The organism is Alicyclobacillus hesperidum, from assembly GCF_900107035.1.
GTDB lineage: Bacteria > Bacillota > Bacilli > Alicyclobacillales > Alicyclobacillaceae > Alicyclobacillus > Alicyclobacillus hesperidum.
Window position 1 is genome coordinate 1 of sequence record NZ_FNOJ01000013.1, and the last position, 57671, is coordinate 57671.

The window sequence follows — 57671 nt, forward strand, 5'->3', positions numbered from 1 at the left end:
CCGACTGGCCACCGGGCGTCGCAAACTGCGCCGTCCGCAGCGGCATCGACTACTATACTACGCAGGAAGGAGATTGTCTAGTGCGATTTTCTTAGCAAATAGATCCGGAAGCTATGAACCACCCCACGAACGGATTCGGCACCTCCTATTAAATGTTGCACGGCTATTCACCCAGCCGTCCAATGAGGTGCCCTTTGTAATTAAGTGCCCGGAAGTTTTCACCGCATTTTCTTCAGTCGGGAAGCCCGCAACTTATCATGTGGAAAACCCAGACCACAATTCGCCCTGGGCTTGCGCCTTAAAGACCCCAAAGACTCTCTGACAGCGAGAGGAATTGTCCACTTCCGTTCTACAATTCATAGCAATGAGTACTTTTACTTCGATGCAACGCTATAGGCCTAATCGTTATATCAAACGCTCAAACACATAAAAGCCAAGGTGACGGGTAAAGCCATGTTGGCGAAACGCCTTGATTCCTTTTCAGCAAAGGAACGCTGCCTACGTCCAAGATGGTTGATCAGACGTGAACATTACACTTCATGCAGCAACAAGCTCGCAACGCACCTCAAATGCCACCGAGATGGTTCTTGTTTTCGGCAACACAGGTGACTGTAGATTAATTCCAAACCATCATGTATAACCTTTCCCCCGATGTGCATTCTAAGTGGACGTTATTCGGTAGGTGAATGCGATACTTAGATGTAAGGATGGTGACGACTGACTATAGAACAAGACGTGCCGAACGCCGGTTTTTAAAGAAATTTGTTTTGAATGCTTGACTTGGTGCAAGATACGTGTTAGATTACCCAGTGCGCAACGATAACAAGTTGATGCGAGCCATTAGCTCAGTTGGCAGAGCACCTGACTTTTAATCAGGGTGTCGCTGGTTCGAATCCAGCATGGCTCACCATGCCACCTTGGCTCAGGGGTAGAGCGGCTCACTCGTAATGAGCAGGTCGTCGGTTCGAATCCGACAGGTGGCTCCATAATTAGGGGGCAATTTTAATGTGTTGCCCTCTAACCTTGAATAATCGTTGTTGGGGAATAGCCAAGCGGTAAGGCAACGGTTTTTGGTACCGTCATGCGAAGGTTCGAATCCTTCTTCCCCAGCCACACGTGCCCTTAGCTCAGCCGGATAGAGCGTTTGACTACGAATCAAAAGGTCGGGAGTTCGAATCTCTCAGGGCACGCCATCATCGGAGCATAGCGCAGCTTGGTAGCGCGCCTGCCTTGGGAGCAGGAGGTCGTGGGTTCGAATCCCGCTGCTCCGACCAGTTTCAGTGGTTGTACAAGCTGAAAAGTCAATATTCAGATTACCCGGAGTGGCGGAATTGGCAGACGCACACGACTCAAAATCGTGCGGGAAACCGTGCCGGTTCGAGTCCGGCCTCCGGGATTCGTGGGGGTATAGCTCAGCTGGGAGAGCACCTGCCTTGCAAGCAGGGGGTCGTCGGTTCGAATCCGTCTACCTCCACCACTTTCCTCGATAGCTCAGCGGTAGAGCATCCGGCTGTTAACCGGAGGGTCGTAGGTTCGAATCCTACTCGGGGAGCCAAACATGCTCCCATAGCTCAGTTGGCAGAGCGCATCCATGGTAAGGATGAGGTCACCAGTTCAAGCCTGGTTGGGAGCTCCACGTGGCCCCATGGTCAAGTGGTTAAGACACCGCCCTTTCACGGCGGTAACGCGGGTTCGAATCCCGCTGGGGTCACCATGAAAATTACCACTTGACGAAACTCGTAGGTTATGTGTAGAATTGATAAGTGCTTGCGCGGAAGTGGCTCAGGGGTAGAGCATCGCCTTGCCAAGGCGAGGGTCGCGGGTTCGAATCCCGTCTTCCGCTCCATGATTTCTTACTCTGCCCCGCCGAGCTTATGTGCGGCGGGTACGGAGAGAAATTTTCACATGCCTGCGGGTGTAGTTTAATGGTAGAACATCAGCTTCCCAAGCTGAGAGCGAGGGTTCGATTCCCTTCACCCGCTCCATGCGGCTGTAGCTCAGAGGGAGAGCACCACCTTGACACGGTGGGGGCCACAGGTTCGATTCCTGTCAGCCGCACCAACTGTAATTGGGACCGTCAATTGGTTCTGACAGTAAGGCCCTATCGTCTAACGGTTTAGGACGCCGCCCTCTCACGGCGGTAATAGGGGTTCGAATCCCCTTAGGGTCACCATCAGATGGAGTGATGGCCGAGTAGGTCGAAGGCGCTCGCCTGCTAAGCGAGTATACGGTCAAAAGCCGTATCGAGGGTTCGAATCCCTCTCACTCCGCCATGGAACTGTGGTGTAGAGGCCTAACATGCCTGCCTGTCACGCAGGAGATCGCGGGTTCGAATCCCGTCAGTTCCGCCACTTGCGCCCATAGCTCAGTCGGCTAGAGCGCACGACTGATAATCGTGAGGTCGGTGGTTCGAATCCACCTGGGCGCACCAAATCTAAGGCTGTCATACGAATCAGTATGACAGCCTTTTTCATTTAAAGATATAAATACAGAGTAAGCGATATATGTCCCCCTTCCCCAAACGAAATTAGAGTTGATTTTTCCCCTGTGCTCCGGGCTCGATTTACTTGCATTTCACCACGCAGCTCTACTCAACTACATCCCCCTGCTGTTTGACGTCTTGAAAGCGACTACTTTAAGCTTGCGTGTTGCCAAGGCAACAAATCCGTTGTAGGATAATCCCTTGTACTCTTCTAAGAATTTATGCATATGAGGTGAGTGACGTGCAAGAGGGGTTAAAGCGTGCTTTACGTACGCCCGAAGTGCTATTCATCGGCATGAATGGCGTGATCGGTGGAGGTATATTCCTGCTGCCCGGTCAAGTGTCTGCACTAGCAGGCCACCAAGCGCCGTGGTCATATTTAATCGCAGGACTTGTCGCAATTATGATTGGCCTTTCGTTTGCTGAGGCTAGCAGCATGTTCAATGAAACTGGTGGTTCATACATGTATGCCGAACGAGCGATGGGTCAAACGATCGCGGCGAGTGTAGGATGGATGAGTTGGCTAACGTTAATCGTCGGTTGGGCCGCACTCTCAAATGGGCTTATGGGCTATGTGACTTCACTTGTTCCAAGCTTAGCCCCGGCGAAAGACTGGATTGCTGCAGGAGTTATCGTGGCATTGTGCTTGCTGAATTCGCTGGGTGTTCGCAAAGGCTCTTGGGCAGTCATTTTCTTCTCTATCGTCAAGCTGATACCACTGGCATTGCTCGTGATCGTTGGGCTATTTATATATGAGCATCACACGCCTGCTGCATCTGCTTTGGCCCACAGCGCTCCGCAGATTAGCAAGGCGGTGCTTGTCTTGATTTATGCGTATGGTGGCTTCGAAATGGCGACGGTACAACAAGGTGAAATGGTTCACCCACGCAAGTCGGCCGTGATCGGCGTAATTGGTACATTAGTAGGCGTCACGCTGTTCTATTTGCTCATTCAAGAAGCCGCTGTGAAACTCGATCCGTCCCTCGCTACGTCGGCTACGCCGCTTGCGGACGCTGGACGCAACATGTTTCTGGGTGGAGCAACCGTGATGACCATTGGAGCTGTTTTGTCCATTCTGGGTACCAAGAGTGGTGTCGCTCTAACGGCTCCACGCATCCTTTACGCGCTATCCCTGCGTCGAGGACTGCCGGGGATCCTGGCGAAGATCTCGCCCCACTTTCAAACGCCTATCGTATCGATTTGGGTGACGGGCGTGATTGTCATTATACTTAGCGTCACGGGCACGTTTGAGCATTTGCTTATGCTTAATGTCGCTGCGCGCCTGTACGAGTATCTCGCCGTCTGTGTTTCCGTCATTGTCCTTCGTTTTCGCGCGAAAAACGAGTTGCGTTCCTTCCGACTCCCTTTTGGCGTCGCCATTCCGGCTATTGCAGCCGGGTTGTGCATTTGGCTGCTGAGTCAAGAAACCGCGGGTCAGCTTTTGCTTGCACTGGCAGCCCTGGCCATTGGGATGGTGCTATACGGAATCAGTCGCCGTACACAGGCCAAGTCGAGCGGGCATGATAGGGATCAACAACCGACTCGCAATGCCGGTTAAGAGGGCGATCACGCTGTGCATCCGAATGTGTTTGTTAGCCTATGGGTGAGGGAAACCGTCCCCTCACCCTCATTCGTCTTGAACTGTCGTCAGGCGCTTTCGCTTCGATTTAATGGCCATTGCGACGATTGACAGTAGCGGGATGGCGAGAAACGTGACGAAGAAATAAACAGGAACCGTATATGAGATAAAGTATTGAACATCGCTCGAACTGCTGAACAGAACCGTCGCCCCACACCATACCAACATCCCTCCTGCCAGTGTCGTAACACGGTGCGAGGACAGGCGAAATAAATCTTTCATTCCGATACACCATGCGTAGTGGAAGACAGCAACCTTTACAAAGATGGTCGAAATTACGGCGATCACATACAACGTATCGAGACGCTCAAGAAACCTCCCGACTCGAATATTACGGACGGCCTCCAATACCGGATAGCTCAAGTAATGAGTCGATGGTCCGACGACGCCAATAGTGAGAACCGTCACAAGCGTTAAGATAACTGTAGCCAATCCACCGGCAACCGCAACATCGCGTGCTGCATACCGCGTATTTCGCAAAAATACAATGAATTGAAGGCCAATGACCAGTTCCAGCGCATAATCGAAGTTCGATACGATGCCCCCTCGTAACACTGGCGTCCAGCCATCAGCAAGCACTGGCAGCAATTCATGAACGTCCATATGCTGCATTGATAAAAAGAACAAGATGGGTGCGATAAGCATCACTAATGGCGTGATGAACTCAGCATCGCGCATCACGACTTCCACGCCCATATAAACTGCATAGACGACTGCCAACATGGCGAACGCGCCGACCATATATTCAGGTGTCTTGGGCAGAATGGTGGTTCCAACGAAAATTTCCGCTTCTCGAACAACGGTGCAATTTGTAACGTACAAACAGATCAAAAACCAAACTCCAAGAATGCGTCCAACCCATGGACCGCAAGCTCTCACAACGGCGCTGGTGAATGACCGATTTGCAAAAGAGCGGGCGAACATCCATGTGACAATTACAACAGCGCACACACCAATCAAGAATAACAAGCTACTGATCCATGCATCGCGTACGGTAAATTGTGCAACCGCCGCGGGAACGGTGACTATTCCAGTGCCAAGAATGCACCAAATTAAAGCGATAATAAATTGATTTCGTGAAATTTGAGCCTTAGTCATGGTCCACCGCCCTCAAATGAATTCCTGAATACGTAGGTTGACCTTGTCGCTACGAATTTCTCCTCACCTTGTGCACGAACACAGCAAGCATGGGCATCAATAGGAGCGTGCATACAGCGTAAGCTGGACCTGTATAAAAAATGAATTGTTGCACGTCATCGGCATCCGCAAACAATACGTTTGCACCGCCCCATACCAATAAAGCTCCCGGAAAGACAGTCACACGATGAGACGACAATCGAAATACGTCCTTCATGCCAGTACACCATGCATAGTGGCAGACTGCCATTTTAATGAATATGGTTGTAATCACCGCAATCACATATAGAGTGTCCATTCGTTCAAGAAAACGGCCCACGCGAATGGTTCGGATAGCCTCTAGCACCGGGTAACTTAAGTATTGTGTCGAAGAACCCACTACACCTATCGTCAGAATCGTAAACGTCGTTAAGACAACAGTAATTATTACGGTTGCAATGCAAATATCCCTTGCCACTGATTGGCTACGATATACAAATGGGTTAAATTGGAGGACAATGATCATTTCCAATGCATATACAAGGATCGAAACAACGCCCCCGCGTAGAACGGGTGTCCACCCATCGGCTAACACAGGGAGCACCTCGTGAATGTCCATGTGTTGCATGGATAAAACAAAAAGGATGGGTGCTATCAACATGACCAATGGTGTAATGAACTCCGCATCACGCATAACCACTTCTATACCCATGTAGACCGCATATACAACAGCAACCAAAGCGAAAGCTCCTAATACATACTCCGGCGTTTTTGGTAGAATCGTCGTCCCAATAAACACCTCAGCCTCGCGAACGACGGTGCAATTTGTAATGTATAGCCCTGCCAAGAACCAGATGGCAAACGCACGCCCTACCCACGGGCCCAAAGCATCGACCAGAGCGTGTGTCAAGGAGCGTTTCGGAAAGAATCTCGTGAAGACGGCCGTGACCAAGGCCACCAAGCCCCCTCCAATAGAGAAAAGCATGGTACTTATCCAAGCGTCACGAACAGTAAACTGGGCTATGGCTGTTGGAATGGCGACGATCCCTGTACCAACTACGCACCATATCAGAGCTGTAATCAGTTGTGTTCTTGATATTCGGATATCGGACAACTAACCACCCACCTTCTACAAAATGTGATATAACCACTTCGTTGGTGGACGAAATAATGCATCGATCGGAGCCAGTAAGTGAACTTTTGAGAATAGATGCATCTCATAACCCACCGCCATGCCAAACGATATACCTATAAGCCCTATATAAAGCACGACTTCACGGCGTTTCGCCGTTCGTAACGACGACCAATCGATCACGACCATCGATAGAGACGCCACAAGCGATAACCAGATCACTGTGCCACCTCCGCCGTTGTTTTTCCGCTGCGTGAAACGGTCGACTCCGGAGTATTCAATGACAAGTTGGCGCGAACAATCTGGACGTTCGCTCTACACTCCACAGATATTTTCGGAAAAGAAGACAGCCAAGTGGGGCTCACTTTTCGCCAATAGTCTGGACTTTGTAAGAATATTCGTTTACCAAATTGGCACACATCTACATCGTCTTCTTGGAGCTTTAGAAGCGCGTTTCGCATGCTGCGCTCAATCTCTGACGAAGCCATGATATTGAGTTGTTTTAGCTTTACATCGTCCAGTTTCTCATGCGGACATAACTGCTCAATCTCTGCCCGCGCGTCCACGTGCAGATGTACGCTTAAATTGCCGCGATCGGGTCTTGCGTAAAAACGGGTCTTTGACCCAAGAATCCGAATGGTTGTGCCAGTCCCATCTCCCGCCCCGGTACAAGGCATCCGCAACGCAACTTGACGTGTTCTCCCGAGCAGCCAACCCAACCCTTGCATTTCGTCAACGGACAAGGTGTCCACCATGTGATCAGCACGGAAGATAGCTACACCTTGAAGAACTGGATGCCCCGATTGATTCAGTCCTATTAAGGCCATCACAGGCGCTTGCGAAGGCGATAGGTATTCTTCCATCACGTGCTGTTGTTCCGACTGCACGAAACGCAACTCTGTAGAGGACTGTTCCACAAGCTCACGTATGCCTAATGCATTAAGTGGCTCAGGATCGACTGAAGCTGAAAGCACGTCGGTAACCGAATCCGGTGTCACGAGGAACAGTTGATTGCGGCGAAAAGCTCGATCGCGCTCAAAGTAGTCCAACGCCCGGTCAATGCCGTTTCTCGCATAGGTCTCGCCAAACAAAACCAACATATTTTGCGCAAGATATACAGAATGCGGAATTTCCCTTTCGAATTTACCTATTGCATCTTCGATGGAAATTCCCGTTTCTTGTCGTACAATCACCGGCTGTCGACTACCGCTCGAGCTTGATCCCCCATCACTGGACGAAGGTGTACTCGCGGGATTGACGAACTCGGCTGTCACACTGACATGGTGATCCCTTGTCTCATCGATACCTAACGCAAGTACTAGGTTCATGTCATCTACTTCACGAATGTCGTAGCACCCAGGTAAGAGAAAGGCAGAGAGAACAACCTTGACAATGACAACTGCACGCCTCGGCGCCCAACGCGCTTCCCGCATCATGACTCGCTCAAATCCCAACCGGACGCTTTTTTCTGTTTCGGCACTGGCGTTCGGTTACTCACTTCGTTCACGGTCTCTAAGTGTGTAGGACGGCGTTTCATAGCAAACCAAGGAGCCCGAATAAACATGTCTTTCATGTCCGACCAGCTGAAAGGTGCGATTGGCGCCATATAAGGCACACCAAACGATCGAAGCGATACCAGATGTGTGACAAGAATAAGTGAAAGGATTAGGATCCCAACCAGACCACATATCCCAGCTGCAACGACAAATGCAAATTGTATCAGCCGACTGGAATTTACGAATCCGTATGCTGGCAAGGCAAATGAGGCTACCCCCGTGCCCGCAATGACGATAACCATTCCAGGAGACACGAGACCTGCACGCACGGCTGAATCTCCGACAATGAGCGTGCCCACAATACTTACAGATTGACCTACGGCTCTTGGTAACCGCGTGCCCGCTTCACGTAAAACCTCAAAAACCATCAACATAAGCAACGCCTCAATAATTGTCGGGAATGGAATACCTCGGTGTTGCGCTGCCACAGTGACAAGCAGTGGCGTGGGAAGCAGGTCTTGATTGTAGGACAAAAGTGCGACATACAACGCTGGCAGCAACAGCGATGTCCAGTAGGCAACGTGTCTGAGCATCCGGATAAAAAGTGTCAATGTGTAATGAAAGTAATAATCATCGACCGCCACTAGGAAGTGAATGAATTGGGCAGGAACAAGCAAACAATTCGGCGAACCATCGACCATAATTGCAATCCTGCCTTGTAACAGGTTTCCGCACACTCGATCCGGCCGTTCTGTTTCTTCTGTAGTCGGAAATAGTGTAAATGGCGCATCCCCTATCAGTTCACGCAATTTATTAATATCATTAAGGCCATCGACCGAAATGTTGTGAATCCGATGTATGGCCTCTTGCACCAATGTGGGTTTAGCTATTCCCTCGATATACACCACACAGACTGTTGAGTTGGAATATTCCCCGACTCTTACAGATACCGCTTTAAGCCGCGGACTTCGTATGCGTTTGCGCAACAACGCAAGATTCTTGTCAAGCTGTTCGATAAATGCCTCTTGAGGACCCTCCAGCGTTGGTTCATTCTCAGCCTTGTTAATCGAACGCCCTGGGGCATCACTCACGTCAAGTACCAGTGACTGAGATTTCCCCCGCATCCAGAGCACGACCTGACCATCGGCAACAGCCGCATTGAACTGGGATTTCGTTGAAATTTCGCGTACATTCACTGTGTGCAGAATGGACACAAGTTCGTTCATTTGGATACGACGGCGCGACACTTGCGCGAGTGGTTGAAGAATCCCACTTTCCAAACGCACCAAATCGACCAATCCACGCAACCAGACTAACGTGATGTTTTCCCCGGCCACCTCCAGTTCACGCGTCTGCAAGTCACTACAGTGGCCCCATTCCGCATCAAGCCATGCTCGCATGACATCTGAACGATCCGGTATCTGCACATCGCCGTCTGCAATGGTTTCACTCCAACCCATAGCCGTCATCGCAGAGCTTGTAGGTTGAACACTCTTCACTCGGCGAAATCGTGCAAACACGATATCCCCTCCCGACATCTGACTTGCCATAGAATGTGTATATTTGCCATGCAAAATACACAATTGCCAAAGTGTCAAACCTCGACCCCAGCGCTTTACACCAGTTACTACAACATCCTACAAAAAAACATCAGGCAACCTGGTTTCATCCAGGCCACCTGATGTAATCATCGAGCCCCAACAACCTATCCACAATTTGTACCCATGGACGCAACGGCCGTTTATGGCAACTGGTTTACCAGCCTATCCAAAATTACATACAGAGAATGCGCCCAACCAAGCGGTGTATTCTCATTCGGCATCCGCTGAACTGGGAGATACAACTCTGGTATCAAACCTTCTGGTGTCATGACCCTTTGCGTCCACTCCCAGTACCTACGGGCCGCATCGCCATTGCCAAGCGTCGCGTGACACAAACCCAACCAAGGTAATCCCATACACCATTCCGCTTCCCGCCCGTTATCGGCATAATAACGATCACCCGCGTACCGAATGACTCCATACTCGCGCAACAAGTGGTTTTCCACACGCTGAACGATCGCGCGGGCGATCTGTTTAGGTAGCAGGCGGTACGGATACACGAGGCTTAGTTGAGCCAAATCGACGTCATGCGTCGCGCTTTCCTGGGGGAGAAGTCGCCAAAGGGACACCATACCCTCACGAATCGTAGGGAAATCGACATCAAAGAACGGTTTGACGGCAAGTAACCCGGCCACGCATGCGCCTACGCTGCTCGCGTGTAATTCGACGGTTTCCTCCCACATTCCATTGTCCTTGTCGCTCCAGTAGGCAAGCGTTTTCAGGTAGCGGATCAATAGCCGCACCAGGTTTGCGTCCTCTGTGTCACGCAACATGGATCGATTTCGCTGCAGGCCGGTGCCAATACCATACAAGAAGAGGCCGATGGCATCATTCTGTGCATTGCCCCATGGTTCATGAATTTCTTCCAAAGTATCTGCCGTATATCTCGGGTGAATATATTGATAGACTGCCTCCGGACGCCGGTCGGCATGAAACGCAATTTTCCAAGCGTATTTTTTCCATATGTCGAATATACTGTGGTACATCTGCTCGTACTCATCGTCATCTTGATCCAATTTCGATAAAGAAACATAACAGTTATCGCGAATCCAAATGAAGTGATAGGTGTCGGATGGGCTGGCTAGGTAAAGACCGTTCTGTCTACGCAAACTGTCCAGGCCTTGCTGTACACGTTCTCGCATAAAGAACGCCCTCCCTTCCCCATTACACTAAGCACTTGGAAAGGAGGGCGTGCAATATTTGGGCACTTGTTACAGGTCTCGTTGTTATACAACAACACTCTTAAGGCATTACGCGAGTTCAACAGGCACTTGTACTTCAACGGGCAAATGGATACGGACTTTGCCTTGCAGCATGTCGATTTGCGACTGGTAGTACTGCTGCAGCGTTCCGACGTCTGACCAGTAACCATCTGCTGCATATCCATACAACGGGACACCAGACTTCAGCAACATGGGAAACAGTTCTTTTCCAAAATCAAATGAGCGATTCTCAGGAACATAATCCAAAACTTCTGGCTCAAGAATGTAAATTCCGGTATTGATCCAATAGTTCTTCCCTTGTATAAACGTTTTGGGTTTTTCTATAAACTGCGTGATGCATCCACTATCGTCCGTCGACACGACGCCGTAGCCAAGCGGGCAAGCGACTTGTTTTAAGAGTATGGTCACAGGAACACGCCGCTTTCGGTGGGCGGCGATAGCCTTCGATAAATCAAAGTCAGTGAGTCCGTCTCCACTCATCACGATGAATGTGTCGTCAAGTTTCGGCCGCAATGGCTTAATGCCACCCGCCGTTCCGAGTGGATGGATCTCCTCATGGTAATCGATCCGCACGCCCCATTTTGATCCATCACCAAAGTGGGAACGAATGTGTGCCGCCAAGTAACACACAGTGATCGTGATGTCTCGGATCTCGTGAGCTGCCAGCAGTTCGACGACATACTCCATCATAGGCCGATCCAGTAGCTGTAACATCGGTTTTGGCAATCGCTTCGTTAAAGGCTGTAATCTCGTCCCCTGGCCGCCTGCCATAATCACTGCGCGCATGGTCATACCCCTTTGCTGTTCAACTCAAAATCTCGTGATGTGGCAATATACACATGCAGAATTCCTGCTATGACTCACGTATCCGGTTGCATTTTTGGACAAACCAAAATTTTTTGTCACTCCACACCAATGGCTTGCCTCTCGCGTTTGGTTGCGACTTCTTCATAGATTTGCTGCGTGGCCTTTGCGATGCTTTGCCAGTCAAAACGGGCGAGGTCTGCACTTGCTGTTTCACGCAAACGACGGCGCAGTGCCGGATCGCCAAGCAAGCGGCACACCTGTTGCGCGATGGATTGGGCATCGCCTGGGTAGACTTTTAACCCGTTGCGATCGTGATCGACGATGTCGGACAGCCCACCGACGTCCGACGCGACGAGCGGTGTGCCGGCAGCCATAGCCTCCAATGCGACGATGCCAAATGGCTCATACAAACTTGGCACAACGACCGCGGAAGCCGTTTGCAGCAAATCATTCCGGTACTCGTCATCCACATACCCAGCAAACTCGACGTACGGATCGATCCCTAGCTTGTGGCACTGTTGCTCCAATTCGCTGAGCATCGGCCCTTGCCCGACGATGACGAATCGGGTGTTGGGGAATGCCCGTAAAATGGCTGGCGCAGCGTCGAGTAAATGCTGGACGCCCTTTTCGCGCACAAGACGCCCCACAAAGACCACCGTGGCGCTTTTTCCGTCCTTTTCTTCATGCACACCAGGCATCCAACCCGCTGCAGGCAACGAAACCTGGATTCCGTTTGGCAGAAGCCGTACCTTGTCAGATGGGAGCGCAAACAGCCGCTGCACCTCGCTTTGCATATACGAACTGCAGACGATCACGCGCGCTGCCTCATAGGTGAGCACCCATTCGCGATGATGAATGTAAGCCTGTGTATCCGTATAGATACCATGGTTGCGGCCGTGCTCGGTGGCGTGAATCGTCGCAATGAGTGGCAGTCGCCAGCGTTGTTTCAATGTCTTCGCCGCATCGGCGACGAGCCAATCGTGCGCGTGAATAACGTCGACGACCAGTCCATTCTCGGCGAGCTCCAACGCACGATCGAGCATCGCAAGATTCATCTGAAACGCAAAATCGATGAACGATCTGCCATCGGGTTGACGCACGCTGACGCGATGGACGTGCACTCCATCAACCGTATCCTCCAGTGGACTGTCGCCACCACCAAGCGTGATGACATGGACATCGACTCCCTGTGCTGCCATGGCACGGGCGAGATCGTAAACATGACGCGACAGGCCCCCAACCGAGATGGGAGGGAATTCCCAGGACAGCATCAATATTGATCTCGGTGGGTCAGTTGGATGATTCTTTTCAATGGCTTGAACCCCGATATGGCTAGATGATTGATAGAGTCGATAGTCGATCTCCGGAAAAAGGTTGTCGATGGACTCCACTTGTTGCAGGAAGTCCATGTCGACATGCTTTGCCTCTACCATGTCCAAAAGAGCCAAGCATCGGTTGATGTGTTGTTTGAAACGAGAAACCGCATAATTCACGCTTGTGCGCTGATCCATGATGAACGACCAGTCACTGCTTTGGGCGAGCATTAACTCGCGCGCAGCTTGATTGAGCGCCCTCTGCACCAGAGGCGACTCTTGTTCCGAGCGATTGGCACTCCTCGTAAGCCGCCTTTCACACTCATGCAATGCTGGATACATCCAATCGTTGGTCCCATTTAGCCAGACCTCGCCGTAGCCGTTGCGCCCCCATGAAGAAAAGCCGAGGTCGACGCAAGGATAATCCGGGTATAGCGCGAGGTACTCGGAAGGGGTAATCGTTCTGATTTCGCTTTGATCAAAATGAAGTTTGCGTAGTAACACGTCGAGAAAAATAGGTCCCTCGTACCACCAGTGTCCGAACAATTCTGCATCGTAGGGAGCCGTCACGACAGGCAGTCTCCCCATCTGGCCATGCATGTACGCCAACTGCTGTTGCCTGTTGAACATGAAATTGCCCGCATGTTCGCACGCCTTTTCGCGGGCACGCGCGAGATCGTACGGCTCTTTGTCGACGCCTCGACCTGTGATCCGGTAATACTTAAAGCCGGTATTGACGCGAATCCCATCAGGATGAATAAATGGCTGGATGTATGCTTCATCTAAATCGAAGCCGATGTCGCGATAATACTCTCGATACTCATAATCCCCTGGATAGCCATGTTCAGAACTCCAAACCTGGCGCGAGCATTCCTCATCGCGAGCGAACGCGGCAATCCCACTGTTGCCAACGAGAACTGGGGAGAACGTACCAAACGCAGGACGTGGCTCGGCCGAGGTGAACGCATGGGTGTCGACAAAGAAATACCGAATGGAATACTCCTGCAGATACGCGAGAACGCGTGGCGTGTACGCGCACTCGGGCAGCCAAATGCCCGGGGGTCGAAAGCCAAAACAAGATTCAAAGGTCGTCACTGCAGTGGCAATTTGAGCGCGGATGGCCGCTTCAGTCTGGATATAAGGCAGAAACGCGTGCGTGGCAGCGCTCGTCATGAGTTCAATACAACCGGTAGCATGCAGGTCTCTAAATGCGCTCACCAAGTCGCCATGGTAGTCGTCGTAGAATTGTTGAATGTCGCGCAATTTCTGTCGATAGGCCCTGGCAAGCGCATGAAACTTCGCATCCCCTCGCGTGCGCTCTACCTCGAGTTCAGCAAGCCTCAACGACTTATCTAGGTGCTCCTTGTAGCGATCTTGCAGGAGCGCATCGCGCAGCATGGACAAAAGAGTCGGTGAGAGCGAGATCGTGACCCGAAAATCGACTTTGTCGCGGACTAGTTGCTGAAAGACTTGAAGCAACGGGATGTAACACTCGGTCATGGCTTCAAAAAGCCAACGTTCCTCGAGCCTATCATCGCGATCGACATGTCGTACAAACGGTAAATGAGCGTGCAAAACCAGGTTGAGATAACCCTTTGACATAGCTTTCTTCGTCCCTTTCTCGATCAGCGCGTCAGATGATAACCGTCAAATTGATCTGCATACCGCAAGCCAGGATGCCCACTGATGACAGCCTGACCATTCACGACATTGAGATCTGTGGCGGTTTCCTTGTTCGCAGAAACCGATAAGGGCGCGGCGAATGTCACAGATGGCTGCACTCCGTACTCGGCGCGTGACGGCAATGGAACCATGTTGGAGCGCAAGAGGCTGAACAGCTCTCCTTGGCGGTCAACGGCGAGATCGACGATATAATGGCGACCGGGGACGAGATTATGGATATACCAATTCGTGGTGGACGTATCGCCAATGTTCTCTTGGCGGATAAGCGGCGCGTTGTGTCCATCGAACCAGACACCCGTGACGTCGTAAACACAAATGGCAAGAGGCATGTTCGACCAGTCGCACAGCCAGTGCTCCTCACATAGCCGACGCCAGTCATCTGTCACAAACCAATACGCAAACAAACAGGTAGGATGGATGGGAAGGCAAAACATGTGGCTTCGTTGATACGAGACGATCCAATCTTCGTTGTACAATTGTCGTTCCACGGTGTTCGTAGACTCCACTCCTCCACTGGTGTACTGGCCCTCGCAGACTTTCGCTGTCTCGTCTACAGACCTTCACTCACACCATATGTGCAGGTACGAGAGTTCATGCGATAGATTCGATGGTAAATTGAGAAGATCCGATGTGAGACAGCCCGGCAGGCACACCGCCAACCGGGCTGTCTATCCCTATTTGTCAATGCTGCAAAACAAAAGTTGGCATGGCCACAACCATGCGATTGACCGCACTGAATAACGCCTTGATGGAAGCATTCATAATATCTGTATCAATTCCGCATCCCCAGTGTGTCGTGCCCTCGGGATCCTCAATGCTAATGTAAGCTACGGCTCTGGAGCCTGAGCCGACCTCCAACGCATGCTCCTTATATGTTAGATTGGTGTACTGCAAGCCGAGGCTCGCCTGCAAAGCGTTGCTCACAGCATCCAGGCGCCCGTTTCCGGATCCCCTGATGGTACGCGTCTGCCCATTCGTGTGTATGGTCAGTGTGGTGGGATGCCCCGGCCCCTCATCGGCTTTTACATCCGAAAATGCAATAGGCTCCGCCAGGTTGACAAACTGCTCAGTAAAGATATCTGCGATCTCGTCGACCGACAGCTCCTTTTGCAAGCGATCAGATACTCCCTTCACGGTATAACCCAAATCTTCACGCATGCGCGGCGGCAGATCAAAACCGTATTTTTGCTCGAGTAAGTAACCTATGCCACCTTTGCCGGATTGACTGTTGATGCGAATGATGTCCCCCTCATACTCGCGCCCAATGTCCTTCGGATCGATAGGGAGATATGGCACGGTCCAATATTCGCGCTCTTCTTCCTCACGCCATTTCATTCCCTTTGCGATCGCATCCTGATGGGAGCCTGAAAATGCCGTGAAGACAAGCTCTCCCGCGTATGGATGGCGCTTGCCCACCTGCATCTTGGTCAAGCGTTCGACCACCGACTGAATTTCCGGCAAACTCTCAAAATGGAGTCCCGGATCGACACCATGTGAAAACATATTGAGTGCGAGCGTGACGATATCGACATTGCCTGTGCGCTCGCCGTTGCCAAATAAGGTGCCTTCCACGCGATCCGCCCCCGCCAGCATCGCCAGTTCTGCCTCGGCCACACCAGTGCCACGATCATTGTGTGGATGTACGGATACAATGACGTGCTGACGATCGCGAAGGTGGGCGCTCATATACTCAATTTGGCTCGCGTAGACGTGCGGCAAGGAGAGTTGGACCGTCGATGGTAAATTGATGATAACCGGACGCTCTGCAGTCGGCCTCCAAACGTCCAGGACTGCATTGCAGACGTCCAGTGCAAATTCGACCTCCGTGCCGGTGAAGCTTTCTGGGGAGTATTGAAATAGGAAATGACCCGGTGTCTCGGCCGCCAGCTGTTGACAAAGCTCCGCACCTGAAACAGCAATCTCGACGATTTCAGACTTTGGCTTGCGAAATACCTGTTCGCGCTGCGCAATTGACGTCGAATTATACAGATGGACAATGGCTCGTTTGGCACCAGTCAGCGCTTCAAAGGTCCGGCGAATAATGTGCTCACGCGACTGTGTGAGCACTTGAATGGTGACGTCATCGGGAATCAAATCGCGTTCAATCAAGGTCCGCAAAAAGACAAACTCGGTATCAGACGCAGCCGGAAAACCAACCTCAATCTCCTTGAACCCGATATCCACGAGTAGCTGAAAATACTCGAGCTTTTCTTCAAGATTCATCGGAACGACAAGCGCCTGATTGCCATCGCGTAGATCCACACTGCACCAAATAGGCGCCTTATCGATGTACTCCTTCTGCACCCAATTCCAGCTCGATTCCGGTGGCACACTGTACTGCCGGGTATACTTGTTCACATTTTTCACGATGTTCCACTCCCTTTTCATCTCTTTGTCCCAACAACTAAATAAAAAACCCCGTCTCCGGTTAGAGACGAGGCATAGTTGGCTCGCGGTACCACTCTAATTGACTTTCCAACGAAGAAAGTCCACTTTGCTTGATGGCAAACACCATCTATCCCTGTAACGTGAGAATCACGGCACACCCTACATGTCGGGCTGCAGTTCATGGGCGAGTTCAAAATGCGCCTTCTGCCGATTCGCACCACCCATCGGCTCTCTGTCATCCGGCCACGTTTCTACTACTCCCAATCTTCACTTTTCGCACAATTCTGTTGAATTAACTGTAGCGTGATGAAGCTTGGATTGTCAAGGGACGAATTGGCCAACACTGCTCTCACATCGAACTGCGTGGTCAAAAAGCAATCCATCGTTGTTGCTCGCTGCTTTCCCAAGCAGCTTCCGTGAGCCGTGCAACCTGATAACCACTTTCCGCCGTCGCTGCAGGTGCACTGATTCGTCCGAGGATAAGGTCGATGAAATTCTCGTCTGGATTTGTTGTGACTGGCAAATCTTCGGCAGCGACTGGACGTAGCTCCGAATGTACGCCTTTTGCCACGAGAAGTTCGCCATTGCGATACAATGCGGTTCCCTTAGACCCGTGGATTGCGACGTCTTCCCACCACTGGATAGAGGCACTGCCAACTACGTTAAGAGTACAAATGACGTCATGCTCGAAACGAATGGTTAATGCGGAGTCGATATCAACTTCGGTGCCGCGATTGTCGGTATGTGCAAAAACAGATTTCGGTTGCCTTCCGATGAGCCACAACATGACGTCAACAAGATGCGATCCAGAATCATTCAACTGTCCGCCGCAAGAAAGTTCTCGATTCTGCCTCCACGTGCCGCGTTGGGATTCCAACCAGGACTGCGCCTGATATGCCGTGGCATAGCGAATCTCGCCGAGTTCTCCACTTTCAATTAATGTCTTAAGATATACGTATGGCCCCTGTAACCGTCGTTGGTAGCTCACAGCAAGATGACGTCCCGCCTGTTGAGCCATCTCGATAAGTGCCCTCGCATTGACGGAACCCGCCACAAACGGTTTCTCCATCAAGACATGCAACCCCCGTTGCAGACACATCTGACCTTGCTCAAAATGTTCTGCATGCGGTGTAACAATCACGGCCGCATCGGCCTGAACCGCCTCCAGCGCGGCTTTTAACGAGGAAAATTCAGGGGTTGATTCCACCGCCCCAGATATGTGTTTCGTCGTAGCAATCGCCGCCGACGAGGGATCGACGATTCCCGCGATTTCTACGTCACGTAAAGCGAGCAAGTTGCGCAGATGGGCTCTTCCCATCCCACCAGCTCCAACCAATAGTACGCGGACAGCTGCCATGTCCATCTCCCCCGGTTACGCAAAATACTGAGCAAGATGTCGAAAAGCGCATTGAATACCACGTAATTCATCTTCGGCGCTACCCCAAAACCGAATGTCCTCTAGTTCGATACTGACACACGCGCCGTATCCAATCCGGCTCAGTTTCGACGCAATTTTCCCCCAATTCACTTCACCTGTTCCCGGGATACAATAGCGCCAAGATCCTTCCGAAAAGCGCTCTGGAATAGAAAGTCGCGCTGGCAATCCGCCGTACAAATACTGCCCATCCTTAAGAATTTCGGTATCTTTCCCGTGACAGTGAAAAATTCGGTCCTGAAACTCGTCGAGCACCCGTAAATAATCAATTCCTAAGCGCACAAGGTGCGATGGATCGTAGCACAAACCGATATATGGAGAACGGACCCTGTGGAACATCTCGCGCCATACTTCTGGCGTATACCCGAGCGTCGGGTAATAGGGTGCTGGCCCGGGCCAACCTTCAATGGCGATGCGTACTTCATGTCGTTCACAGGCCTCAGCAACAACGGGAAATGTTTCTGTGAAGTAATCGAGAGACTCAGAGATTGGTTGGTGAGCCGCTTGGGGAACAAGGCATACAAAAGCCGTCTTTGCACCAAACGTCGCCAGTTCTTCGATCTGCCTACAAATGCTTGCCGTGGCCTGTTCCCGCTCCTCGGCATGAGGCGATAGAAGTCCGGACACGCCAGCGAGATCAACAGTCCCTATTTCGAGCCCCGACAAATCTCCTTCCTCGGCGGTTTGCATAGATTGCAACGAAGGTAGATCGATTGCGGTTAGGCCCATTTCGCGAAATTGATTAGCCACGAATTTGATACCCTGCGCCTGTAGTTGAGGTGACAACCTTGCCCCAATCAAATTTCGCATGCCTTTTCTCCTCCTTAGCACAATCGATGGTGTTGGGTTCGGCATAACCCGATCACGTTACCTTTGTCACCTCCTTCACATCGTCAGCACGTCATCCTTTGGTTGCTCCGCCGAACTGAAAACCTGTCGACATGTAGCGTTGGCCTAGGACGTACAAAACAACGGCTGGTATTGTATACAGGATTGAAAATGCAGCCAATTTCCCGTACTCCACGCTGCCGTACTGGCCAAAAAATTGGAAAATGGTCACTGAGGCCGGTAATTTCGATGGCGTTTGGATCAGGATAAACGGCACGAAAAAGTTGCCCCAGCTTCCTGCAAACGTGAAAATACCCACCGTTGATATGCCAGGTAACATCAGGGGCGCGACAATCTTGCGCAGACTAGAAAACGCTGACGCACCGTCTGTCCATGCAGCTTCTTCAAGCTCAATAGGTACGGAGTCCATAAAGTTTTTCATTATCCATATTGCATAAGGCAATCCGGAAGCAGCCAAAAACAACGTGGTCCAAAAGATTGAATCCGTGATGTGAAGAAACACGAACAATTCGTACACAGGCACCATGACAGCCGTGATAGGAAGGCTGGTGGAAAAAAGGATTGTATACATAAATGGCCGCTTATACTTTAAGTGATAACGAGACAGCGGATAAGCTGCGAATCCGGCTACAATGACAACCAGAATGGACTGCCCAAGCGATATGATGACACCATTGACAAATGCCCTCTGATTCGCGGGATCGGACAAAATGGCCCAAAAGTTGCCGAGTGTCCAATGCTGTGGCACCTGCAATGCTAGAGTGGCGTCGCCATCAAACGCAGCGAAGATCATCCACAATAGCGGGACCACAAAGGCAATGCCGATAAGCACTAATACCACATGAACGGTGACCGCATCTGCCTTGGCACGATTCCACTTCTTCATCCTCTCGCCTCCCTCGTCTAGTCGTATCGCTGCAATCCTTACAATTTCACTTTCAACATGCGCAGGTACACGAAGCTCGCCACAATGCCGATCATAAGTAAGATGAGAGAAATCGCGGTACCATAACCCAATTGATAGTCACTGAACGCCTGCTGATACATGTAGATGGGCAATGTCGTGGTGCGATTGCCCGGCCCGCCGCCAGTCAGCGAATAGATGAGTGTGAACACGCCAAGCGTTTGTAGCGTAATCAGCATCATATTGGTCGCGATCGAACCCTTGATCATGGGGAGTGTCACTCGAACGAAACGCTGAAATCGACCAGCACCGTCGATGGCTGCGGATTCAAGAATCTCCTTCGGGACGTCGCCCAGTGCAGCCTGATAGACCATCATGGAAAAGGCAGTGCCGTGCCATATGTTTGCGATAATCACAGATACCATGGGAAACGCGTACAGCCAAGCGATGGGTTGGACATGAAACACAGAAAGGAAGGTATCAAGCGTTCCACCATCGCTAAAAAAGGCGTAGAAGATGAATGCTACTACAATCTCTGGAGTGACCCACCCGGCAATAACCAAGACACCAATGGCACTACGAAACAGTCGATGACGTTCATTCATGAGAACGGCGAGCAACAATCCTAGCACCTGTTGACCAATAACCGCAGAAAATAGGAGGAACACAATGGTCTTGATGACGCTGATGCGAAATGTCGGATCCTGAAACATGGAAACGAAATTTTGAAAACCGACAAACTTAGTTGCGAGACTTGAAGTACCTGTCAGTGATAAATTTGTGAAGGCAAAATAGAAGGTGAGCAGTATGGGTACGAAAAAAAACACTGCGAGTAAAAGCCAAGATGGAAGTAGGAACATGATAGCTCGCCACCCGTTGTGATGACCCACACCGCCTGGGACTCTATTTCGACGTCCCGTAGACTTGGCGAAGGCGTGCACAGCCATGATGCAACCTCCTATGCGACGCAGTCAGGGCGTGGCTTTTGCCGCGCCCACTGCAGTCGTGACGTCATTTAGACACGGTTTCCGTGTTACTCGCGCCAACAATTCGTTGGACGTTGTTCGCGTATTGTTGCATCGCCTGTTCTGGCGTAAGTGCACCAGTCGCAACAGCTTCAACGGCCGCCTGAATTTGTGTAGAAACACTCGGATATTGTGAGTTGGCTGGACGGAAGTGTGTGAATTTCTCAAAACTTGTGGCTACTTTAAAGAACTGGCCAGGCGCATTTTCGTAAGCTGGATCGTTCGCAATGTCCTTCCTCGGTGCCAGATTTCCCTGATGTACGTCATACCACTCCATGTTCTTCTTATCTGTGGCAATCTTAATAAAGTCCCACGCCAATTGCTTATTTTGTGATAGATGCGAGATGGAGAGTGCCCATCCCCCCGACATTGAGGTATATCCAGGTGCCTGCCCAAATTCAGTTGGCATCGCCGTCAACTGATATGCCTTTGTCCCGTCCGGCCAAGGTGCCGGTCCATTTTTCTGCCAAGATCCTGGTAGCCAATTCCCGTCTAAAGCTATGCCAATCTTTTGCTGTGGCATGAGCTGTTGTGACTCGATATTTCCAGCTTGGGCATTTAAAATTTGTGAGAAACTTGGTCCGAGGCCATCCGCGTAGACAGTTTGAATCCACTTCAATGAATTTAAGAAGCCGGGACTCTGTACAATCCACTTATGCTTGGCGGCGTCGTACAGCGTATCGTGCGTCCCGTATAAGAGCATCTCGAACGTCTGCATCGTGGTCGCTTCCCCAGTGGCCTTGCCAACTTGCATCCACAGAGGTACGACCCCAGGAACTTTCTCTTTAATCTTTTTCGCTGCATTAAGCACGTCATTCCAGTTCTTCGGATGCCATGGTACTGGAAGACCCGCCTCCTTAAAAATCTTTACGTCGTAATATAGCCCCCGAGTGTCAGTACTATATGGAACTCCATACACCTCTCCGCTATTAGATGTCGATCCGGTCTTCATCGCCGCACTGAACTCAGACCAGTCGGGCCAGCTTTTCACGTCGGCATTTAACGGTTGCAAATATCCCGCGGACCCATCGGCATTAATCAGAAACGTGTCTTCCGTCACCACGTCGGGAGCTGTGCTGGCCGATTTCATCATTAAATCAATCTTTGTATAGAAGTCATTTTCTGAGGCTTCTATCGGCTCCAACTTGACCGTTACACCGTGATACTGTTTCTCAAACTGTTGTGCTGCTTGCTGCAGCCATTCCTGATTAAAATATGGTGGATTTCCAAACTGTTGGTACGCCACCGTGATCACTCGTGGTTTTGTCGTGCTTGCTGCGGCTTGCTGATGCGATGTCTGTGCGGGCGAAGTATGTGAGCTGTTTGTGGCACACCCAGAAAGGCCGGCGCAAGCGAGCACTATAGACGAACCGATGCAAACCGTTCGTTTTTTCATCTTCCGTTCCTCCCTTTGTAAAATGTGTTGCAAATGTTTACTTTGTTGCTTCTGCACACAGATTCGATTTACTCAGCCAACCGATAGAAACCGTTTACATGCCAGCATCTCTGGGTGTAATCCACTTCTGTGTTACGAATGTATTACGGCGATGCAATGTTCATACCAGGTCTATGATGAACTTTGCACAAATGTGTGCGACGAAAGCGATAAACATAAAAATGTATCTGAACCGCATACAAATGTGACAGCGATTGTCACTTGGGTCCCTGTGTGGTCCTTTAGCTATGTCAAGCATAACGGTGTTTTTGCTCCTGATTACGCAAAGTCGCAAGATAAGGTATGTGATGCGAGGATGAACGCAGGTAGCCCACTTCAAGATGAAATTGTGCAATGGTTGCGCGAGCGCATCATGGGTCACGAGTTGACACCCGGCGATCAGCTTCCTACAGAAAAGCAGTTATCAGAGCAACTTCGTGTTAGCCGGATCACCGTCCACCGGGCGTTGAAGCGTCTGGCAGACGAGGGGTTGATCCATCGTTACCCTGGGAAAGGTACGTTTGTTGCCAGCTCACCCCCAGCCGTCAAAGAGGACATGGAGCGATACGAACACAACAGCTCTGCGAATACGAGCTCAATCGCATTTATTCTGCCCGGAATATCTGCCGCTTTCGGTACTCAACTCCTAAAAACGGTTATATCCACGGCCGAAGGGGCGGGGTTCAATGTCGTGATCAGCTTCACAGATAACTCACAGGAGGCGGAACGTGCGGCCATTCAGAGGGTCCTACGAGAGGGAGTAAAGGGAATCCTTGTAACTCCGGTGAACGGAGAGTACTACAACGACCTGATCCTTCGGCTACATCTTGACCACTTTCCAATGGTACTTGTCGATAAACGCCTGGATAAAATCCCTGTTCCCTTTGTCACGACAAACAACCGTGCAGCAGCTTATGAATTAACCAAACACCTTGTTTCTCTAGGTCATAAGCAGATTGGCTTCCTGTCTCCCCCCGACGAAGTGACTACGTCGCTACAGGATCGGTTTGCAGGTTATTTGTCGGCATTAGCGACAGAGCACATCCCATTTGATCCCGATTTGCGAATGTGTAATCTGCCGACCGGAGGCGCGATCGACAAGCCAGACGGCAAAGTGGTTTACGAAAAAATTGAGCAGTTCATCTTGACACACCAGAATATGACGGCCCTGATTGCGACGGAACACGTCTTTGCCACGATGCTGGACGACATTTGTGCCAAGCACGCAATTCGCGTGCCAAACGACTTGACGATCGCATGCTTCGATAGCCCTGCGTCATGGATTGAAAAACAAAAATTCACCCACATCGCACAGCAGGAGGAGCGTATCGGCAGAACGTCGGTCGAACTGCTGCTACAGCTGATTCAGTGCGGCCCTCGGGACGTTCCTGTCGCCATCGAATTTCCTGGTCAGCTGTCTATCGGTCGCTCGTCGGGTCCACCACCGCTCGGCTCGGAATCCAATACCTGATCAAAAAATGTGGCCAACCTGCAAAGAGGTGGCCACCGTGCATTGCCTAATGTTCACTTGCCTAGCTTTTGCCTCCGCATCCGCGTGAATGTGTCAAAGGTGACGGCCAACAGCAGAATGGCACCTTCCACGAGGTACTTTGTGCTCGTTCCTGCATCCAGCAGGGCCATTCCGTTTTCGATACTCCCGATGACCAAAGCACCAGCCAACGCATTCCAAATGCTCCCGCGGCCGCCGAACAAACTCGTACCGCCAATGACCGCCGCAGCGATGGAGTCCATCAGCAAATCGCTGCCACCAGCCGCTGTTGACGCCGCCCCCAAGCGCGATGCGCCAACGATACCTCCGACCGCTGCAAGCAATCCGGCTAAAGTGAAGACAGCAATCTTCACGCCTTTCACGTTGATGCCCGCGCGACGTGCCGCTTCTTCATTGCCACCTAAAGCATAAATGTGCCTACCAAACGTCGTACTTTGCGACATCCAAGCAAATCCAGCGACGAAGACGATCAAGATCAATCCGGCGATGGGCACTCCTTGATACGCGTTGAGCACCACCGTCACCACAATCATGACGATCACGCTCGCCACCACGCGCACCCACATGGCCGATGACGACTTGACGGGCAACCCCATGCTTCGTCTGGCCGCTTTATCTCGCCAAACGCTCCATATGACAAGTGCGATGGAAATCGCAACAAGCAACCAACTCAACCAAGCGGGCAAGTAATTGCCTGCAATGGCATTGATGGTGTTGCTCATGATGGGAACTGTGCCTTCCTGGCCAATCAGCACGAAGAGTAGTCCCAGATACCCAAGCGATCCGGCCAAGGTCACGATAAATGAAGGCACGCGCAAAATGGTGACCCAAAATCCCTGAAACAAACCGATGATGGCACCACTTGCGGCGCCAGCAAGAATAGCTACGTACGGGTTGACGTTGTTCGCCGCCAACTCAGCTAGAATGGCTCCACCGACGGCGCTCACCGCCGCGATCGACAAATCGATCTCGCCAAGTAGCAAAATCAACGTTTCACCAATCGCAAGTAGTCCGTATTCTGCCATTTGTAGGACTAGGTTGGAAAGATTACGACTGGTTATAAACTGGGGATTTAAAATTTCAAAGACAATCCAAATAAGAACGAGCGATAGGAACACGGGTAATTGCTGAAATTCTCCACCCAGCAGGCGGCTCATCAGAGAACGCTCGCGTACAGTCGGTACCCTCGGATTTCCTGCCTGGCCAATATTCGCCGTCATATCAGGAAGTCACCTCCTCCACTGCCGATGCGCCTGTAATGGCGGCAACCACCTGTTCAGGCGTCACGTTTCCACGTTCAAACGCAGCCACTGTACGCCCCAAGCGCAGTACAACGATCCGATCCGCAATTTTAAACACGTCGTTCATATTGTGGGAGATGACCATCACGGCCTTTCCACTTTGCGCGAGGCGCTGAATTAGCTCCAACACTGCGCGCTGCTGAACGACGCCAAGTGCTGCCGTCGGTTCATCGAGCATGACCAGTTTGGATCCCCACAGTACCGATCTTGCGACAGCAACCGTCTGCCGCTGCCCTCCCGAGAGAGAAGCCACCTGTGTGTCAAGGGGAGGCAGGCGAATCCCTAACTCATTCAGAACCGGCATAGCTCGACGTTCCATCTCGTTCCGATCCAAAACGCGCACCAACCCTGGAATCAACGTGCGACGCAATTCACGCCCAAGAAACAGGTTGGACACAATATCCAAGTTATCGCAAAGCGCCAAGTCCTGATAAACCGTCTGAATGCCCAGTTTCTCCGCAATGGCCGGGCTGTTTAAACGTACGGGCTCGCCCTCAAATAGAATGTCACCTTCGTCAGGCTGCTCGACGCCAGCAATCATCTTGATGGTCGTCGACTTTCCTGCCCCGTTATCCCCGACAAGGGCGACGATTTCGCCAGCCGCAACAGAGAACGTGACGCCGTCCAGTGCTTGCACGGCACCGAATCGCTTGCGCAGCCCCCGAACCTCGAGGACGCAATGGTTTGCATGACCTAGCTCGGTCACAAATATCCCCCACTTCATCTCGCCAAGACGACCGGGGAGCCACCGCTCCCCAAGTCTATACAATGGGCAAACACCAATTATTGTTGTGCTGGATTTTTAATATGAGCCCAAGTGGTATAACCGTCTTTGATGACCGTGCTGGCCACGTTCGCCTTCGTGACCATGATCGGCGTCAACAAAACGGAAGGAATTTTCGCAGCCCCGTTCGCGGTCGAACCATTCACAAGGCCAGTCGCCTTCTTGCCGGTAAGGATGTCGTAAGCGAGATCAGCGGCCGCTTTTGCCTCTTCCTTAATTGGTTTATAAACGGTCATCGACTGCGTACCGTCGTAGTAAATGCGATGCAGCCCAGCGTCTGTCGCATCTTGCCCCGTCACAGGAATCCCTTTGATGTGCTGTTGGGTCAGAGCCTGAATCGCCGCACCCGCGAGGTTGTCGTTGGCCGCCAGAACGCCGTTGACTTTGTTGTTCAGCTTTGTTAAAGCCTGCTCCATCTCGGTCTGTGCGGTTGCCGAATCCCAGTTTTGCGTATATTGCTCATAGCCCAATTTCAGTTTCCCTGATTTAAATAGCGGATCGAGCACTTGGTGAGCTCCCTCTGCAAACTGCTTTGCGTTCGGGTCTGTCGGCGCACCATCGAGCATGACAACCGTGCCGCCTTTTTTCGTGTGCTGGGCAATATACTCGCCTTGCAACCGACCGACTTCGACATTGTTGAACGATACGTAATATTGAACTTTCGCATTCATAATCAGGCGGTCATACGAAATCACTGGAACCTTCGCCCGACTCGCTTCCGTCACGATGGTCGATGCGGCATAGCCATTCACAGGCGCCACAACAAGCAATTGCGCCCCGTTTGTGATAGCGCTCTCCACCTGTTGCAACTGTGTGGACTCAGACCCTTGGGCGTTGTTGTATATGATTTGTGCATTCGGGTCTAGTTTTTTCATTTCTGCGATAAAGTCGGGCCTATCATCGTACTCCCAACGTGGTGAACTTGTCGTTTCCGGCATCAGAAATGCAATTTTCACTTTCGGTGCAGCGCTGCTCGCCGCTTGTGCCGACGTCGACCAAGCGAGCCCGACGCCGCAGCTACTGGCTGCCAGGACAGCGCTCGCGATACTCGCACGAATACCCCACGTTTTTTTTCCCATTCTTGATATCCCCCTCATAAGATTCAAAACGAGTCATAAGCACTAAGGAAAGCGCTTTCCTGAGCCCTGCCAAAAATACGCGTCCTCGGTCACAACGCGTGCCGTAACCAGCTCCCCCCTGTCATCCAGAAAATTCACCATGTTGCCGAATCTATGAGGTCTTGAGATATGCTTACCAAATACCGAATTGTTTGTCAACGAGAAAAACTAAGCGCACTGATTTGATAAGCCATATTTTTTATGCTAAACCGTCTTCTGAATATGCACTCAGGAGCACACGTTCTCTATCACACTTGCCACCCGCCTTCTATCGACATTCAAAAAGCCCGCTCCAAAGCATCGGACCGGGCCTTTACATGATTTCACAGAACGGTTGAATCAGCGCTTGACCACCCTGAAGCGGTTGGCCAAAAGCATGGGGACCTGCGGGAAATCAGTTGGGTATGGCCAGAAGCTAATCCCTCTCAAGTTGTATTCACCAACCAAGTCGAGTTTCGCTTGAAAACTGCGTGCGTCCTCAAACCAAACGATGTGCTCTGCTTGGTCCTGCGCTTTGTACATATAATACGGTGCCTGGGCGTTGGCATCATACAGAATCGAAACTTGATGAGCTGCCGCGCGTTCGACCGCTTGCAAAGGCGTCAAGGTCTCCGCGCGCGTTCCACTGACGTAAGGTAGTTTCCAATCGTACCCGTACACCGAAACGCCCATTAGGATTTTGGCCGGTGGAATAGCCGTGATCGCGTAGTTGAGCACTTGCCGAATTTGATCGATGGGCGAAACCGCCATTGGCGGACCGCCAATCCAGCCCCACTCATACGTCATCAGCACGACAAAGTCACACAGCCGTCCGTGCACAGGGTAATCGTGTGCTTCGTACAAAAGGCCCTGCTGTGTCGCAGATATTTTAGGCGCCAAAGCGCTCGACACAAGAAGGCCCTCGCGATGCAAGCGGTCAACCACCATCTGCAAAAATTGGTTGTATAGCGTCCGATCCTGTGGGTACACGTACTCAAAATCGATATTCAGTCCCCGGTACCCCTTCGCCCCCATGGTTTGTAGCACGTTTTCAATTAACGTGTTTTGCAAGACATCGGAGGTGAGGATGGTATGTGCAACGTCAGAGCTAAACATATTGCCCTGCCAATTGGTCAAAACCAGCAATGGCGTTACACCTTGCGATCGCGCCGCTTGCAACAGACTGGTGTCGTCCAGTTGCATCGAGATAGAGCCGTCCTGTTGTGCCTGGTAGCTAAAAGGCGACAAGTACGTTAACACAGGTGCCAAGCTTGAGACCTCCTGCACAGCGGCTGTCCCAGACTGAACAAAATACGCATTCGTTTCCAGACTGCGCCTTATCGCAGGTGTAGCATTTCCCACATTTGTGGGGATGACGAGAGATTGGCCGACAACGAGTTCATTCGGATTGGCAATGCCGTTGCTAGCGGCAATCGCTTCTGGCGAGACGCCATACATACGCCCCAGCTGCCAGAGGGTATCCCCCCGCTCCACGACGTGAATCAACATCATACAGGCCTCCTGTTCTCATTCCTCGACACCAGCCTATTCCTTGCACATATCGTTGGGCTGGGCGGACGCCCATGCCTTTTGGCATCGCGACGCTTCCCATGTATGATGGAATCTGTTGTGCATGTGGAGATTTACGAGTGAGAGAGGAGTCACATATGCAGCCGGAGCAAGCAGTCGAGCAGAGCAAACCCGTTTTGTCGAAGCGTTTAATCCTCGTCATGGCAATTGCCGCTGGCCTTGCCGTCGCAAATTTATATTACGGCCAGCCTCTCCTCAATGACATGCGCGTGTCGTTTCATGCCACATCGTGGCAGGTGGGGATATCTGCCACTTTGACACAGGTGGGCTATGCGTGCGGCTTGTTCTTCTTTGTCCCACTGGGCGACAGCCACGAACGGCGGCGGCTCATCGTTCGTATGTCGATCGCGGCGGCTATTGCCCTCGTGTTTCTAGCAGTAGCACAGGATCTATGGTGGCTATACGCGGCCAGCCTTGCTGTAGGTATCACGACCGTGGTGCCCCAGATGATTGTACCGTTCGCAGCCCACTTAGCAGCTCCAGCGGAACGTGGCAAAGTGGTCGGCACCGTCATGAGCGGTCTGCTCATTGGCATCTTGCTGGCGCGGACACTATCAGGTTTTATCGGATCGGAATTCGGCTGGCGGGCGATGTATTTGATCGCCGCCGTCATCATGGTACTTCTCACGGTCACCCTGCGCTGGCTTCTACCTGGCCTCCCGGCGGCGACGCAAACACCTTACGGGACACTCCTGAAATCGCTGTTCACGTTGATTAGGGAATTGCCCGATTTACGCGACGCGTCGCTCCTGGGCGCAATGTCATTCGGCGGCTTCAGCGTGTTCTGGACCGTCCTGTCACTCTATTTGGCAGGCCCGCAGTTTCACCTGGGGGCTGATGTAGCCGGCTTGTTTGGCCTCGCGGGCGCAGCAGGAGCGTTCATCGCCCCTGCCGCTGGATCGATCACGGCGCGCATTCCTGCGAAGTACACTGCGCGCTTGGCTACTTGTGTCACACTGCTGTCGTTCCTGATTCTCTGGTTGTTTCGCCAACATCTCATCGGCTTAATGATCGGTGTGATCATCATGGATCTTGGTGTTCAAGCGACACAGGTTTCAAATCAAGCGCGCATCTATAGCCTCTCAGACGCGGCACGCAACCGCCTCAACACGGTGTACATGGTCACATACTTTCTGGGTGGTGCGCTCGGATCGTTCATTGGATCGTTCGTCTTTGACAATTGGCACTGGGGCGGTGTCTGCGCAGCCAGTAGCATCTTGCTTATCCTTGGCATCCTGGGTTTTCTCGCCGTCGCACCGAAGGCCCTCATGCCATCGCACGATCCTCGCGATCTGATCAATTGACATACCGCCAGGTGTGACCGCCGTCGGTGGTCGCAAGCAGTCCGTTTGCTGTCAGCAAGTACCCGTCCGCCAAGTTAACAAATGACAAGCCATAGACGGCTCCGGACGGGTACAAGTTGAGCGGTTGCGGGACAGATTCATCCTCGCTCCGCGTTTGCCAATGGCTCCACGTACGCCCGCCGTCGTGCGTGACAAACAACGCCATCCCTTGATTCACCTCAAATGGCGATCTCGCCGCCAACACCCAACCGTTCTCCCCGGACCAATCCATACCAAGGGCGGCATACCCCTTCGGCAGTGAAACATGCCGTTCGACGTGCGATTCAGACGTCCATGTAAGCGTCGTTTGGTAAACCCCAGGCTGTAATTTCGTGGGGCGCTGCAGCTGTTCGACCGAGGAACTCCACAACGTCCCGGGGTTTTCATATGCCGCCGTAGCGATCCCTAACGGACTGCTCTCTGTTGCGATTTGCGTCCAATCGATGCCGTTGGGCGATTGCAACGTCACAGATGGATATGCAGTCACAAGCGTCAATGCGAAGTGATCACCGGACACCGCGAGGGCAGTTTGTACGTTCGCGACAGAAAGTTGTTTCGACGCGCTCGCCGGCAATTGCGAAGCCCCTAAATCCGTCCACGTCTTCCCGCCATCATGGCTCACCAAGAGGTGCAACTGTCCTTGCCCGTTATTCACTTGTTCTACCGCAGCCACGTAGACCGTACTGGCATTTGCGTACGCAATTGCGGTCGGGAACATGCCATTCATGATACGAACGGTACGCCAGGAATGACCGCCATCGTCTGTCGTATAGATATAGCCAGCGAGATCGTCTGAGCCGATACCTATGCCCTCATTAGGTGTGACAAACTGCACAGCGACGTTCGGCTCGTCGGCTGGATATACAACGTTCCACGTCTTCCCGCCATCGCTACTACGGTACAAATCCATGCCACCGTTCGTCAGCGACACGGCTGCAAACATGGAACCCTTGGGTCCGCTCGTCAACCTCGCCTCACGCCAGTCAGGGAGCTGTGCCACCTGTGAAATCACACCTGAGTGCATATTGAACGCTGTCAAACCACCTGGAAACGGCGCCGCCCCCGGATCGAGAGCCACGAAAGCAAGTTCGCCAGCGGATTTTGTAAACGTCGGTTCCGATTGTAAAATGCGTCCCATATACGCATTTGGCTGTGCATGTTTCCACGCCTTACCGCCATTAAGCGTCCAGTACGCGGTGGTCGTCCACGAATCGAGATCTTTGACGAGAAATAAGCCGTAGTTTTCCGCGTTCGGATCAAATTGCACGGCCGCTTCCCACGCGCGCATGGGTGCCGTCCGCACGGCCACACTCCAATGCGCACCGCCATCAGTCGAGTGCAACAGTTCGATCACGCCTTTGTTGACTTCGCCGTCCGCCGTTACCGGTGCCGTCGTGGTGGACAACCACAACTCACTGGCTTTCGGTGCGCTGAAAGCAATGGGTTGGCCAGGCGTCTCCATCTGCCTCCACGTCGCTCCTCCGTCTACCGTGTGCAAAAGGTATCCATCGACCAACGCGTAACCGCTTTGCGCAAACAGTTTGACTTGCCAGTCCTGCGCAAGCATGGACTCTCCCATCACTCGTGTCACCGTCCATGTACGCGCCCAATGCCGCCCACCATCCGTGGTTCGATAGATGGCATCTGTCACGCGCTGACGTGCGTCAACCGCCGGCGCGACGGGCTGAGCACTCCGGGTCAGCGCAACGCCGTCGCTCGCATTTGTGAATGCCAAGGACTGCACTTGTCCATCGATAGTTCCAGCCTTTGCCCAAGTCGATCCGCCGTTTCGCGTGACGATGATTTGCCCGTTGACCGCCGCATGCCCGACGCCAGCCCCCGTAAACACGGGAACGGCAATGCTCGTTGCCGACGTACTCGTGATGCCCGGCTTGCCGACAAAAGCCAGTGGACGATCGTTGATGACTGAAACCGCTTCCTGTTTCGTAGTCTGCGCGGTATGCTTGAAAGGAGTGACGCTCGCCACGGCCGTGGCATTGCCGTTAACATGAGTATCACAGCCAACCAAGGCAAATGCGGTCGTCACTGCGGCAGCCCACATCCATGTCCGTCTGGTCATTGGTCATTCTCCTCACTCTACCATGTTGTCATCTCAGTTGACGAAGCGAGTGGCGACCATGTGACATGGAGTGCTGACAAGGAAACATTTGCAGAGTTGTGGATGTCGACTATCCGTAAAGGGGAAATGGCATATGGACAACAGCCGTACACGCCAACAAACACCGGCCCGTGTTGGTACCTTGACGATCACGTTTGACGACGGGCCAGACGCCGAATATACGCCGCAAATTCTCGAAACCCTTCGACATTATGGCGTTCCCGCCGTCTTTTTTTGCATCGGTGAACAAGTGGCGCGCTACCCCGACGTACTGCGCGCCATTGATGCTGCCGGGCATGCCATTGGCAACCACACGATGACACATCCGCATCTGACCGAGTTGCCTAATGACGAAATTCGTAAACAACTGACCGACGCAGCCAATCAAATTGAAGCCACAATTGGCAAGCGACCGCACTTGTTCCGTCCGCCATACGGCGATATGGACGAGCGCGTCGAGCGGATCGCGCGCGAGCTAGGCTATCAACCCGTCCTGTGGGACGTCGATTCCGTCGACTGGTCGGGCATTCCTGGACCGACGGTGGCAGCCAATGTGCTTCCGCACCTAAAGCCGGGTGCCATTGTGCTCCAGCATGCGGGCGAGCACGCGGAAGGCACGCCTGCGGCGTTGCCGTATATCATCGAGGTGGCTGTCGCGATGGGTTACGACTGGGTCCCTTTTATGTCGAAATCGTGACTAACCTCTCAAGAATAAGCGGGAAACTGTGAAACACCAGGACCTGATTAACCGCATGACGCTTAAAGAAAAGACCTCGTTGTTGTCGGGCCAAGACTTCTGGCGCATGCAGGATATCGCAAAGCACGACATACCTTCGCTGACCCTGACAGACGGTCCACACGGCGTAAGGATGCAAGAAGGGGGAGCAACGCAGTTGGAAAGCAAGTCGGCAACTTGCTTTCCAACTGCATCCGCACTGGCAAGTCAACCGCATCAACGGTACGTACTGTTGTGAGCACAAATGGCTTTTAACCGTTGGGCGGTATAACACGCGCGATCCAACAAGTGATTGAGCGTCTGCGACAAGCGCAGGAAGGGCAATTTCGCGGGCAAGCCGCCTGTATGACTGCGAAAGGAGATTTCTCCGATGAACGTTAACTTGAACCGCGTGGCTGACGCACCCGTCGTCTCGACACGCTATGGAAAAATTCAAGGTATATGGCAGGACGGCGGTTCTGCCGCGTACCTTGGCATCCCTTACGCGGCTCCGCCCGTTGGTCAGCTACGTTTTTTGCCACCGCATCCCCCCGAGCCATGGGAGGGCATCCGAACAACCGCCGAATATGGGCCGACACCTCAGCGGCGGCCATTTGGCGATGTCACGACGATCCCCGAGCCGTCCATACCCGGAGATGACATCTTGAATCTGAATGTGTTCACACCTGCCCCGCGTGATCGTCTCGCAAAACTCCCTGTCTTGGTGTGGATTCACGGCGGCGGCTACTTCGCTGGATCACCCGCTTCGCCATGGTATAACGGCCGCTCTTTTAATCATCATGGGGTCGTTTTTGTCACGCTGTCGTACCGCCTCGGCTTTGATGGATTCGGCTGGATGGAAGGCGCACCATTGAACCGCGGGTTGTTGGATCAAATCGCCGCGCTCCGTTGGGTCAAAGACAACATTCGCGAATTCGGGGGCGATCCTGATCGCGTCACGATTGCTGGCCAATCGGCTGGGGGAGGTTCCGTGTTGTCGCTTCTGGCCTCACCGAAGGCGGAAGGACTGTTCCAATCGGCGATAGCCGTTTCTAGTGCCTTTGGCTGGCCAACGGCCAACGACGTGGCCGAAGTCGGACGAGGCCTTTCGGCACATCTTGGCATCGCACCGACCATTGACGCGTGGCGCACCATTCCTCACGAGCGTATCCTGGATGTCGAACGAGAATGGAATCACCTGCCGGGCAGTCCCACAGCGTCTTCTGTCGATGAACTCTTGACAGCCATGCGGACGGGATTAGATCGGGCGACAGGCCTGGCGTTCCGTCCGGTGCTAGACGGAGACGTACTGGTGCATTCTCTCGATCATCCAACAACTCAACAGCGGATCGCTCACATTCCTATCATCATCGGCAGTACGCGCAATGAGTTTTCATTCCCTTCGCCAGCGGATGCTCCTGGCCTTGATGAAATTTGCGAGATACTCGCTCGCCACGGCGTGGCCGATGCTGCCATCGAGCGCTTTGCCCACGATACATGGCGGATTGGCGAGGAACGTGCATTAGGACAGTTCATGACCAGTTTCATGTTCCGCAATGAGATTGCTCGCTTTGCAGAGTTGCGCAATCGTGCAGGAGCAGGAACGCGGACTTGGCTGTACGATTTCGCCGAGCTGGCCGCGAATGCCCAGGGATCGTTCCATTGTCTCGACCTGCCCTATTTCTTTAACCAGCTCGACGCACCAAACGTCGCCAAAGTACTGGGTCCCAATCCCTCACAACCACTCGCGGATGCTATGCACGGAACATGGATCGAGTTTCTCAAACATGGAAGGCTGCCGTACCCCTCCACCGAAGACAACCCGTGTGGTGCAATTCACTTTCAGGGCGGGGCCGAATTCCGGCCGGATGCTTATTTCTTCGAAAGAGAACTGCTCGCTGCCGTCGGCCAATGGCCGGGCCTTCCGGACTGAAGATGCCGCCGCATGATCAGACACGCCATGCTAAAAAGCCCCGGGAGAATCCTCTAATCCGGGGCGATTTCTTTAACGGCGGTTCACTTGTTCTGCATCATCACTGATTTCCGGATCATCACCACAATCAGTCGGCTACTTTATCTTAGTCGTCTTCAACCTCGGTAAATTCCTTTACAATATGAGTATAATCATACCCGTGTTCGCAGTGCGTACAATGAACGCGAACCACATGTTCACCTTCTGGCACTTGAACAACATTGACCTTTTCACAGCGTGGGCAAATCGACTCCACTTCCCAATGTTTATGCAAACTCATGAACTCGCCTCCCTGCTTGATTTTGTTATGATACTATGCAGACTAACTCAAAATCAGCTTGAAGCGATAGCACTCACCCGTTTAAGCCATGAACAAAGTAATACGCGTCAATCGATCCCCAGCCTGTTGGATGATCATATCCTACACCAGCCGCATATGCGCCATTGTTGCCGGACGTAACATCGTGGAAAGCAAAGTTCCTATACGATGCATTGCGCGCCATGGCATAGATACCTATATCCGCGAGACCAACAGGCGGTTTGCCTTTCAGCGCACGGGATTGGTCAATAAGCGCAAACGTCGCAGCCATTTCGGGAGCGACAAAACTGGTGCCGCCTGCGATTTCCCAAGTGCCTTCATAATAAAAATCGTAACCCGTCGCGGGATTCGCGTTGAGTGCAATATCGGCAGTCTGCCGCGCCCCTGTTACGGGAACGCCCGGGCCATACTGCCACGACGGTTGACCAAAGATGGCGCTTTGTCCACCGCCACCATCCGTCCACGCGCTCTCACTCAATCGTTCACCATCGCTTGCGGCATCCAGTGTCGTCCCTCCGCACGCCGTCACGTAGGGGTCAGACGATGGATAATCGACATGGTTACCCGCAAGACCGTCACTGCTACCGCTGTCGCCCGCCGCTGCAAACACACTTTGTCCTTGTGCGGCCATCTCTTCAAATATACTGTGCTCCGCGTCGATGGTGGAGCTCGGCGTCTGCGACTCAGGCGCCCCCCAACTCGTCGTCACAACATGGGCTCCATCGTCGCTTGCCACCTGATTAAACGCATCAATGAATGCTGCCGCATCGGGCGTCGCGGCTTCGTAAACCGCGAGCGAGGCCGTGGGTGCGATGGCATGCGACCACTCGCAGTCAAGCGTCGTCTCATCACCTGGCGCCGTGCTTGTCCCGTCAATCACACGCTGGCGAATGAGCGGATTGGGCAACCCAAAGGCGCTGTCAAACGCGTCGACATCTGACACATTGACAGACCCAGAGGTCACGATGGCGATGGTTTGTCCTCTTCCAGCCCACGACGAATAGAGTGGCTTGTAATCGTAAGCTGTTTGAATCTGCGCCGGCGTGTACCCGCCTGTTGCCGACGCTGACCGCTTCGTCATGGTCAGATGCCCGGTCATAGGCTCCTCGCCCAGTCCAACAACGCCAGACACATATTGTGCAATCGAAGCTGGGAGCGTCCCCACCTGCGAGGGTGCATAAAAGTCGAGGCTTCCTTCTTGGTACTGATGCTCGCGAATCGAAAAGGCGTGTTCCATCTGCATAGCCGTTCCTTTAACATCGAGCACCAAGTTATTGTGGGAGTCAGATTGCACCTTAAGCCCGTACTGGCGCAAGTAGGTACTGACAGCTTCCACTTCGCTTGCAGAAGGCGCAAATTCCTGCCGAAATTGTTGCGGCGTCAAATAATGGCCGTACTGCTTGGATGATGGATTATAAAGTTCGCCAATCAATTGTTGCAAGGCCGCTTGATTTCGCAACTTCAGGCCAATCGCCACATGCATGGGCGCGTTTCCTGCGAGTTCCCCGACGTTCCTGGCACCGTGCTTCGCCTGTGGCTCCACATTTGCCACGACAGCGCGCTTCGCCATCGGCGCTGTCGCCGCCATGGCGACAAGCGGAACCCCGCCGGTCAGCAAGCATGCTGTTGTCGCTGCCAGCACCCGAACAGAAATCTGCATACTGCCCCCGCCCCCAATCTTATGTCAACTTCTATACAACGAAGTATAGGAGGGGGTTTCACAGTTAGATAGGAACAATATGCGGATGTAAAAGCCGACACTGGAGTTGGCGGTTGCCCATGGCGACGCAGGGCGGGGTTTCCGCCCTAACCATGGATGGTTGTACCAGACCTTGTAAAATCTTGTCTAATCTCAACTCTTCTATCGCGCTTATTCACCCAAACTCGCGAACTAGTCGTTTGGCAACATCTCGGAAGTATGCAAATGCGAAGACACGGAATCGCTCGGCTGCTGTCGAGAAGTAGCGTCGCTCCGACCAAGCAATACCTAACTGGCGCTGGCAAGCAGGTTCTTCGATGCGCAACCGGTGCGAGGCGCGTCGCGGCCACTCTAGCCAAGTGAGCGCCGGAACGAATGCGACGCCAAGACCTTGTTGCACGAGTCCTGCAATCACGTCGGGTTCGTCACCAGCAAAGTGAATATGCGGGACAAATCCAGCCTCGCGACAGAGCCGATCCGTCAATTCGCGAAATTCATAGCCTGCATTCATACTGATGAAAGGTTCATCCTTGACCTCCGCAAGACGGATGGATTCACGTACCGCCAACGGGTGATTGGAAGGAACGATAAGGAATATCTCCTCCGTTAGTAATGGCCTCCACTCGATATCGATGCCCTCAATGGCCGCGGAAGAAATACAAAAGTCGACTTCTCCATTTTCAATCTGGCGCTTCATCTCGGGTGCCGATTCAAAAAACTGGCGAAAACGGACGTCTGGATGGCTAGCCAGAAACGCACCGAGCAACCCTGGCAGAATTCTTGGCGTCGAGACGGCAAGTGTGACAATGTCTTCGTTGAGCCGAGCGAGATCGCGAATTTCGCGCTTGCCTTCATTCAGTTCCACAAACGCGCGTTGAACGCGCGCCAAAAAGGCCTCGCCATATGCATTCAAGCGGATCTGACGCCCGGTGCGGTCAAACAGCGGAACCCCCAAATCCTCCTCGAGCCGGGATATCGTCTTGCTCAGTGATGGTTGTGCGATTTGAAGCTCCTCGGCGGCCTTTGTCATGTGCTGTAAACGAGCTACCGTTTGGAAATACTCTAATTGCAAAAGTTCCACCCAAATCCCTCTGTTCCCCAATCATTTATCAAAATCTATACTTAAATAGTCCAGCATATATTTTACACTATATAAACAAAAAGATACAATAATCCCTGCACTTGATGCCTCATGGGTACTACTCGATTTCCCCACTTTTTCAAAGCCAACAATTTGATTGCATCGAGAGGAGGTTTGGTATGAACCAATCCCCAGCAACGGGTTCCGGCGGAATTCATGGTTGGCGGCTTGTGGCGATTTGTTTACTGACTATGTTCGCCTTTGGCCCACAGTACGTATTAAACGTGTCGTTTATTGTAAACCAGGGCCTTATCCAAAATACGTTTGCCTCTGGCGCAAATGCGCTGACCGTGCCGTCGACCTTGTCCAATTTGGCCTTTGCTGCATGCGTTCCGGTGGGTCCCGTGTTGACCAGGAAGTTCGGTCTACGGCACGCGTATATATCCCTGGTGCTCATGTTCTTACTTGGCAGCATCATTGCCGCCATTTCACCCACGATGTGGACGCTGGTCATCGGCCGCCTGTTACAGGGTTTGAGCGCCGGATCCTTGTTCTTAACCATTCTGCCAGTAAGCCTTATGTCGTTCCCGAATGCCATTCGCAATTGGTTCCTATTGCTCGCTATAGGCGGCCTTTTCGGGGCTTCTGCATTCGGTACGCTCTTTGGGGCGTTGACCATCAGCGCGGACGCATGGCGCTGGCTTTTCGTGCTATGTGGCATCGCACCGATTTTCTGCTTGATCGTTGGGCTCATCGCTCTGCCTAGCGAACACGTGCATGAACATCATCAGCCATTCGATATCTGGGGTGCCATCGTCCTTGCGGCAACCGTCACGGTGACCCTGTTCCCGCTGATTCATCTCAAAAACATGGGCATCGGATCGCTGTGGGTATGGCCACTCTTTGTTTTGGCAGCGGCGCTGTTTGCAACTTTCGTTTTCATCGAGTTGCACTCGAAGGCGCCACTCGTCCACTACCGGTCGGTGCGCATGCCCAAACAGATTTTTGGCTTCCTGATGGCGGTCATTAGTCACGTCGGCCTAATCCTTGCCCTCATCGGTGGCATCGAGTTTTTGCGCGCCATCAAAGGAGCCTCCTTTACAGACATCGTTCATTTTGCCGTCTGGTTTGTCTGCGGTGTCGTGATCGTCGCCCTCATCTCGGTGTTTCTGTACGATCGCGTCGACGCAGGCGCACTCGGTATCGCTGGCTCGTTCGTCGTCATGTTAGTGGCCTGGAAGTGGCACAACGCATCGGGTCATGTGTCGTATACCATGCTTGCTTTTGAGTTTGCAGCTGCAGCGACCTGTATCGGCCTCGTTCTCATCGCAGGGGCACTCGGTACAGCACTCGCGGGCGATATTCACGAAGCGCGTTGGCGTTCCGGGTTTCTACACTTTCACCGCAATCTGCTTGGCGCGCTCATCGCCCCGTTCATTGCATGGTTCCTGACCAAAGACAGCGCGATTCAATACGAGCAACTGCGTTCTCACATCAGTCTGGCCGATCCGCTTGTCAGCGCACAGTTGGCCTCCATCACGCAGCGTCTTATGGCAGGCGGCACACCACAGGCGCAGGCACAGCAACTTGCAATGACCTCGGTGTTAACCAATGCGCAGCAGGCGTCGCTACTCAGTGCACTGCACGGCTTATTTACCATCATGTTCATCGTCGGCTGTATGATGCTGGCCTCTTCCATCGGAATGGCCGCAACGGGCAAAGGCCGCGCCCTTGTACAACGCCAGAAACCGCTCACCGCACCGCAACATATGGGCGAATCCTTGCCGGCACCGACGCGTCACCACGCCGTAATTTCCAATGAAGGAGGTACACACGCATGAACATGCGACGGATGGTCGCTTTGCAAGTTGTCATCCTACTTGTTCTTGTAATCGCAGGTTTTGTCGGATATTACTTCTATAATCAGTCCTCGACGTATATTAAAACGGACGATGCCCAAGTGAGTGGGCAACAAATCGTGATTGCCGCACCGGCGGCGGGCCAGCTGACGGCGTGGAATGGCAGTGTCGGCTCCACGTTCAGCAGCGGATCGACCGTTGGCACGCTGGCCGTTCCCACAGGTAAAGGCGAGGTCAACATGAATATTCCAGATCCGAGTTCGTCGACAATTGTCGACAATTTGGCGGTCAAAAACGAGTACGTCTCGGCTGGTGAACCTCTTGCGTACGCCTATAACCTGAACGATCTGTATGTGATTGCCAATATTAAAGAGACAGACATCCGGCATGTCGAAGTCGGCCAAAATGTCGATGTCTATGTCGACGCCTATCCGGGGACGACTTACAACGGCGTCATCAAACAAATTGACTACACCACTGCAGCCACCTTGTCGCCACTGCCATCATCCAACACCAATGCAGACTATACCAAGGTGACACAGGTAATTCCGGTGGAAATTCAGCTGCAGTCGGGCACGCAGGGCCTGGCACCAGGCATGAACGTGCGTGTGCGCATCCACCGTTGATCAAACTAGGACCGATCGGGATCAGGGCTGCACGGGCCGCTTGCACAAATGGCTCGTCGGCCCTTTTTATATTGGATTGTGTTACGATGCTCATAGCGGAGCGCCTTACGGCGAATGCTCCCGATTACGGCCGGACGAGCCAGGTCGAGTTAGAGGATGATGAGTGTGCAAGAGACGAATCTACAAGGGCGTGTACGCCCGCCTTTCCGTGCTGATCAAGTCGGCAGCCTGCTGCGCCCAGAGCGCGTGAAAGAAGCACGACAAAAGCGCTTGCAGGGCCAGCTTGACGAAGTGGCATTGCGTGCAATTGAGGACGAAGAAATCACGCGCCTCGTAGCCAAGCAAAAAGAAATTGGCCTAACTGCCGTGACCGATGGCGAACTACGCCGCTCCTGGTGGCACTTCGACTTTTTGGAGCACCTCGATGGCGTGCAAGGATATGAGCCGCAGGTGGGCGGCATTCAGTTTCACACAGTCACCACCCGCCCGCGTGCAATCCGCGTCGTCGGCAAGCTCGGCTTTAGCCAACATCCTATGCTGGATCACTTCCGATTTTTGCAGTCGGTCGCCGGCGACCATCCTGCCAAAATGACGATTCCGAGCCCGAGCATGCTTCACTTCCGGGGCGAGATCGATCCGCAGGCATATCCGGATGAGGACCAATTTTTTGCCGATCTCGGCCTTGCGTACAAACAAGCGATTCAGGCGTTTTACGACGCCGGTTGCCGTTACCTGCAACTCGATGACACCGCATGGGCGTACCTGTGTTCCGACGAGCAACGCGCGCAAATCGTCGCCAAAGGGTGGGACCCTCAGCGTTTGGAGGACAAGTACGCACAGACCATCAACGCCGCAGTACAAGGCCGGCCATCCGACTTGGCGATCACGATGCATATTTGCCGTGGTAACTTTCGTTCCACCTGGATTTCCTCCGGCGGTTATGAACCGGTGGCTGAGACGCTGTTCCAACGGCTCGACATCGACGGCTTTTTCCTTGAGTACGACAGCGATCGCGCCGGCGGCTTTGAACCGCTCCGCTTTGTCGAGCGCAAGTCTTTGCAAATCGTATTAGGTCTCATCACGAGTAAAACTGGGCAATTGGAAAGCAAAGACGAGGTCAAACGGCGCATTGAAGAAGCGAGTAAATTTGTCCCTCTTGAACAATTGTGTTTAAGTCCACAGTGCGGCTTCGCTTCCACAGAAGAAGGCAACTTGCTTACCGAAGATGAACAGTGGGCAAAGCTGGCACACGTGGTCGAGATTTCGCGGGAAGTCTGGGGTTAACACAAGCGAGACCCAGATCACGGCATCAAAGTGTCAACGGTGTGCGCAACCGTTCAACCCGGCGGTTGCGCATCATGTATATTTTTCCAATCCATGAGTATTCTAGTTACATGCATGTACACGATCTCGGGCGCAGACGTATCGCTTTTCTTGGTGCATTACACCTTAATCTCATTCACCGGACTCGGCCTTGGGTGGCCGTCGCCTGGTCTTGGTTCATGCCGGGGTTTGGCCATTTGTTACTCGGCCAATACTTACTGGGTTGGATCTTGTTTGCGTGGGAAGTGGCCGTCAACGTCGAAACACACTTCAACGTCGCCATTCTCGACACATTCACAGGACACTTTACCGCAGCCAAACAGGTGTTAAGCCATGAACAAATCGGCTTTCTTCTATTTACATATGGACCCATTTTCTCATTTGCTGCGCATCACAGCTATCTAATTGCCAAAGATGCCAATCTCCTGACTGACATCGGACAAGGTGCCGCCCCTCCGCTCGCCATGTCGATCCGCCAAATTGAGTGGAACTACTTAGCCAAGAAAAACCCCGTTGTCGGCTGGCTGTGGTCGCTTTTGGCCCCCGGTGTGGGAGCCATTTACACACATCGCGTCTTGACTGCATTTTTTGAAATCGCTTGGTGGACGACCATTATCGTCAAGTCGAATATTCTCACCAGCATTGCGTATCTGACAACAGGGCAACAACAGATGGCCGTTCGGGTTCTCAATCCGGAGTGGACGCTTTTTATACCCTCGATGTTCAGTTTTCCGGCATACTACGCGTACGTCATCACAGTCGAGCGCAACAAACTGTTTGACCGCGAGCAATCCGTGTTTCTCACTTCACATTACCAAAAGAATTGGGCGTTTCCACTTCACAACAAAGGTGATGCGAAGCCTATGCGATTTGTCGCTTCGTTTGATCATTCCCTGCAACTTGAAGTAGCCCTTTCCAAGCTGCAGCAGCTCCACCTGGGTCCAGAATCCGTATTGGCTGTGCCACTTGTCCGCCGTTCCGACGGACCGCGTGCCGACACGGCAAATCACGCAGACCAGCGGGCATATTTTGACTTGGCGTCGCTCGCCGCCGCCTCCGGGTGCTTTCTTGGTACTGTCTACGGTTTTATCTTGCCTCTCGGCCCGGTCATATGGGGGCTCGGCGGGTTCGCCATCGGCTTCGCGATTGGCCTTTTCGTCAAATGGATATTCAATCGCCGAAAGCGCCGCACGCCTTCGCTACCAACGGAAATCGTGGTCGTTATCGAGTGTGAGGAGGATGTAGCCCGACAGGTTGAACAAATTCTTTGGTCACACGGCGCCTTTGCTCTGGCCCGGGTAGGACTGCAAGAAACGCCAGGGCAGGATGCTTTGTGAACGCTTACCTTCACAAACCGACATGCCGACGCCGTGCGATCCATATATACTGTACACAGACAGACCGCGAAGGTCGCGGATGATAGGGGTCAGAGTCTGTGCACAAACTGCGTGTTTTTCGCCGCTACGTACGGCGTTACTGCAAATTTCTGCTGGTCGGCTTGATGAACGCGGCTGTCGATCTCGGCGCGTTGAACGTCTTGTTGATCTTTTTCCCGACGCGATCGTCATGGTGGCTCACCGTGTATAATACCGTTGGCGTTGTCGCGGCCATCGTCAACAGTTACATTTGGAACCGCTTTTGGACGTTTGCGGACGTCGCGAAGGGGAACTTTCGGGAAAAGTTGAAGTTTATCTTACAGTCCATACTGAATATCGGCATGAACGATGGCATTTTGGTATTCGCCAACGACTACTTGGTGACACACCGCAACCTTCCGTATATCGTGAGCAGCAACATGGCTAAAGGAGGTGCGATGTTTATTTCATCGTCACTTTCCTATTTCCTTATGCACATGTTTGTCTTCCGTCGCCACCGTCCGCTGCCTGTCAAACCCACAAGGAATGATTAAGCCCTCGGCGCATAAGCTAGTACTACAATTTGTTGGTGATGGAGCTCACCAGAACCGTCCACCTGACGTGGACTGATAGCCCCTACCCGTGTTTCGGCATGCGGGTAGGGGCTTCTTGCTCATCAACCGATTGGGACGGGAGAGACATTATGGCGCCTTTCTTTAAGATTTTGCTAGTGGTCATTATTACGGCTGTCGACAATGCCTTACTCGCAGGGATCCTCATGCCATCGTCCCTGAATCGAGCAAGAAAGCGAGTGATTGGTGCCGTCGGTTGTCTCCTCGCGATCGCGCAAATCCTAGCCGCCGCCAGTGTCGATAAATTGATGCACCATATCGAGTTCCAAGTTCTATCGTCGCTACTTCTCGCCTGGATGGCGGTGCGACTCCTCACGACGGCTCCAAATGGCGGTGCCGGGCGCTCACCCCATCTCCTCATCTGGCCCATCTGTCGGTTGTTCAGTTTAACTTTTATCGGCAATTTGGACAACATCATCTGGTTGGGATCAACGTTGCAAGGCAATCGCCTGTGGCTCATCGCCTGGTCCTTGGCAAGCATTCCGGTGTTTGTAGCCGTCTCGCTCTTCCTGGCCAAACAAATGGAGCGCCAGACTTGGATCCTACCTCTGGGGGCCGCGATGATGGCGTGGGCGGCTGCCTCGCTCATTGTCCAATTGCCGGTCGTGAAAAGCGCGATCGACAGCCTGGAAGACATACCACCAACGACGCTACAATGTATCGTCACGCTCGTCATTTTGGGAATGGGTTTGTTGCTGCGAGCGATTGCGGGAAAGGGAAAGTCGCGGGCGCATTAATGTGCATATCCCAGCAAGTGCGGCGACAATGGCCGCGACATCGATAGGAAGATGGCTCAATCCGGCCCCAAGACCCATGCAAAGGCTGGCTAGACACTGCGCGAGCCAAGCAGCCATGCGGCCCGCAAATGCAGTGTTCGCTACGGCTCGCATGTCTGATGCCGAAACCAAGAGACGGTGCCCAAACAACCAACCACCTACGATACTAAGTGTGCAGATTCCGATCGCGTGCGCGAGAGCGGAGGGCAAGGACACCCCGGCATGCAGCGCACTGATGCCGCCAAGCCAGAGACAGCCCGCGGAACTCACGGCAAACACCATGTCCACCCAACTGCGCCGTGGCCACCCGAATGCCGTCTCTGCATTGGATCCGGCTCCAATCAACGCACTTGCGAGCCACATGCCCCATTGCATCGCTGCCCCTCCGTTCCTCACATGGTTACATTACGGCAGGAACCATGTGATGGCGAGGGACAGGCGCCCCACCAGGCTACAGCCAAAGTTGCACGAGCCAGGCAACGACGAGACCCAGCCCGAGTGAACTGACGAGATAGACGAGGGAAAGCATGCGATTTGTGCGAAACAATGCGATGGTGTCCACTGAGAGTGCGGAAAACGTTGTGAACCCTCCACAGAAGCCTGCGCCAAGCACGATAAACAAGGAAGGTGCAGTCACCGCAAAGAGACCGGCGAAAATGCCAAACAGCGCAGTTCCCAACATATTGATCAGCCAAGTCCCCCACGGGAAGGCGGATCGGGCGTAACCCCCAACCAGCCTACCCACTTCATACCGTGCAAGAGCACCGAATGCCGACCCGCAGGTGGTCAACCAGAGCGTCGTGCCAATCACGCGGATACCTCCTCGGTCGGCCGTTTCGTCGCTTGCGTCAGAGTAGCCATCAGCCACTGTCCACCAAAGGCCGCAGCTGGGCCGCAAAGCCCGGTTGCCAGTATATAGGTGAACGCAAGGACGGGTGCTTGACTGAACAAAGGTAAACTACCTTTGGCAAAGGTGGAAAATGTGGTGAATCCGCCCATGACGCCTGTACCAAGTCCCACGACTAGCCAATCAGGCCTTATGCGTCTGAACGCTGTGTGCTGAATGACGCCTAGCAAAAACGAGCCGGTGATATTAATGAGCAATACATCAATAGGGAACTTCCCCCAGCCCCCCATACCTTCACTGATCAGCGCGCGTAGTAGACCCCCGATGGCACCGCCCAGAAAGACCGCGGCCATCCGCTTCCATTCCTGCATGCGAATCTCCCCCCAAAGTTCTTCCGCACGCGAAAAAGGCCCCTGCAACGTACCGATTGCAGTGCAATCGGTACGTTGCAGGAGCCATCATCCCTCGCGGGCGGTTTTGGTGAGCCCCATCACCACTTGATTAGGCTCATTATACTGGGGAACTGTCTTGTCTGCCAAGATTGTCATGGCGCATGATGCTGCGCCATGTTCGATATGCAGAGGCCATTTCGCTTACGCGGTACTGATATATCGTATGCGGCTAGGCGCATTTTGCGAAGCCCTATTGTTTCTCTTGGCGCGTGATGGCCGCGTGTCAAACAACGCCCCGGGGGCCAATGGACGAGGCGACCAACAACCGCATTACGAAAACGGATGACTGTCCGGATTCAAATCGTCTTCTGTCAATATGCGCGCAGCATAACCCAGACGATAAGGCAGTTCAAACAGCCTTGACAACCCTCGCACTCGTTGCAGTCCATATCCCCATGTGATCGGCGTCATGCCCGGAACCAGAACCTTGACCGCAGAGAGTCCGGCATATGATAATTCCGCGCTCGTTTGTTGAACTACGACGACGTCGAACCCCCGGTGATGTAAATCTCGAACAACGGCGTCGAGGATAAGCCGAATGTCTCTGGAAGCCAGTTGATATCGAGCGGCTGCAGTCATATACGTTTCCTCGACGGATTGCACAGGTCTTTGCCTAGTACACTCCAACAGAAACGCCCAACGCGGGTACGCCTCAGGCAACGCTGCCACGGCATTGTGGTCGAGAATGTCCCTTATAGTACGCGGATCCTTGAACATCGCCCGGGCTTGATTGCGCCTTGCCTCTGGTGAACGGCGCAGATTGAACACTTGTACTGTCAGTTCACGCAGTGCGCCATGAACGGCTTGATAAGGGTTGATGTGGCACGCCGATCCGCTGACCACTTTCGGGTATTGGTGCAAGCGATGGATACCCACGGCACACACGACTGGTATATCGAGATCGGGTGATAATTGAAACAGCCGTACTTCGTAGCCCATGTCATCCAGCGTGTGGAGCATATGTGCCGTTTGCGCGGGACAATGGGCGCCTATGGTCAATTCGGGAACTGGCTGTTTCGCGTACCACATGTTCAAGAATCCGTCGCGCTCAAGGACTTCAAAAATTCCGTGGAGTACGGCCTCTTCTACACTTCCTCCAATTGCACATCCATTCGACGACTCAGTGACAAATCGCCTTTCATCGGCGGTTGGCCCATAATAGGCCATTTGCTCAGGGATGAGGACTGGTATGTTCTGTCTCGTCGAATAGGCCCAGACCCACGAATACCTCTTTTCTTCATCAAAGGGTTCTAACAACGAATACGTAGATGGTAGCAACTCGTAGCAATGTAAACCGAAACGCGAAGGATGTATGGCATTTTCCGCGAACTCCGCATACCTGCCAAAGACGATAGGCTTTCGATTTACCGCCTGAAATCCGCAACTGCGCTCCAGCACTTCCAGCATGGCAGATTGCCTTGCGGCAGTGGATGTCGGACCAGAACCATAGCCGGCAATCTCCGCACCGGCAGGCGTATATATGAACGCCGCGGCCTGAGCAAACGCTGTATCGTCGCTATGCTTATGAATAACCGAGATGTAGCCCACGTCGGAGTGAAAGAACATGCGCTTTAGCTGTTCGAAATCGATGTTCTTCACCCGTAACGCCTCTTCGTCGGCGAGCGCACATGACGCAAACTCAAGCTGTGCAAGCGCGGGATGATCATCCGGTATGAGCCCGCAACGTGGGCAATCGTGATTCGGAAGGACGGGAACCCACTCGGCATGTTCGTCGCTATATACACAAACGTGTCCCCGTGCATGAGGCATTCCCTCAGGTTGCAGGATAGACTGTATTTCTTGCACAACCAAATTGAACAGCTTTTCCATTGCCATTGCCGACATCTCGAAAGGCTCTGCCAATTCCTCGATCAGCGTGCCACTTTGTTGGCCAAAGAAATGTTGTAGAACACTACGCTCAAAGCTGTTTTCCCACCGCAACTGTAAGCACGTCGCACAGCCTGGTACCCCCGGTGTTTCGAATGGACCCAAGAAGGCAGTCGTTCCTCGCCCAAGCACAGGCAGGACGGGAATCTGCAACGACCTGCACTTGTCCAACACCGACTGTTCAAATTCCGAAAGCATATCGGACGCAAGGATCACGAGTTGTACGTCAACCTGTTCCAATTCGTCGAGTGAGCAGTCATTCAGAATGCCAATCTCAGTCGATTGACTGGCTAGCTGCTGCCAAGTCGCAAGCAACTGCGGACCTAATATAGGGCCGTTATGAAATAACACAATACACATCATATCTCCCTCATCCGAACCCATCATCGGCAACAATGTTTCTCTGAAAATAACGATTGATGTGCGAGTCAGGATGCACTCTATGCCATTACCCAATAGAAAGTGTCAATGCTGCGCGTATCTTTTTGCTCGTGGAAATGTGCGCCTTACCCCCTCCATCCGCCCTGCTCTGTCATTTGTTTCATGACATAACCTGCACCATGTCGGCTTCAAGGGAGGGATTGCGATGTACGGAACCTTTGGCGGATACACACGGTGGGCTGTTGTATTTCTGATTATCTTCGTGTTGTTCTTCCTGCTCGTACCAGGTTATGTTGGCGGCGGATCCTGCGCTGGCGGTGCAGTCGGCTATTGATGAAAAGGGGGAAATCTGCGTGTACGATGGAGGCGCCTTTGGGGGATATACCCGCTGGGCTGTTGTGTTCCTGATTATCTTTGTCCTGTTCATTCTGCTGGTTCCCTATTGGGGCGGCGGCGGTTCCTGTGCTGGCGGAGCCGTAGCATATTAAGATGGATGGTTGCAAAGGCGGCGGGATGGTTCTCCGTCGCCTTTTTGGATTCGACGAAAACCACATGGTATCGAAAATCCAAGTCGGCATCTATATACACTTACCCGAACGATTACCATTTCACTTGGACCGATATGTGCCATTTGGCTTCCTGTGCGGCCAGCGCTATCATAGATGGGTATGTCACGCGGGAGGAGTGGTAACCCATGCGAACCAACGGCGCTCGCACAGCATGGATGGTCACGTTTCTTGTGACCGCTTGGGGCTTTAATTGGCCGTTATCGAAAATGGCCCTGGCGTTCACGCCACCCATTTTGTTCTCGGGCATGCGTACGCTTGCCGGAGGCATCATCCTTCTTATCGTGGCCAGGATCACCCGCCCTGGGCAGTTAAACCTTCGGAAAACCTGGTATATCTATCTCATTTCCAGCTTGTTTAATATCATCCTGTATTACGCACTTCAGACGATTGGGTTAGCTTATCTGCCATCAGGCCTTTTTTCCGCCATCGTCTTCTTACAACCCATGCTCGTTGGCATCCTGTCCTGGTTATGGCTTGGCGATCCGATGCACGCATGGAAAGTAGCCGGCCTCGTGCTCGGTTTCGTAGGTGTCGGCGTCATCAGCCTCGGTAGTCTTAGCGGCGTGCACAGTTCCAACATCGGCATCGTATTGGCCGTGGCGACTTCCGTCTCCTGGGCCATTGGCACAGTCTACGTCAAAAAGACGTCCAGCCTAGTCGATCCGGTATGGCTCGTCGCCATCCAACTGGTTATCGGCGGCATGCTGATGAGCGGCATAGGCAGCGCCATCGAACCACTGCAGTCCATTCGCTGGACCGGTGAATTCATCGCGCTGTTCGCCATCATTTCCGTGATCGTCATCGCTCTCGGCTGGCTTGTCTACTTTACGCTTATTGGCTCCGGCGAAGCCACGAAGGTTGCCTCGTACACGTTTCTCATTCCACTCATTTCCGCCTTTGCAAGTGCGTTGCTGATGCGCGAGCCGCTCACACTATCGCTCGTCGGAGGCCTCGTGCTCGTGCTCGTGAGCATCTACTTGGTGAACCGTCCCGCACCAGCAGTGAAAGAAAAAGCATCGATGCAATGAACAAAGGGGCGGGCATATCGCCAGCCCCAATCACGATTCGGTTGCCTCGACAAAACGCTCGCCGCCGACAATGCGCTCTGTCGGATAGACACGACGCACGCGTTGCACGATGATGGCACCTATCACGGCCTTCACAAAGTCCCCTGGCAAAAAGGGCCACATACCGCCTGCGAGCGCAGACCCCCATGGCTTAAGCGACGGCACCGCATGTCGTAGCCAAAGGACACCCGGAATATAACAGATGCAGTCGCCTAGAAAGAATAACACGAGGACAAGTTTCCACCACTCCCCGCGCGATCCCGCTGGAATCCGCTGCACCACGAAGCCCGCGAAAAACGCGCAAAACGGCCATCCCCATATGTATCCGGCTGTTGGTCCGAGCAACAGGCTTGGCCCGGCGTGGCCGCCGATCAACGGAAGCCCGGCGAGATCGAGCACAATCAGCAAAACAAACGTGAGTCCGCCATACCACGGGCCAAGTAAGGCACCACACACCATGATCACAAGTGTCTCCAAGGTGATAGGAACAGAACCAATCGGCAACTGAACTAGACTTAGAACGGCAAACAATGCAACAAACAGGGCACAGAAAATCAATCCACGAAACTTCATGCATCGCTCCCCTTTGCAAAAATCTGATTGTTAACCTAGTATATATCACAGGTTAACAATTGGCGCTAGATCCAATATTCCTGCTGACGAGGAACATGAACGATGAAATCTGTAGCGATCTCTATCGAATGGGAACGCGTCGTTGTCAGACGCGTTGGTGCAACGCACGCCGTCCTTTGTGACATCTCGTTTGCGATTCGGGCAGGCCAAATGGTCGCCGTCGTCGGTCACAACGGCGCCGGCAAGACGACGTTGGCGCGCGTAATGACGGGCCTCATCCCGATTGCAGCCGGAGCCGTGAAAGTCTTCGGGCAACCGCTTCCGACACAGCGCAGACTCGTGCAAATGGGATTTCAGCCACCTAGTGCCCAGCTCCTCGGCACCACGATCGCAGAAGAACTGGCCATTGCCCTGGCAGCACGTCCTTGTGAAACAGGGGAAGTGGAAAGCGATGCTCGACGCATGCAAGCGGAGATGCACGCACTATGCCGACGCTTCGGCCTCAACATGCCACTGACCACCCCAGTCCATCACTTGTCCGGCGGCCAAGTGGCTCGGCTTTGCATCGCCAGTGCCATAGCGTCAGGGGCTTACATTCTCGTGATGGACGAAACGCAAGCCGAGCTCGATCCCGCTGCTCGACAAGCGATGCGTCAGCTCTTTCGCGATCTCGCTGAACAAGGCAGGACGATCCTGCTCATAACCCACGACATGGAAGACGTGTTAGCCGCCGACCGGGTGCTCGTACTGGAGGCCGGGAGATTGGTTGACGACTTACCAGTGAGATCGTTCTTCTATTCGGAACGAGGCGGCGCGACGCCTTGTCAACAACATGGCTTTGAGGAACCATTTCTCGTGCGCGCCGCGCGATCGACGAATCATCGCCTAGGCTTGCGTCTCTCGCCGGTTACCGAGATGGAGTGGACGGAGGGACTGCAACATGTATCTGCATGCCGCTAAGATTGGCGTTGATCGCGAAGGCAAGCAGATACTTCGCGACATCTCGTTGACGGTTGGACCGGGAGAATGGATTGTGCTCGCAGGTGCCAATGGCGCGGGTAAATCCACCCTGCTCGACGTGCTGGCCGGGATGACGGAGCCAACCAGTGGACAAGTGATCTATGGCGAAATGCCGCAATCAGGCGGTACGGTTCGCGCAAGCTATCTTTATCAATCGCCAGAGACAGGGCTCTTCGCCGCAACCGCGGTGGAGGAGTTTGCATTTAGCATACAGCGGCGGCGGGGCGAAGTCGAACAATCGTGGGCCGACATCCGCAATGACCATCTAAAACCGCTCGGACTCGGGCACGTTCAGCCGACGGATGTGCCTTTGCGCTGGAGCACAGGCATGCAACGCAAGTTTGCGTATGCCTTGGCTAAGGCCAGCCATCCGCCGCTTTTACTGCTCGATGAGCCGACAGCAGGCCTTGACGCAGACGCGCGGCGTGCATTGCTCGACGCACTGGTGCACCACGTCGAAGCCGGCGGGTCTGTCATTGCGGCGACACACGATCTCGACGAGATGCTTACCTTTGCAACGCGCGTGATCGTGCTCGCCAGTGGAAGTATCCAGTTTGACGGACAGGGGCGCGATCTGGCTCGCCACCCGGAGCTGCTGCTGGAAGCTGGTATCGGTCTGCCCCCGATGCTGCGCGTGGCGGCCCACCTACACGCGGCAGGCCTCATCGCGGACATGGGGCTGTACGATGCCGACGAGATGGCAACAGCCGTGTGCCAAGTTGGCAAAAATGCCGAAGCCGCATGCTCAAGTATAAGGGCACGCGGGTTGGAGGCTTCGGGCATAGGATCTGAACGGCAAGAACCTGTTTGCCTGCCTGCGAATGTTACAACGGAAAAAAGTGATCTCGGGCATCCGATGAGTCGATGGCTGGCGTTGACTGCGATGACAGTGGCCATCGCACTTGTTCATACGCTTCTCGGGGACGCCATAGCGGTTGTAGCTACAGCTATCATGCTGGTTATGCTCCGAGCATCTTGGCGCATGACGCTACGGCTGAGTAGAGTTTGGGTAACCTTTGCGCTCCTCGCAAGCGCCATCGCCGGGATTGAACTTGGGCCGCCATTTCATGTGCAATGGGCGTTTCACTTCGTTGCGTTTTTGCGCACACTGCGCTACGTCGTACCCTATTGGTGCTTTCTTCAACTCGGACAATTGTTTGTCAGCGATCTCACGCCTTTGGCGTTTGGCGCAGCCATTCACGATATCCCAAGGCGCCTTGGTTTACCTGCTCATTGGTGCCGCGTGTGCGGCTGGACGGCAACCTTAGTCTGTCGCTTCATTCCAGCCATCGAGCAGATGTACCGCTTGCAACTCCGAGCCTATCAAGCTCGCACGCTCACTTGGGACAAACGGAATATTCGTCGTCTGGAGTTCGCCGGGCTGCAAGTTGCCAATGTGCTAGCACCGTTTCTGATTCGTTTACTGCGCGTTGGCGAAACCACCGCAGACGCGATGGCGGCGCGAAGTGTATTTCATATCGGGTTCCCTGCCGACAGTTACCGGCCTTCCCGCATGGATAGACGAGATGCCTTGACGCTGATTACAGGGCTTGCCTTGGCTAGCGCAATTGTTCTTGGCCGATAGGGGGCATCGTGTAACGGGAATGAAGGCAAAGAGGGTTGGACAACTGCCTAGAATAATGGCGCAGGTGCGATATTAAAAGGCTGGGCGAGGCCCAGCCTTTTAATATCGTTTTTTCGGCAATCACGCCCAGGTTTGCACTTTTTTCAACACGTCTTCCTGACTATCGAGCTGCAAGACCTCAGCGGCCAACGTCTGCGCCTCATCCATACGCAAGCCCCGGATCCGTTCACGGACTTTAAGAATGGAACCGGCGCTCATGCTGAACTCATCGAGGCCAAGGCCCAAAAGCACAGGTACGGCGCTCAATTCTCCGGCCAGCTCGCCGCACATGCCAACCCACTTGCCATGCCGATGTGCCCCGTCGATAACCATCTTGATCAGCCGTAAAACACTTGGATGCAGAGGCTGATACAGATGAGAAATACGTTCGTTCATGCGATCGCAAGCCATCGTATACTGAACGAGATCGTTCGTGCCAATCGAGAAAAAGTCGACTTCTTTGGCAAGCAAATCCGCCGCGACAGCCGCCGCAGGAATCTCAATCATGATCCCAATCTCGATATTCTCGTCGAAAGGTGTGCCCGCCGCTCGCAACTCGGCTTTCACTGCTTCAACGCGCGCCTTTGCCTGCCGAATCTCTGTAACGGTCGAGATCATCGGGAACATGATGCGCAACTTGCCATAATGCGAAGCCCGCAAGATGGCCCGCAATTGCGTATTAAACAGCTCTGTGCGGTCCAAGCACACGCGGATTGCGCGGTAGCCAAGGAATGGATTTGCCTCCTTTGGCAGATCGAGGTACGGTATCTCTTTGTCCCCGCCGACATCGAGCGTGCGTACAATGACAGGCTTGCCGCCCATCCGTTCGGCAACTTCGCGATACGCCGCAAATTGCTCTTCCTCGGAAGGCGCGTCCTGGCGATTCATATACAGGAATTCGGAGCGGAACAAGCCAACGCCCTCGCCCCCATTGGCAAGCACTGCCGCAACGTCCGCCGGGGTCCCAATGTTGCCAGCCAACTCGACGCGGCGGCCATCAAGAGTCTGCGATGGCTCGTCCTTCAGTGCCAACAGACGGGCTTTCGCTTCCGCTTCCCCCGCCGCGCGGCTGCTGAACGAAGCCTGCTCTTCCGGATCTGGGTCGACAACGACCAGCCCCGCCGCACCATCGACGGCGATGAGCTGCCCCGCCTGCACATTGGCTGTGATCTCGCCCAACCCCACTACAGCGGGGATACCAAGCGATCTCGCCATAATCGCAGAATGCGATGTCCGCCCGCCAATGTCCGTGACAAACGCGCGCACCAGCGACGCATCGAGCTGAATCGTGTCCGATGGCGCCAAATCGTTGGCAACCAGCACAACCGGCTCTTGAATATCGGCCAACGAACTTTGCGAACTGCCTTGTAACTTCGCCAGTAAGCGCTGGCTGACGTCCTTGATGTCGGCCGCGCGCTGGCGCATATATTCGTTGTCCATTTGTTCAAACAGCGCAATCAACTGCTTGGCAACTTGATTGAGTGCAAATTCGGCGTTAACCTCTTCCCCTTCGATCATGCCGCGGATGGCACCTGCAAACTCAGGATCCTCAAGGATCTGAATGTGCGCCGTAAAAATCTGCGCATGCTCGGCGCCGAGTTTCACATCGGCCGTTTCGCGCAACGACTCGAGTTCACCTTTGGCAGCCCGCAAAGCGACTTCCAAGCGTTCAATCTCTGGGCCGATAGGGACGCCCCGCCGCTCCTCAACTGCCTGTGCCGAAGTCGAGAGAACAAAGGCAGGCGCAATGGCGACGCCGTCCGACGCGGCAATACCGGTAAAACGCGTTCCCACGTCTGACACCCGCCTTATTCGCCAAAGCCGCTGGCAACCAAGTTGACCAGCGCTTCGACAGCCTGTTCGGCGTCGGACCCTTCAGCGATGATCTTGATGGTCGTCCCCTGGCTGATAGCGAGCGTGAGCAACCCTAAAATGCTCTTTGCATTGACGCGCTTGCCCTTCGCTTCGACAAAGATCTCAGATGCGAACTTGTTCGCTTCCGCGACAAACAACGACGCGGGCCGCGCGTGCAACCCTGACGGATTTTTCAGTTCAACTTGCCGTTCCATTCCAGATGCCTCCTTGAATTCGTTCATATTCCCTAACTATTGAGGCTACCACAGTTTCATCGGTGCAGCCAGCAATTTGCGCGATGGCCTGACTGACCCCATGCTCCTGAATCATTTGCTGAACCTTCTGCGCCGATTCATCTTGCTCGTTGTCGTAGCTGAGCGCAAATGCGATCGCGCTCGTGAGCGCTGGCGCCTTCCGCCCAGCCGCCATCGTCAATCGCAGTGGCCCAAATAACCGGTCCGAAGCCGCAAGTTTACGCAACGGATCGCGCCCGACGCGATCGACGTGATCGACCACATGTGGATTCAGGAAACGCGTGCGCACCGTATTGGCATACTGACGCAAGCCTGAAAGCGTCAAATCGGGGTAGGCGCTCGTCAGTCCCTGTGCCGCCTCCTCCTGAACGTCCGCAACCAGTTGCGCAATGGCTGGATCTTGCATCGCCTCTCGCACGGTCTGGTGTCCACGGCGATAGCCTGCATAGGCCGCCGCGGCGTGAGCGCCGTTGACCAAATACAACTTGCGCTCTAAGTATGGTCCCAAATCGCGAACAAACGTTGCCCCTGACAGTGCCAACTCGCCGCGCACCGCCGGCTGCTCGATGTCCCACTCGAAATAGCGCTCGACGACAGCATCGAGTGGCTCAACTGCATAACCATCGCGATTGGGCGCGATGCGATCAACCGCCGCATCAGGGAAGCCGACGTGTCCGTCCAACCACGTCCGAACTTCATGATCGACGCGCTCGTAGACGAGATCGCGCAACGTCGATGTCGCTCGAATCGCGTTTTCACATGCGATCACGTTGAGCATCGGCTCAGGATTGCGCTGCATCCGACGCTGTAATCCGTCGGCGAGCACGTCAGCTACATGCACCAAGTTGCCCAGGCCGACAGCGGTGGTGACCAGATCAGCGTCCACCAGTTCTTCCCGACACGCTTGTGAGCCGAGCAAAACGGCACGTACACCCGCAACTTCCTTTGTTTCAATCTCTGTATCTAATGTGATCACGCGATACGATCCCGCAGCCGCCAACTGTTCTACCAGCGACGGAACGACGTCCGCGAAGACCACGTGGTATCCATTGTCACACAACACCATGCCGATGAATCCTCGGCCTATATTGCCTGCACCAAAATGCAATGCCTTTTTCATAACGTACCACCAAGCACGGCCATCACGTCTTCGACTGTCTGCGCCCGTACCAACTTTTCGACGTTTTCCTCTTCCATACAAACAGTCGCAATTTGCGACAACACTTCCATATGTTCTTCGCCGCGGCCAGCAATACCGATGACCAGCTTGGCAACATTCCCGCCGCCAAAATCGACACCATCGGGATATTGAGCTACGACGATACCAGACTGTTGAATATACTGAACGTATTCAGGCATGCTGTGTGGAATTGCCACCTGGTTGCCAATGTACGTCGTCATCGACTGCTCGCGCAGAAGCATGCCTTCCACATATGGCGCTGCAACATAACCGTTCTCCACCAACTTGTTGCCAACCCGCGCGATGGCGTCCTCTTTACTTTCAGACGGAACATTGAGCAATACATTCGAAACTTGAAGGACTTGCATGTATCTGTTCACTCCTCATGGTTGTACATCGACGTCAACATTTCTCTTTGCAAGCCGTCGATGTCGAAAGTTCGCAGCGCGTCGACGAGGTCGTCGTCCGTAACCAACGCTGCGCTCAATCTCCCCAGCAGTTCTATCACTTCTAACTCTTCGTCTATCTTTGCCAACAGGACAAGCACAGTATCAACCTGCTCTTTCTGCACACCCACCCCCTTGACGGCAATCGCCTGCCTTAACCGATACACAGCAATATGACAATCTGTCAGTGCGTTTGAGCGAGCGTGCAAGACGGCGAGTCCCTTACCGGGCAAGACAATGCTCCCCAAGCGCTCGCGTTGCAAAATGGCCTGTTTGACGCCAGCGGCATCGACTGCATGGCCGACTTGCACGGCATCCTGGGCTGCTTGTTCAATGACGTCCGCGAGTTTGCCACCTGTTATCTCGCGCAAGAGGATTTGACTGCAAATTCGCTCGGCCACGGAAAGCGCGCGATGCAACTGCCGTGCGTCCAACTCACTCGCCTCGGTCCGGCGCGGACCGTCCGTCGCGCGTTCAAGACGCGAAATCAACTGCTCGATTTGCTTGACATCGGTTGGCGGCAGAAACGGAGAGACGACCACGACGGGCAAATCCACGCCCTCGATAGCTGTCGTCGCAACGACGAAGTCACACCCCGTCTCCTGCAGTGAATGTAGCGATTCGATACCGACAACCAGGACATTCGGGAACTCCTTTTTCAAACGACTGGCAAGCAACTGCGCCGAACTGATGCCATTGGGACAGACAATGCGCACGTGCCACACGCGCTCGGCCAATTGACGTTCGTACGCCGCAGCCAAATGCATGGTTAAATAACCAATTTCCTCATCCGGCGCGACGACGCCGTAGCGGCCAAGCACCGCCCCACAGGCTCCCCTTACCGCCTCGAAAAACCCAGGGTATTGGCGCTTGACCTCGGACAACAGC

Annotated in this window: 49 protein-coding genes, 17 tRNA genes, 2 riboswitches and 1 other annotated feature (1 of these 69 running past the window's edge); of the genes, 34 read left to right on the top strand and 32 right to left on the bottom strand. The window is 53.3% G+C overall.

Annotated elements, in window-relative coordinates:
- Nucleotides 1-834 precede the first annotated feature (834 nt).
- From BLU70_RS10010 to BLU70_RS10095, 18 genes are all read left to right on the top strand, one after another.
- A tRNA-Lys gene (locus BLU70_RS10010) sits at nt 835-910 on the top strand.
- 1 nt (nt 911) lies between these two features.
- Nucleotides 912-986, top strand: a tRNA-Thr gene (locus tag BLU70_RS10015).
- 52 nt (nt 987-1038) lie between these two features.
- Nucleotides 1039-1113 (top strand) — tRNA-Gln (locus BLU70_RS10020).
- A 3-nt stretch (nt 1114-1116) separates the two neighbouring features.
- Nucleotides 1117-1193, top strand: a tRNA-Arg gene (locus BLU70_RS10025).
- Between the two features lie 4 nt (nt 1194-1197).
- Nucleotides 1198-1274, top strand: a tRNA-Pro gene (locus tag BLU70_RS10030).
- A 42-nt stretch (nt 1275-1316) separates the two neighbouring features.
- Nucleotides 1317-1396: transfer RNA gene (locus BLU70_RS10035), tRNA-Leu, on the top strand.
- 5 nt (nt 1397-1401) lie between these two features.
- Nucleotides 1402-1477: transfer RNA gene (locus tag BLU70_RS10040), tRNA-Ala, on the top strand.
- 3 nt (nt 1478-1480) lie between these two features.
- Nucleotides 1481-1555, top strand: a tRNA-Asn gene (locus BLU70_RS10045).
- Nucleotides 1556-1560: 5 nt separating this feature from the next.
- Nucleotides 1561-1636: transfer RNA gene (locus BLU70_RS10050), tRNA-Thr, on the top strand.
- A gap of 3 nt (nt 1637-1639) precedes the next feature.
- A tRNA-Glu gene (locus tag BLU70_RS10055) sits at nt 1640-1714 on the top strand.
- A gap of 57 nt (nt 1715-1771) precedes the next feature.
- Nucleotides 1772-1846 (top strand) — tRNA-Gly (locus BLU70_RS10060).
- A 65-nt stretch (nt 1847-1911) separates the two neighbouring features.
- Nucleotides 1912-1985: transfer RNA gene (locus BLU70_RS10065), tRNA-Gly, on the top strand.
- Nucleotide 1986: 1 nt separating this feature from the next.
- Nucleotides 1987-2061 (top strand) — tRNA-Val (locus BLU70_RS10070).
- A gap of 36 nt (nt 2062-2097) precedes the next feature.
- Nucleotides 2098-2173, top strand: a tRNA-Glu gene (locus tag BLU70_RS10075).
- Nucleotides 2174-2179: 6 nt separating this feature from the next.
- Nucleotides 2180-2273 (top strand) — tRNA-Ser (locus tag BLU70_RS10080).
- A gap of 1 nt (nt 2274) precedes the next feature.
- Nucleotides 2275-2351 (top strand) — tRNA-Asp (locus tag BLU70_RS10085).
- 3 nt (nt 2352-2354) lie between these two features.
- Nucleotides 2355-2431: transfer RNA gene (locus BLU70_RS10090), tRNA-Ile, on the top strand.
- 292 nt (nt 2432-2723) lie between these two features.
- Nucleotides 2724-4040, top strand: coding sequence for an APC family permease (locus BLU70_RS10095; RefSeq protein WP_074693376.1), 1317 nt, complete (start codon nt 2724-2726; stop codon nt 4038-4040).
- Between the two features lie 69 nt (nt 4041-4109).
- Here the strand turns inward: BLU70_RS10095 and BLU70_RS10100 are convergent, their stop codons facing one another.
- The 15 genes from BLU70_RS10100 to BLU70_RS10170 form a co-directional block, all read right to left on the bottom strand.
- A complete protein-coding gene (locus BLU70_RS10100; RefSeq protein ID WP_074693377.1) occupies nt 4110-5219 on the bottom strand; it encodes a GerAB/ArcD/ProY family transporter in 1110 nt (369 codons plus the stop codon).
- A gap of 49 nt (nt 5220-5268) precedes the next feature.
- Nucleotides 5269-6351 (bottom strand): GerAB/ArcD/ProY family transporter, encoded by a 1083-nt coding sequence (locus BLU70_RS10105; protein WP_074693378.1) that lies wholly within the window; start codon nt 6349-6351, stop codon nt 5269-5271.
- A 15-nt stretch (nt 6352-6366) separates the two neighbouring features.
- Complete coding sequence (locus BLU70_RS10110) at nt 6367-6591, bottom strand: hypothetical protein (protein ID WP_006447891.1); 225 nt, start codon at nt 6589-6591, stop codon at nt 6367-6369.
- Complete coding sequence (locus BLU70_RS10115; RefSeq protein ID WP_074693379.1) at nt 6588-7805, bottom strand: Ger(x)C family spore germination protein; 1218 nt, start codon at nt 7803-7805, stop codon at nt 6588-6590. Before BLU70_RS10115 ends, BLU70_RS10110 begins: the two co-directional genes overlap by 4 nt.
- A complete protein-coding gene (locus BLU70_RS10120) occupies nt 7802-9385 on the bottom strand; it encodes a spore germination protein (RefSeq protein ID WP_244885179.1) in 1584 nt (527 codons plus the stop codon). Before BLU70_RS10120 ends, BLU70_RS10115 begins: the two co-directional genes overlap by 4 nt.
- Before the next feature lie 221 nt (nt 9386-9606).
- Nucleotides 9607-10608, bottom strand: coding sequence for a glycoside hydrolase family 15 protein (locus BLU70_RS10125; RefSeq protein WP_074693381.1), 1002 nt, complete (start codon nt 10606-10608; stop codon nt 9607-9609).
- 108 nt (nt 10609-10716) lie between these two features.
- Nucleotides 10717-11475, bottom strand: coding sequence for a nucleotidyltransferase family protein (locus tag BLU70_RS10130; protein ID WP_074693382.1), 759 nt, complete (start codon nt 11473-11475; stop codon nt 10717-10719).
- Nucleotides 11476-11591: 116 nt separating this feature from the next.
- Complete coding sequence (locus tag BLU70_RS10135) at nt 11592-14411, bottom strand: 1,4-alpha-glucan branching protein domain-containing protein (protein ID WP_074693383.1); 2820 nt, start codon at nt 14409-14411, stop codon at nt 11592-11594.
- Between the two features lie 23 nt (nt 14412-14434).
- Complete coding sequence (locus BLU70_RS10140) at nt 14435-14980, bottom strand: DUF4912 domain-containing protein (RefSeq protein ID WP_074693384.1); 546 nt, start codon at nt 14978-14980, stop codon at nt 14435-14437.
- Between the two features lie 193 nt (nt 14981-15173).
- Nucleotides 15174-16859: a 2-isopropylmalate synthase gene (locus BLU70_RS10145; RefSeq protein ID WP_074693385.1), complete on the bottom strand. Its 1686-nt coding sequence runs from the start codon at nt 16857-16859 to the stop codon at nt 15174-15176.
- A gap of 60 nt (nt 16860-16919) precedes the next feature.
- Nucleotides 16920-17157 (bottom strand) — a binding site (T-box leader).
- A 90-nt stretch (nt 17158-17247) separates the two neighbouring features.
- A complete protein-coding gene (locus BLU70_RS10150) occupies nt 17248-18237 on the bottom strand; it encodes a Gfo/Idh/MocA family protein (protein WP_100218688.1) in 990 nt (329 codons plus the stop codon).
- A 15-nt stretch (nt 18238-18252) separates the two neighbouring features.
- Nucleotides 18253-19125 (bottom strand): sugar phosphate isomerase/epimerase family protein, encoded by an 873-nt coding sequence (locus BLU70_RS10155; RefSeq protein WP_074693386.1) that lies wholly within the window; start codon nt 19123-19125, stop codon nt 18253-18255.
- 91 nt (nt 19126-19216) lie between these two features.
- A complete protein-coding gene (locus tag BLU70_RS10160; RefSeq protein WP_074693387.1) occupies nt 19217-20050 on the bottom strand; it encodes a carbohydrate ABC transporter permease in 834 nt (277 codons plus the stop codon).
- Between the two features lie 38 nt (nt 20051-20088).
- On the bottom strand, nt 20089-20928 hold the full coding sequence (locus BLU70_RS10165; protein ID WP_052012397.1) for a carbohydrate ABC transporter permease: 840 nt from the start codon (nt 20926-20928) through the stop codon (nt 20089-20091).
- Nucleotides 20929-21079: 151 nt separating this feature from the next.
- Nucleotides 21080-22489: an extracellular solute-binding protein gene (locus BLU70_RS10170; protein ID WP_074693388.1), complete on the bottom strand. Its 1410-nt coding sequence runs from the start codon at nt 22487-22489 to the stop codon at nt 21080-21082.
- A 355-nt stretch (nt 22490-22844) separates the two neighbouring features.
- Between BLU70_RS10170 and BLU70_RS10175 the strand changes: the two genes are divergently transcribed.
- Nucleotides 22845-23999 (top strand): LacI family DNA-binding transcriptional regulator, encoded by a 1155-nt coding sequence (locus tag BLU70_RS10175; protein WP_176780881.1) that lies wholly within the window; start codon nt 22845-22847, stop codon nt 23997-23999.
- A 53-nt stretch (nt 24000-24052) separates the two neighbouring features.
- Here the strand turns inward: BLU70_RS10175 and BLU70_RS10180 are convergent, their stop codons facing one another.
- From BLU70_RS10180 to BLU70_RS10195, 4 genes are all read right to left on the bottom strand, one after another.
- Entirely contained in the window at nt 24053-25258 is a 1206-nt protein-coding gene (locus BLU70_RS10180) for a sugar ABC transporter permease (RefSeq protein WP_074693390.1), read from the bottom strand.
- A 1-nt stretch (nt 25259) separates the two neighbouring features.
- A complete protein-coding gene (locus tag BLU70_RS10185) occupies nt 25260-26108 on the bottom strand; it encodes an ATP-binding cassette domain-containing protein (protein ID WP_237716500.1) in 849 nt (282 codons plus the stop codon).
- Nucleotides 26109-26122: 14 nt separating this feature from the next.
- Nucleotides 26123-27202, bottom strand: coding sequence for a sugar ABC transporter substrate-binding protein (locus BLU70_RS10190; protein WP_006447908.1), 1080 nt, complete (start codon nt 27200-27202; stop codon nt 26123-26125).
- A 378-nt stretch (nt 27203-27580) separates the two neighbouring features.
- Nucleotides 27581-28729 (bottom strand): glycoside hydrolase family 18 protein, encoded by a 1149-nt coding sequence (locus BLU70_RS10195; RefSeq protein WP_074693391.1) that lies wholly within the window; start codon nt 28727-28729, stop codon nt 27581-27583.
- 158 nt (nt 28730-28887) lie between these two features.
- Here BLU70_RS10195 and BLU70_RS10200 point away from each other — a divergent pair, with 158 nt between their 5' ends.
- A complete protein-coding gene (locus BLU70_RS10200; RefSeq protein WP_074693392.1) occupies nt 28888-30114 on the top strand; it encodes an MFS transporter in 1227 nt (408 codons plus the stop codon).
- On the opposite strand, the gene BLU70_RS10205 is transcribed toward BLU70_RS10200, so the two are convergent.
- Complete coding sequence (locus BLU70_RS10205) at nt 30107-32233, bottom strand: beta propeller repeat protein (protein ID WP_074693393.1); 2127 nt, start codon at nt 32231-32233, stop codon at nt 30107-30109. The two genes, BLU70_RS10200 and BLU70_RS10205, sit on opposite strands and share 8 nt — an antisense overlap.
- 133 nt (nt 32234-32366) lie before the next feature.
- Between BLU70_RS10205 and BLU70_RS10210 the strand changes: the two genes are divergently transcribed.
- The 3 genes from BLU70_RS10210 (at nt 32367) to BLU70_RS10220 (ending at nt 34920) form a co-directional block, all read left to right on the top strand.
- A complete protein-coding gene (locus BLU70_RS10210; RefSeq protein ID WP_074693394.1) occupies nt 32367-32969 on the top strand; it encodes a polysaccharide deacetylase family protein in 603 nt (200 codons plus the stop codon).
- Nucleotides 32970-32997: 28 nt separating this feature from the next.
- Nucleotides 32998-33246 carry a hypothetical protein gene (locus BLU70_RS10215; protein ID WP_176780882.1) on the top strand — a complete coding sequence of 83 codons (249 nt, stop codon included), beginning with the start codon at nt 32998-33000 and terminating at the stop codon, nt 33244-33246.
- Between the two features lie 132 nt (nt 33247-33378).
- Nucleotides 33379-34920, top strand: coding sequence for a carboxylesterase/lipase family protein (locus BLU70_RS10220; RefSeq protein ID WP_074693395.1), 1542 nt, complete (start codon nt 33379-33381; stop codon nt 34918-34920).
- A gap of 145 nt (nt 34921-35065) precedes the next feature.
- Here the strand turns inward: BLU70_RS10220 and BLU70_RS14625 are convergent, their stop codons facing one another.
- From BLU70_RS14625 to BLU70_RS10230, 3 genes are all read right to left on the bottom strand, one after another.
- Nucleotides 35066-35239, bottom strand: a complete 174-nt coding sequence (locus BLU70_RS14625) for a hypothetical protein (protein ID WP_176780883.1) — start codon at nt 35237-35239, stop codon at nt 35066-35068.
- A gap of 73 nt (nt 35240-35312) precedes the next feature.
- Nucleotides 35313-36938, bottom strand: a complete 1626-nt coding sequence (locus tag BLU70_RS10225; RefSeq protein ID WP_244885180.1) for a S53 family peptidase — start codon at nt 36936-36938, stop codon at nt 35313-35315.
- Nucleotides 36939-37152: 214 nt separating this feature from the next.
- Complete coding sequence (locus BLU70_RS10230; RefSeq protein ID WP_074693396.1) at nt 37153-38058, bottom strand: LysR family transcriptional regulator; 906 nt, start codon at nt 38056-38058, stop codon at nt 37153-37155.
- Between the two features lie 179 nt (nt 38059-38237).
- On the opposite strand from BLU70_RS10230, the gene BLU70_RS10235 reads away from it, so the two are divergent.
- The 6 genes from BLU70_RS10235 (at nt 38238) to BLU70_RS10260 (ending at nt 44590) form a co-directional block, all read left to right on the top strand.
- The gene (locus BLU70_RS10235) at nt 38238-39899 is read left to right on the top strand and encodes an MFS transporter (protein WP_074693397.1); all 1662 of its coding nucleotides are present in this window, start codon (nt 38238-38240) and stop codon (nt 39897-39899) included.
- A complete protein-coding gene (locus BLU70_RS10240; protein WP_074693398.1) occupies nt 39896-40543 on the top strand; it encodes an HlyD family secretion protein in 648 nt (215 codons plus the stop codon). Before BLU70_RS10235 ends, BLU70_RS10240 begins: the two co-directional genes overlap by 4 nt.
- A 156-nt stretch (nt 40544-40699) precedes the next feature.
- Nucleotides 40700-41827, top strand: coding sequence for a 5-methyltetrahydropteroyltriglutamate--homocysteine S-methyltransferase (locus BLU70_RS10245; RefSeq protein WP_074693399.1), 1128 nt, complete (start codon nt 40700-40702; stop codon nt 41825-41827).
- A gap of 74 nt (nt 41828-41901) precedes the next feature.
- Nucleotides 41902-43203 (top strand): hypothetical protein, encoded by a 1302-nt coding sequence (locus BLU70_RS10250; RefSeq protein ID WP_157785453.1) that lies wholly within the window; start codon nt 41902-41904, stop codon nt 43201-43203.
- 98 nt (nt 43204-43301) lie between these two features.
- Complete coding sequence (locus BLU70_RS10255; RefSeq protein ID WP_040289085.1) at nt 43302-43775, top strand: GtrA family protein; 474 nt, start codon at nt 43302-43304, stop codon at nt 43773-43775.
- Nucleotides 43776-43800: 25 nt separating this feature from the next.
- A riboswitch (Fluoride riboswitch) is annotated at nt 43801-43867 on the top strand.
- Nucleotides 43868-43924: 57 nt separating this feature from the next.
- Complete coding sequence (locus BLU70_RS10260; protein WP_074693400.1) at nt 43925-44590, top strand: TerC family protein; 666 nt, start codon at nt 43925-43927, stop codon at nt 44588-44590.
- Nucleotides 44591-45080: 490 nt separating this feature from the next.
- On the opposite strand, the gene BLU70_RS10265 is transcribed toward BLU70_RS10260, so the two are convergent.
- From BLU70_RS10265 to BLU70_RS10275, 3 genes are all read right to left on the bottom strand, one after another.
- Complete coding sequence (locus tag BLU70_RS10265; RefSeq protein WP_100218609.1) at nt 45081-45440, bottom strand: fluoride efflux transporter FluC; 360 nt, start codon at nt 45438-45440, stop codon at nt 45081-45083.
- Nucleotides 45437-45847, bottom strand: coding sequence for a fluoride efflux transporter FluC (locus BLU70_RS10270; protein ID WP_074693401.1), 411 nt, complete (start codon nt 45845-45847; stop codon nt 45437-45439). Before BLU70_RS10270 ends, BLU70_RS10265 begins: the two co-directional genes overlap by 4 nt.
- 71 nt (nt 45848-45918) lie before the next feature.
- A riboswitch (Fluoride riboswitch) is annotated at nt 45919-45980 on the bottom strand.
- A 218-nt stretch (nt 45981-46198) separates the two neighbouring features.
- Nucleotides 46199-48175 (bottom strand): TOMM precursor leader peptide-binding protein, encoded by a 1977-nt coding sequence (locus BLU70_RS10275; protein WP_074693402.1) that lies wholly within the window; start codon nt 48173-48175, stop codon nt 46199-46201.
- 226 nt (nt 48176-48401) lie between these two features.
- On the opposite strand from BLU70_RS10275, the gene BLU70_RS14890 reads away from it, so the two are divergent.
- The 3 genes from BLU70_RS14890 to BLU70_RS10280 all read left to right on the top strand — a co-directional run bounded on the left by BLU70_RS14890 (nt 48402) and on the right by BLU70_RS10280 (nt 49793).
- Complete coding sequence (locus tag BLU70_RS14890; RefSeq protein ID WP_269744870.1) at nt 48402-48530, top strand: hypothetical protein; 129 nt, start codon at nt 48402-48404, stop codon at nt 48528-48530.
- Between the two features lie 19 nt (nt 48531-48549).
- A complete protein-coding gene (locus BLU70_RS14895; RefSeq protein WP_272942621.1) occupies nt 48550-48684 on the top strand; it encodes a hypothetical protein in 135 nt (44 codons plus the stop codon).
- 206 nt (nt 48685-48890) lie between these two features.
- Nucleotides 48891-49793, top strand: coding sequence for a DMT family transporter (locus BLU70_RS10280; RefSeq protein ID WP_074693403.1), 903 nt, complete (start codon nt 48891-48893; stop codon nt 49791-49793).
- Nucleotides 49794-49823: 30 nt separating this feature from the next.
- Here the strand turns inward: BLU70_RS10280 and BLU70_RS10285 are convergent, their stop codons facing one another.
- A complete protein-coding gene (locus BLU70_RS10285; protein ID WP_040289081.1) occupies nt 49824-50405 on the bottom strand; it encodes a biotin transporter BioY in 582 nt (193 codons plus the stop codon).
- Between the two features lie 102 nt (nt 50406-50507).
- Here BLU70_RS10285 and BLU70_RS10290 point away from each other — a divergent pair, with 102 nt between their 5' ends.
- Together BLU70_RS10290 and BLU70_RS10295 are read left to right on the top strand one after the other, a co-directional pair.
- A complete protein-coding gene (locus BLU70_RS10290) occupies nt 50508-51365 on the top strand; it encodes an energy-coupling factor ABC transporter ATP-binding protein (RefSeq protein ID WP_074693404.1) in 858 nt (285 codons plus the stop codon).
- Nucleotides 51346-53010 (top strand): ATP-binding cassette domain-containing protein, encoded by a 1665-nt coding sequence (locus tag BLU70_RS10295; RefSeq protein WP_074693405.1) that lies wholly within the window; start codon nt 51346-51348, stop codon nt 53008-53010. Before BLU70_RS10290 ends, BLU70_RS10295 begins: the two co-directional genes overlap by 20 nt.
- Before the next feature lie 120 nt (nt 53011-53130).
- On the opposite strand, the gene ptsP is transcribed toward BLU70_RS10295, so the two are convergent.
- The 5 genes in view from ptsP to BLU70_RS10320 are tightly spaced (at most 14 nt apart) and all read right to left on the bottom strand, a layout consistent with a single transcriptional unit that may run on beyond the window.
- Entirely contained in the window at nt 53131-54843 is a 1713-nt protein-coding gene (gene ptsP / locus BLU70_RS10300; RefSeq protein ID WP_040289080.1) for a phosphoenolpyruvate--protein phosphotransferase, read from the bottom strand.
- Nucleotides 54844-54857: 14 nt separating this feature from the next.
- Nucleotides 54858-55118, bottom strand: coding sequence for an HPr family phosphocarrier protein (locus BLU70_RS10305; RefSeq protein ID WP_006446445.1), 261 nt, complete (start codon nt 55116-55118; stop codon nt 54858-54860).
- Nucleotides 55102-56277 carry a mannitol-1-phosphate 5-dehydrogenase gene (locus BLU70_RS10310; protein WP_074693406.1) on the bottom strand — a complete coding sequence of 392 codons (1176 nt, stop codon included), beginning with the start codon at nt 56275-56277 and terminating at the stop codon, nt 55102-55104. Before BLU70_RS10310 ends, BLU70_RS10305 begins: the two co-directional genes overlap by 17 nt.
- Nucleotides 56274-56705, bottom strand: a complete 432-nt coding sequence (locus BLU70_RS10315) for a PTS mannitol transporter subunit IIA (protein ID WP_006446443.1) — start codon at nt 56703-56705, stop codon at nt 56274-56276. The genes BLU70_RS10310 and BLU70_RS10315 overlap by 4 nt, the downstream gene beginning before the upstream one ends.
- A gap of 8 nt (nt 56706-56713) precedes the next feature.
- A protein-coding gene (locus BLU70_RS10320) for a BglG family transcription antiterminator (protein ID WP_006446442.1) crosses the window boundary here: on the bottom strand, nt 56714-57671 show its 3' portion. It continues 1079 nt past the right edge of the window; 958 of the gene's 2037 nt are visible here — the last part of the coding sequence; its start codon lies off the right edge, out of view — the gene reads right to left on this strand; the stop codon is at nt 56714-56716.

What these genes read in the sequence shown, in the direction of transcription:
- BLU70_RS10100 (WP_074693377.1), bottom strand. Translation starts at nt 5,219, where the DNA reads ATGACTAAGGCTCAAATTTCACGAAATCAATTTATTATCGCTTTAATT.
- BLU70_RS10115 (WP_074693379.1), bottom strand. Translation starts at nt 7,805, where the DNA reads ATGATGCGGGAAGCGCGTTGGGCGCCGAGGCGTGCAGTTGTCATTGTC.
- BLU70_RS10125 (WP_074693381.1), bottom strand. Translation starts at nt 10,608, where the DNA reads ATGCGAGAACGTGTACAGCAAGGCCTGGACAGTTTGCGTAGACAGAAC.
- BLU70_RS10130 (WP_074693382.1), bottom strand. Translation starts at nt 11,475, where the DNA reads ATGCGCGCAGTGATTATGGCAGGCGGCCAGGGGACGAGATTACAGCCT.
- BLU70_RS10135 (WP_074693383.1), bottom strand. Translation starts at nt 14,411, where the DNA reads ATGTCAAAGGGTTATCTCAACCTGGTTTTGCACGCTCATTTACCGTTT.
- BLU70_RS10150 (WP_100218688.1), bottom strand. Translation starts at nt 18,237, where the DNA reads ATGGCAGCTGTCCGCGTACTATTGGTTGGAGCTGGTGGGATGGGAAGA.
- BLU70_RS10155 (WP_074693386.1), bottom strand. Translation starts at nt 19,125, where the DNA reads ATGCGAAATTTGATTGGGGCAAGGTTGTCACCTCAACTACAGGCGCAG.
- BLU70_RS10160 (WP_074693387.1), bottom strand. Translation starts at nt 20,050, where the DNA reads ATGAAGAAGTGGAATCGTGCCAAGGCAGATGCGGTCACCGTTCATGTG.
- BLU70_RS10165 (WP_052012397.1), bottom strand. Translation starts at nt 20,928, where the DNA reads ATGTTCCTACTTCCATCTTGGCTTTTACTCGCAGTGTTTTTTTTCGTA.
- BLU70_RS10170 (WP_074693388.1), bottom strand. Translation starts at nt 22,489, where the DNA reads ATGAAAAAACGAACGGTTTGCATCGGTTCGTCTATAGTGCTCGCTTGC.
- BLU70_RS10175 (WP_176780881.1), top strand. Translation starts at nt 22,845, where the DNA reads ATGAACGCAGGTAGCCCACTTCAAGATGAAATTGTGCAATGGTTGCGC.
- BLU70_RS10180 (WP_074693390.1), bottom strand. Translation starts at nt 25,258, where the DNA reads ATGACGGCGAATATTGGCCAGGCAGGAAATCCGAGGGTACCGACTGTA.
- BLU70_RS10190 (WP_006447908.1), bottom strand. Translation starts at nt 27,202, where the DNA reads ATGGGAAAAAAAACGTGGGGTATTCGTGCGAGTATCGCGAGCGCTGTC.
- BLU70_RS10195 (WP_074693391.1), bottom strand. Translation starts at nt 28,729, where the DNA reads ATGTTGATTCACGTCGTGGAGCGGGGGGATACCCTCTGGCAGCTGGGG.
- BLU70_RS10200 (WP_074693392.1), top strand. Translation starts at nt 28,888, where the DNA reads ATGCAGCCGGAGCAAGCAGTCGAGCAGAGCAAACCCGTTTTGTCGAAG.
- BLU70_RS10205 (WP_074693393.1), bottom strand. Translation starts at nt 32,233, where the DNA reads ATGACCAGACGGACATGGATGTGGGCTGCCGCAGTGACGACCGCATTT.
- BLU70_RS10210 (WP_074693394.1), top strand. Translation starts at nt 32,367, where the DNA reads ATGGACAACAGCCGTACACGCCAACAAACACCGGCCCGTGTTGGTACC.
- BLU70_RS10220 (WP_074693395.1), top strand. Translation starts at nt 33,379, where the DNA reads ATGAACGTTAACTTGAACCGCGTGGCTGACGCACCCGTCGTCTCGACA.
- BLU70_RS14625 (WP_176780883.1), bottom strand. Translation starts at nt 35,239, where the DNA reads ATGAGTTTGCATAAACATTGGGAAGTGGAGTCGATTTGCCCACGCTGT.
- BLU70_RS10225 (WP_244885180.1), bottom strand. Translation starts at nt 36,938, where the DNA reads ATGCAGATTTCTGTTCGGGTGCTGGCAGCGACAACAGCATGCTTGCTG.
- BLU70_RS10235 (WP_074693397.1), top strand. Translation starts at nt 38,238, where the DNA reads ATGAACCAATCCCCAGCAACGGGTTCCGGCGGAATTCATGGTTGGCGG.
- BLU70_RS10240 (WP_074693398.1), top strand. Translation starts at nt 39,896, where the DNA reads ATGAACATGCGACGGATGGTCGCTTTGCAAGTTGTCATCCTACTTGTT.
- BLU70_RS10245 (WP_074693399.1), top strand. Translation starts at nt 40,700, where the DNA reads ATGATGAGTGTGCAAGAGACGAATCTACAAGGGCGTGTACGCCCGCCT.
- BLU70_RS10250 (WP_157785453.1), top strand. Translation starts at nt 41,902, where the DNA reads ATGTATATTTTTCCAATCCATGAGTATTCTAGTTACATGCATGTACAC.
- BLU70_RS10260 (WP_074693400.1), top strand. Translation starts at nt 43,925, where the DNA reads ATGGCGCCTTTCTTTAAGATTTTGCTAGTGGTCATTATTACGGCTGTC.
- BLU70_RS10270 (WP_074693401.1), bottom strand. Translation starts at nt 45,847, where the DNA reads ATGCAGGAATGGAAGCGGATGGCCGCGGTCTTTCTGGGCGGTGCCATC.
- BLU70_RS10275 (WP_074693402.1), bottom strand. Translation starts at nt 48,175, where the DNA reads ATGTGTATTGTGTTATTTCATAACGGCCCTATATTAGGTCCGCAGTTG.
- BLU70_RS14890 (WP_269744870.1), top strand. Translation starts at nt 48,402, where the DNA reads ATGTACGGAACCTTTGGCGGATACACACGGTGGGCTGTTGTATTTCTG.
- BLU70_RS10280 (WP_074693403.1), top strand. Translation starts at nt 48,891, where the DNA reads ATGCGAACCAACGGCGCTCGCACAGCATGGATGGTCACGTTTCTTGTG.
- BLU70_RS10285 (WP_040289081.1), bottom strand. Translation starts at nt 50,405, where the DNA reads ATGAAGTTTCGTGGATTGATTTTCTGTGCCCTGTTTGTTGCATTGTTT.
- BLU70_RS10290 (WP_074693404.1), top strand. Translation starts at nt 50,508, where the DNA reads ATGAAATCTGTAGCGATCTCTATCGAATGGGAACGCGTCGTTGTCAGA.
- BLU70_RS10295 (WP_074693405.1), top strand. Translation starts at nt 51,346, where the DNA reads ATGTATCTGCATGCCGCTAAGATTGGCGTTGATCGCGAAGGCAAGCAG.
- BLU70_RS10305 (WP_006446445.1), bottom strand. Translation starts at nt 55,118, where the DNA reads ATGGAACGGCAAGTTGAACTGAAAAATCCGTCAGGGTTGCACGCGCGG.
- BLU70_RS10310 (WP_074693406.1), bottom strand. Translation starts at nt 56,277, where the DNA reads ATGAAAAAGGCATTGCATTTTGGTGCAGGCAATATAGGCCGAGGATTC.
- BLU70_RS10315 (WP_006446443.1), bottom strand. Translation starts at nt 56,705, where the DNA reads ATGCAAGTCCTTCAAGTTTCGAATGTATTGCTCAATGTTCCGTCTGAA.